Origin of the sequence: Rhodococcus sp. NPDC060086 (assembly GCF_042730275.1) — a bacterium.
Taxonomy (GTDB): Bacteria; Actinomycetota; Actinomycetes; order Mycobacteriales; family Mycobacteriaceae; genus Rhodococcus.
In genome coordinates this window covers 1-57,179 of record NZ_JBHWWZ010000018.1, presented here as the reverse complement: position 1 = coordinate 57,179, position 57,179 = coordinate 1, and the positions used below count along the sequence as shown (strand labels likewise).

Below are 57,179 nucleotides of genomic sequence, written 5' to 3'. Positions count from 1 at the left end.
GACATCTTCGTGATGGATCAACCCGAGGATTCGTACGGATACGGATTACCGCTGACCCTCGGCCACGAAGGCGTGGGAACGGTCGCCGAACTCGGTGCCGGTGTCACCGGTGTCTCGATCGGCGATGCCGTCGCCGTGTACGGGCCGTGGGGCTGCGGCACTTGTCACGCGTGCGCTCTCGGCCGTGAAAACTACTGCACGCGCGCGGCGGAACTGGGGATCGCCCCACCCGGGCTCGGTTCTCCGGGATCGATGGCGGAGTACATGATCGTCGATTCGGTGCGGCATCTGGCTCCGATCGGGGATCTCGACCCCGTACGTGCGGCACCGCTGACCGACGCCGGACTCACGCCCTACCATGCAGTTCAGCGCGTGCGTTCCTTGCTCGGGCCAGGATCGACGTCGGTCGTCGTGGGTGTCGGCGGGCTCGGTCACGTGGCCATCCAGATCCTTCGGGCGGTCACCGCAACGAGAATCGTTGCCGTCGACCTCGACGACCAGCGGTTGGCGCTCGCCCGCAGCATCGGCGCCGACGACGCGGTGCGTTCCGACGCGGGGGCCGCGGACGCCGTGCGGGCACTGACGAACGGGCTGGGGGCCACCGCGGTGTTCGACTTCGTGGGAGCCCAGTCCACTATCGACATGGCGCAGCAGATCGTCGCAATCGACGGGCACATCTCGATCGTGGGAATCCACGCGGGTGCGCACGCGAAGGTCGGTTTCTTCCTCGTTCCCTTCGGCGCATCCGTCGTGACCCCGTACTGGGGCACACGCAGCGAGTTGATGGAGGTGATCGCACTCGCTCGCGACGGAAGACTCGACGTCCACACCGAGACCTTCACGTTGGACGACGGACCGGCCGCGTACCGGAGGCTACGGGAGGGTTCCATCCTCGGGCGCGGTGTGGTCATTCCCGGCTGAGTCGGGCTGTGCTGTTGTCCGGCGGGCACGCGACGCCGGCCCACCGAACGGGCTGCGAATATCGCGCTGAATGAGAGCACCCCGAAAAGACACGGTCGCCGCAGCATCTCACATCGAGAGTGCTGCGGCGACCGTGCAAAAACTGAGAAGTGCGTTCGTCAGCGTGCAAACATCAGCGCGCGCTTGACTTCCTGAATCGCCTTCGTCACCTGGATGCCGCGAGGGCATGCGTCGGTGCAGTTGAAGGTGGTGCGGCAGCGCCACACGCCTTCTTTGTCGTTGAGGATGTCCAGACGCTCGGCAGCACCTTCGTCACGCGAATCGAAGATGAAGCGGTGAGCGTTGACGATGGCAGCGGGACCGAAGTAGCTGCCGTCGCTCCAGTACACCGGGCACGAGGTGGTGCAGCACGCACACAGGATGCACTTGGTGGTGTCATCGAAACGTGCGCGGTCGTGCTGCGACTGGATGCGCTCGCGGGTCGGCTCGTTGCCCGTGGTCATGAGGAACGGCTTGACGGCACGGAACGCGTCGAAGAACGGCTCCATGTCGACGACGAGGTCCTTCTCCACAGGGAGGCCGCGGATGGGCTCGATGGTGATGGTGACCGGCTTGCCGTCCTTGGGCAGCATGTCCTTCATCAGGATCTTGCAGGCCAGGCGGTTGACACCGTTGATCCGCATCGCGTCGGAGCCGCAGACACCGTGCGCGCAGCTGCGACGGAAAGTGAGGGTGCCGTCGAGGTAGCCCTTCACATACAGCAGCAGGTTGAGCATCCGGTCGCTCGGAAGCGCAGGCACCTGGAAGGAATCCCAGTGCTGACCCTTGGTGTCCTCCGGATTGAACCGCGCGATCTTGAGGGTGACCATGACGGCGCCCTCGGGAACGGGAGGAAGATCCTCTGCGGCAGTGTCGTGCTTTTCGAGAGTTGTCATCAGTACTTCCGCTCCATGGGCTCGTACCGGGTCTGGACCACCGGCTTGTAGTCCAGGCGGATGTCGGAGATCAGTTCCTCGCCCACCTTGTAGGCCATGGTGTGCTTCATGTAGGTCGCGTCGTCCCGGTTCGGGTAGTCCTCGCGTGCGTGACCGCCGCGCGATTCCTTGCGATTCAGGGCGCCGACGACAGTCACCTCGGCCATTTCGAGCAGGAAGCCGAGCTCGACCGCCTCGAGCAGGTCGCTGTTGTAGCGCTTGCCCTTGTCGTGGACCGTGATCTCCTTGTAGCGCTTCTTCAGCTCGTGGACATCGTTGAGCGCCTGCGTCAGCGTCTCCTCGGTGCGGAACACCGATGCGTTGTTGTCCATCGTCTGCTGCAGATCACGGCGGATATCTGCGACACGCTCGCTGCCACCCTGGTGGAGGATCAGGTCGAGCCAGTCGTCGACGTACTTCGTCGGGTTCTCCGGCATGTCCACGTGGTCGTGGCTGTTCGCGTACTCGGCGGCAGCGATGCCGGCGCGGCGGCCGAACACATTGATGTCGAGGAGCGAGTTGGTGCCGAGACGGTTGGCACCGTGCACGGACACACATGCGCACTCACCGGCGGCGTACAGACCCGGGACGACGTTGTCGTTGTCGCGGAGCACCTCACCCTGGACATTGGTGGGGATACCACCCATGACGTAGTGGCAGGTGGGGTACACGGGCACGAGTTCCGTGACGGGGTCGACGCCGAGGTAGGTGCGAGCGAACTCGGTGATGTCCGGGAGCTTCTCCTCGAGGACATCTTCGCCGAGGTGGGTCACGTCGATGTAGACGTAATCCTTGTTCGGTCCGGCACCGCGGCCTTCGAGCACCTCGAGAACCATCGAGCGCGCGACGATGTCGCGGGGTGCGAGGTCCTTGATGGTGGGGGCGTACCGCTCCATGAAGCGCTCGCCGTCGGCGTTGCGCAGGATGCCGCCTTCACCGCGGACGGCCTCCGAGATGAGGATGCCGAGCCCGGCCAGCCCTGTCGGATGGAACTGGTGGAATTCCATGTCCTCGAGCGGCAGGCCCTTGCGGAAGATGATGCCGAGGCCGTCACCGGTGAGGGTGTGGGCGTTGGACGTCGTCTTGTACATGCGGCCCGAGCCGCCTGTGGCGAACACGATCGACTTCGCGTGGAAGATGTGGATCTCGCCGGTGGCCAGCTCGTAGGCGATGACACCTGTCGCGACCGGGCCGTTCTCGGTCTCGGTCAGGGCGATGTCGAGTGCGTAGAACTCGTTGTAGAACTCGACGTCGTGCTTGACGCAGTTCTGGTACAGCGTCTGCAGGATCATGTGACCCGTGCGGTCGGCTGCGTAGCACGCGCGACGGACCGGAGCCTTGCCGTGGTCGCGGGTGTGTCCGCCGAATCGACGCTGGTCGATCTTGCCCTCGGGCGTGCGGTTGAACGGAAGGCCCATCTTCTCGAGGTCGAGGACCGCGTCGATGGCTTCCTTGGCCATGATTTCGACGGCGTCCTGGTCGGCGAGGTAGTCGCCGCCCTTGACGGTGTCGAAGGTGTGCCACTCCCAGTTGTCTTCCTCGACGTTTGCGAGGGCGGCGCACATGCCGCCCTGCGCTGCGCCGGTGTGGCTGCGAGTGGGGTAGAGCTTGGTCAGAACCGCGGTGCGGGCCCGGGGGCCGGCTTCGATCGCGGCGCGCATTCCGGCGCCACCGGCACCGACGATGACCACGTCATAACGATGTTCCTGCATGAAGTCTTGGTCCCCTAGCTCGCAACGATGTTGGGATCGAAGGTGAAGATCACGTAGGTGCCCAGGCCCATGATCAGGATCATCGACACGACCAGGATCGTGTTGAGCCAGAACCGGGTGGAGTCCTTGCGTGCGTAGTCCGCGATGACGGTGCGCAGGCCGTTGCCGCCGTGCAGCTGCGCGAGCCAGAGCATCGACAGATCCCAGACCTGCCAGAACGGGCTGGACCAGCGACCTGCGACGAAGGCGAAGTTGATGCGGTGCACACCGTCGTCGAGCATGAGCATGATCAGAAGGTGACCGAGCACCAGGATGACCAGGGCCATGCCGGACAGGCGCATGAACAGCCACGCGTAGAGCTCGAAGTTGTTCTTCGCGGCACGACGCGGGGACCGAGGGTTGTCGAGACTGGCGGGGCGGTCGTACGCCGTGCCGAGGGTCTTCGCTTCAGTCATGTCAGTGCCCCGCAAACATGTTGTAGAAGATGCGAATGGTTGCGGGGATCATCACCACGAACCAGATCGCCAGGATCGTCCAGAGCATCACACGCTGGTACTTCGGGCCCTTGGACCAGAAGTCGACGAGCATGACGCGGATACCGTTGAGGGCGTGGTAGAGCACCATGGCCACCAGGCCGAGCTCCATCAGGCCGACGATCGGAGTCTTGTAGGTATCGATCACCGCGTCGTAGGTCTCGGGGTTCACCCGGACGAGTGCGGTATCGAGGACATGGACGAACAGGAAGAAAAATGTCGCCACGCCGGTGATCCGGTGTAGAACCCAGGACCACATTCCGGGGTCCCCCCGGTATAGCGACCGTGTGCGCCCCGCTTCTACGGGGGCGGCTTCAGTCGTGCTGCTCATCGAGTGCTGTGCCTCCAACGTCAATGGTGGACGCGTCGAGCCGCTCTCGCCTGTGGGAAATTCCGCAGTACGGGCCCGACGTGAAACCTGAACCGACTTGGGATGACTCTAAACCCATCGCAAAGCCGGGAACTAATCTCCCGCCTGATTCGTACCGGCGTGAAAACGTAAGTTAGGTTTGCCTTTCCAACTGTGATTGCGGACGGCGGGGGCGTCGAATCGTTGCGCAGGCCACCATGGAAAGATGCGTGATTGTGCCGGAAATTGACTGGAAGTCCTTGCGCGCCAAAGCACATGAAGCCATGGAGTGCGCTTACGCACCCTACTCGAAGTTTCCGGTGGGGGCCGCTGCTCTCACCGTGGACGACCGGACTGTGAGCGGGTGCAATGTGGAAAATGTCTCACACGGCTTGGGTCTTTGTGCCGAATGCGTACTCGTCGGTAACTTGATCTCCGGTGGTGGGGGCCGCCTTCGCGCTGTCTCGGTGTGTGACGCACGTGGAGCAATACTGATGCCGTGTGGCCGGTGCCGGCAGGTCCTGCTCGAGCACGGTGGCCCGGGTCTGCTCATCGATACGACCACCGGTGCCCGCCCGATGTCGGAGCTACTTCCCGACGCATTCGGCCCCGAGGATCTTGCTGCGACCGGCCCCGACGGTGGTGAACATGCCTGAAATCACCTCGATCATCCGAAGCAAGCGCGACGGCTTCGAGCTGACCGGATCCGAAATCGACTGGGTGATAGAAGCGTTCACCCACGGTATCGTCGCCGACGAGCAGATGGCAGCGCTCGCCATGGCCATCTATTTCCGCGGAATGAGCCGCACCGAGACCTCACGCTGGACGACGGCGATGATCGACTCGGGCAGACGACTCGACTTCACCGGCCTGGGCCTGCGCACCGTCGACAAGCATTCCACCGGAGGAGTCGGGGACAAGATCACCCTGCCTCTCGCTCCGCTGGTGGCCGCATGCGGAGCGGCGGTGCCTCAACTGTCGGGTCGCGGGCTCGGGCACACGGGAGGCACGCTCGACAAGCTCGAATCGATTCCGGGTTGGCGCGCCGACCTGAGCACCGCCGAGATGGCCGAGATCCTCACCGACCCCGATGTCGGCGCCGTCGTCTGCGCCGCGGGCGCAGATCTGGCCCCCGCCGACCGGAAGCTCTACGCGCTGCGCGACGTGACAGGAACCGTCGAATCGATACCCCTCATCGCCAGCTCGATCATGAGCAAGAAGATCGCCGAGGGGACCGGGGCGTTGGTCCTCGACGTGAAGGTCGGCAGCGGAGCATTCATGAAGGAGCTCGGAGAAGCCCGAGAGCTCGCCAGGACGATGGTGGAACTGGGTACCGATGCCGGCCTGATCACCACCGCACTGCTCACCCGGATGGACGCACCGCTCGGTCGTACCGCGGGCAATGCCCTCGAAGTGCGAGAAGCCGTCGAAGTGCTCGCAGGCGGCGGCCCCGACGACGTCGTCGAACTGACGTTGGCGCTCGCTCGCGACATGCTCGCCGCGGCGGGCGTCGACGACCTCGACCCCGCGGATCGACTGCGTGACGGATCCGCGATGGATCGCTGGCGCTCGATGATCGTCGCGCAGGGCGGCGACCCGGATGCGCCGCTGCCGACCGCACACCACACCGAAACCCTGTGCGCCGACGCGGACGGGGTACTCGTCGGTCTCGATGCAATGGCCGTCGGGCTCTCCGCATGGCGGCTCGGCGCAGGGCGAACACACCAGAGCAGCGCTGTGCAGGCGGGGGCGGGTGTCGAACTGCACGTCACCCCGGGCGATTCGGTCCGGGCGGGGCAGCCGATCGCGACCCTCCACACCGACACGCCGCAGATTCTCCCGGCCGCGCTCACCGCCCTGCGTGACGGAGTGCGGATCGGGACCGAGGCGCCGCAACGGCGACCCCTCGTCATCGAGCGGATCACCGACTAGGCGACTACCGTCCGGAACATGAACGAGCAGCCGGGAGGGACGCGCCTTCGGGTCGCGCCGAAAGTGGTCCTGCACGACCACCTGGACGGCGGGCTCCGGCCCGCGACGATCCTCGAGCTCGCCGGTGAGTGCGGTCATCGATTGCCTGCCGATACCGCAGACGGGCTCGCCTCGTGGTTCCGTGACTCCGCCGACAGTGGGTCGCTCGAACGCTACCTGGAGACCTTCGAGCACACCGTCGGCGTGATGCAGACCCCCGAGGGCCTGGAGCGGGTCGCGCGGGAATGCGTCATCGACCTTGCGGAGGACGGCGTCATCTACGCCGAGGTGCGGTTCGCTCCCGAGCAGCATCTCGAGCTGGGGTTGAGCCTTGATCGCGTCGTCGAACACGTTCTCGAGGGATTCCGTGCGGGGGAGTCCGAGGTGGCCGCGACGAGCGGGCGACAGGTTCGGGTGGGCTGCTTGCTCACCGCGATGCGGCATGCCGCGCGATCCCGGGAGATCGCCGAACTGGCCGTGAGGTTCCGTGACCGAGGGGTCGTCGGATTCGACATCGCAGGTGCGGAGGCGGGAAATCCACCGAGCAGGCACCTTGACGCATTCGAGTACACGCGCGCCGCGAACGCACACTTCACCATTCACGCAGGCGAGGCGTTCGGGTTGCCCTCGATCCACGAGGCGGTGGCGTTCTGCGGCACCGATCGTCTCGGGCACGGCGTGCGTATCGTCGACGACATCACCGTCCACCCGGACGGGACGAAATCCCTCGGGCTGCTCGCGAACTATGTGCGGGACAAGAGGATTCCACTGGAGCTGTGTCCCAGTTCCAATGTGCAGACCGGGGCCGTGCGGACCATCGAGGAGCACCCGTTCGACCTGCTCGCCCGACTGCGCTTCCGGGTGACCGTCAACACCGACAACCGGCTCATGAGCGACACCACGATGACGAGGGAGATGACTCGGCTGGTCGAGGCGTTCGGTTACGGGTGGTCGGATCTGGAGCGCTTCACCATCAATGCGATGAAATCGGCGTTCCTCCCGTTCGACCAGCGCCTCGAACTGATCGACGACGTCATCAAGCCGGGATACGCAGTGCTCGTCGGCTGAGTGCCCGGGCCGGACAGCTCACAGTTTGCGCAGGTGGGCCTCGAACTCGCGCTCGAGCTCGCGCCACGCGACGGCTTCTGCGTCGAACGGTGCGCTCGGGGCGGACCTGCTCGAGTCCGGTTCGATCACGTAGTTGACGAACCAGCCGAGCTCGGTGGAGCCGGCGAGCGCGGCGTCGGTTGCGTCCTCGCCGACGTAGTTCGCGGCATCGGTGAACAGCTCGACAGCGAGCTCCATCTGCTCGGGGTCGACCGCGGTGACGCCCTCGACGATGTCGTCGGCGATGCCGGTGAGCACGTAGACGTTGTCCTCGGTGACAGTGACTTCGAGTGACCCGTCGGTGGCGGCGTGCCGGATGGTCTCGTACGTCTCCAGCGTCGCCAGATCGTGGTCGTGGTTGTCGGCGAGGTACCGGCCGAGCGCGCGTTCGGACCCGAACACGAGGATCGAGCTCTCGGAGCCGAGGAACACGGCGTCGTCGTCGAGATAGCACCGCAGCGTGAACCACGTGCCCTCAGAGGTGATGATCTTGATGGGATCGATGCCCACGGACGTCCAGAAGTCGTCGCCCGCCTCGTCGTCGACGTACTCGTATTCATCCTCCTCGGCATCATCGACCGCGTCGTCTGCCTCGACGTCGTTCTCGTCGACCGCCACCAGCTCCGACTCGATCTCCGACACGGCCGCAGCCTCGGTGTCCGGGGTCGTGACCACTGCGTCGAGCGCATCGATCACGGCGTCCCAATCCTCGACGACCGCGGCACCGAGCTTGTTCCACAACTCTATGCCTGCGCGGTCGTCGAATGCTGCGACGCCGTACCGAAGCACGGATTCCACCTCGGGGCGCTCGAAGAACTTGGTGATCACATCGAGCTCGCACACGTCGCCGAGGATGCTGACGATGTCGAAAGTGTCCTGGAGTTCCGACACGAAGACCGGATCGAGGTCGCCGGCCACGAGCTCGGGGACCGCGATCAGATCGAACGCGTGCGCTTCGTCGGGCTCGAACTCGACGGCGGCGAGCTTCGAGACGACCGGCCACGCCGGATGCTCGACGAGATCGTTGTCGTTGTTCGCGCGGACGAACGCGACGAGATGCGCCACCGACGGGAACGCGTACAGGTCGTCGCCGTGGCCGAGAAAGGCCTCCCACTCGTCGTCGCCTTCGCGCCACTTGGGTGCCCACAAAGTGACGAGGTCGCCGTCGGTGAGACCGAGTTCGATCGGGACGATGTCTCCAGCCATGGCGGGAAGCCTAGCCATGTCGTCGCCGAAGATATAGCGCGGGAGGGGGAAAAGCGTCACGAGAGGGCACTTCGCAGGTCGTGAAGCAGTCGGGCGCGTTCTGTGGCGGCACGGCGGGCGGCCTCATGAATCGTCGCGAGAATCTCGGACCCGAGCTCGGTCGGGTCGCGCCGGGTGACCGATTCGGCCAGGTCCAGGCCCGCAAGGGCGCCTCGACCGTCGACGTGCGCGACGATGCTGCCGTCCTGGTTCCTCGCGGAACCGCGAACCGTACCGAGACCGTCGAGTGTGTGCTCGAGAGACCCCAGCTGTGTGCGTACGCGATCGACGATCGCTTCGACCTGCTGCTCGCTCATGTGTTCTGGTCCTTCCATGCTGTCGGCTGCGCGGTCACAGGGGCCGGTGCATCCAGATCGGGTGTGTGCCGTGCCCGGCGTCGTCCTGGTCGAGATCGGGCAGGTCGTCGCGGGTGGGCATGCCCATTCGGTCGAGGACGTCGCTGTGGACGCCCTGCGCGGACAGTTGCTCCCGTCGCAGAATCGCCGCTTCGAGTGCGGCCCGCCGATTCAGCGCCACGATGGCGTCGGCGAGCTGCGCTGCCCCGAACCGAAGTTCTCGCGGGTCGATGCGCAGATCGATCGGCAGGCCTTCATCGGTCGTGCGGATCCGGATCGTGCCTGCCGCGTTCTGTGCGGTGGCCGTCACCGGAATCGTCTTGATGGTGTCCATACACAGTTGGACGCATCGGAAGGCGAATCGGTTCCCTCTGGTGCGGGAGAGATCAGCGGAACCCGGCAGCGTTCCGGTTGCAACACCGATTCCGGTCACTCGGTCGGCCGGTAGAAACCCTGGAAGCCCATCGCTCCGTTCGTGGTACGGATGGGGGTCACGGACACCGGATCGCCTGCTTCGACCATCATTCCGCCGCCGACGACCATTGCGACGTGCCCGTCCCAGACCGCGAGGTCGCCCGGCAGCACGGATCCGGAGTCGACAGGTGTTCCGACGTCCTGTTCCTGCGCGAGGCGCGGCAGTTCGAGACCCGCTTCCCCGTACGCCCACTGGGTCAGGCCGCTGCAGTCGAGTCCGCGACCCGGGGTCGTGCCACCCCACACGTACGGAGTTCCCTGTTGGTCGAGTGCACGACGAACGGCTTCGGCGGCCGTCGGGTTCGGAGCGTGTGCGACGGTGCCGTCGGGCAGCGTCACCGCGACCCCGCCGCCGTACCCGGGTACCGAGCTGCCCATCGTCGAGATCTCGCCGGACCCCGTGGCCGGGCCCCCGAGCTCGGCCCGTGCGGCGCCGCTGTCGCCCGGCATCGGAGCGCCCATCGGCGGTTCGGGGATCAACGCCGTCACCTTCGCGGTGAGCTCGGAGAGCGCGGACACCACCCGCGTGAGCACATCCAGACCCTCGGTGATGTGCTCGATCGCGGCGGTGATCAGCATCAGCTGTCCCTGAGGAAGAGCCAGCACGGGAGCCGCCTGCTGGGCGAGAGCCACGAACGAGTCGATGATGCGCTTCAGCTCGGCCGCCCCGGTGACCACCGTGACCGCGGCGTCGAGCACTCCGGTGGCGAGCTCGATCCCGCGATCGACGGCGCCGATGGTGTCGGCGAGGACCCTCTCGCCGCTGACGAGCGCGGTTTCGGCGGCAGTACCGGTCCACCCCCATGCGAGTTCGGCGAGCGCGCTCCGGCACGTGGCATGCGCTTGCTCTGCCATCTCGGAACCGGCGCGCAGGCCGCTGCCCGGGTCCGAGCCCGGCGACATGTCGGAACCGAACGCCCCGAGCAGGTCGTGCAGCGGCGAGACGAGGACGTCTGCCCCCACCCCGGCCATCACGGGGTGTCCCCGAGCCGCTCGGCGGCGCCCCGCAGAGCGTCGGCCGTCTCGCCCACGGTGCGTTCGTATGCGGCCGCGGTCAGCGTCGCCGCCGTGCCCATCCCGGAGAGGACCTCGCGGATCCGGTCGAGTTCGCGGGTGTGGCCGGCGTGTGCAGCGGTGAACGCGGCGAGGAAGTCGGTGCCGATGGCGCCGAGCAGAGGCGTGAGTCCGGTCGGATCGGTCGTCCGGGTCTGGAGCGCGGCCTGATCGATCTGTTCGGCGAGGTCGGCAGCGATGCGGCCGAATCCCGCGATGACCCCTGTGTCGGCCCGAAGTGTTGCTGTGTCGGCCTGAAGTGTTCCAGTGTCGGTCTGTGGGTCGGGCACAGCGTGTCTCCTCGTTCACCGATGGATGTGTGTCACATTGCTTGGACGCACCGGAGGCCTCGTCGGTTCCCTCGTTCTATCCTTCGATTCATGGATTCGCTCGTGGTCGACCACCCGCTCGCCGCTTCCCTGCTCACCACCCTCAGGGATGAACGCAGCGACAACGCTGCATTCCGACACGCACTGCGCCGGCTCACCCAGATGCTGATCTATGAGGCGGTGCGTGAAGCGCCGGTCGAAGAATTCGACGTCCGGACGCCCGTCGCGGTCACCACCGGGGTGCGTTTGCAGCAACCCCCGCTGCTCGTTCCGGTTCTGCGCGCCGGGCTCGGCATGGTCGAGCAGGCGCACGCACTCATCCCCCAGGCACAGGTGGGATTCGTAGGGCTGGCCCGCGACGAGAAGACCTTCGAACCGGTGCCGTACCTGGAGTCGCTGCCCGAGGATCTGTCGAGTCTTCCGGTGTTCGTGCTCGACCCGATGCTCGCGACCGGCGGATCGATGGTGCAGACGCTCGACATGCTGGTCTCGCGCGGCGCGACCGACATCACCGCGGTGTGCGTCGTGTGCGCGCCGGAGGGCGTCGAGACGCTCGCCGCGTCGGGGCATCCCGTTCGCCTCGTGACCGCCTCGATCGACGAGGGTCTCAACGACGCGAAGTACATCGTTCCGGGGCTCGGTGACGCCGGCGATCGCCAGTTCGGGCCGCGCTGACAAACCAGCCGGCGCTCTGACGGCCGGTCAGCCTGCGAGTCCGATCGCCCAGCGGCGCAACGCGTCCAGCGACCTCGTCGCTGTGTCGCGATCGCCGCTGCGGGACACTGCTTCGAGATAGCACTTGAGTTTCGGTTCGGTCCCGGACGGCCTGACCACGACACGGACCGTGGCACCCTCGAAGACGAGTGCGTCGGTGTTCAGCGGTCCCGGGTCGGTCGCGAGATCGGTCGTGGTCACCAACTCCTCGGCCAACGCGGGAGGCGGATCTGCACGCAATCCCGCCATGATCGTGTCGATCTGCGTGAGTTCGGTGACACGGATCGCCACCTGATCGCCCACATGCACGCCGAACTCGCTATGCAGGTCGTCGAGTGCATCCACGAGGGTGCGGCCCGACGCTTTGAGCTCGGCCGCATAGTCGGCGACCACGACTGCCGTGGCGATCCCGTCCTTGTCGCGCACGGCGTCGGGGTCGACGCAGTGCCCGATAGCTTCCTCGTACGCGTAGACCAGCCCCTCGCCGGCCCGGGTGAGCCACTTGAAGCCGGTGAGGGTCTGCGCGAATCGGGCGCCGCGCGCTGCGGCCAGGGTGCCGAGCAGGGTCGACGAGACGATCGTCGTGGCCACCAGCGACCCCTCCGGTGCGTGCTCGAGAATACGATCGCCGAGGAGCACCCCGGTTTCGTCGCCGCGCAGTAGCCGCCACCCGGTCGCGGTGGGCACCGCGACCGCGCAGCGATCGGCGTCCGGATCCAATGCGATCGCGATGTCGGCGTTGACGTCGGCGGCGAGTTCGAGCACGGCGTCGGCGGCGCCGGGCTCCTCCGGATTCGGGAACGCGACCGTCGGAAATGCGGGATCGGGTTCGAACTGCGCCGCAACGACGTGCACGTCGGTGAATCCGGTCGTGTGCAAGGCGGCGACGGCTGTCTCGCCTCCTACGCCGTGCAGTGGCGTCAACGCGATCCTCAGGTTCCGGTGCTGCGAGCGTGGCAGCGACGCCACCCGCGCGAGATAGCGGTCGACGAGGTCTCCGCCCGAGGCCCCTACTGCTGCGCGCGGAACCGAATCGGCATCGGGCGCGTCGTTGATCGCCGACTCGATCCGACGGTCGGCCGGCGAGACGATCTGGGCGCCACCGACGAGGTACACCTTGTAGCCGTTGTCGGATGCGGGATTGTGTGACGCGGTGATCTGCACTCCCGCAACCGCATTCAGCTCGCGTACCGCGTACGCGGTGACCGGGGTCGGAAGTGGGCGGGGGAGAGCGACGACGTCGAACCCTGCCGCGGCGAGCACCTCGGCGGCTGCCGTGAAGAATTCCGCGGAACCGGTTCGCGCGTCGCGCCCGACGACGACCGTGCCGCCGCGGTGCCCCTGCTCGATCAACCACGCTGCGAGGCCCGCTGTGGTGCGCACGACGGTCGGGACGTTCATGCAGTCCGGCCCGTCGCCGACGGGGCCGCGCAGCCCCGCGGTCCCGAACCGGAGTGTCACAGCCGGGCCGCCAGGTCGTGGAGCAGGTCTCCCATGCGGGTCGCGGCGTTTCGTCCTGCGGCGAGGACCTCTTCGTGGTCGAGGTGCTCGCCGGTGACGCCCGCGGCGGCGTTGGTCACCAGTGAGAGTCCGAGGACGCGCGCACCCGCCGCGCGGGCGGCGATGGTCTCGTGCACGGTCGACATGCCCACGAGATCGGCGCCGAGGGTCCGGAGCATGCGGATCTCGGCGGGTGTCTCGTAGTGCGGTCCCGGTAGTCCTGCGTAGACGCCCTCGGGCAGAGTCGGGTCGATCTCGTGGGCGAGGGCGCGCAAATCGGAGGAGTACGCGTCGACGAGATCGACGAACTGGGCGCCGACGAGCGGTGAGCGACCGGTGAGGTTGAGGTGGTCGGAGATGAGTACCGGTTGACCCACGCGGAGATCGGGATCGATTCCGCCTGCGGCGTTGGTGAGGATCACGGTGTGTGCACCCGCGGCGACCGCGGTGCGTACCGGGTGGACGACCCGGCTCAGGTCGTGGCCCTCGTAGGCGTGTGTGCGCCCGGCGAGTACGAGCACTGCGTTGCCGCCGACGACGAACGAGTGCACGGTGCCGGGGTGTCCGGCAGCGGTGGGCGGCGCGAAACCGGGGAGGTCGCTCATCGGGATGCTCGCGGTGGGTGCACCGAATCGGTCGACGGCAGCGCGCCAGCCCGAACCGAGGACGATCGCAACGCTGTGCGCGGTGACGCCTGTGCGTTCGGTGACGACATCGGCCGCGGCCTTCGCCGTGGTGGCGGGATCGAGCATCTCGGGTGTTCCCATGAGGTCAGACCCTAGCGGCAACTCGGAAGTTACTCGTGAGTAGGAAAGGGGTATCGTGGCCGTCATGCCCTATCTCGAACGCGACGGCGACGTCTTCGTCCTGAATCTCGGCAACCGGGACGAGGAGGTGAGCGAGAACCGCTTCCACCCGGACATGCTCACCGAGTTGCATCGCCGGCTCGACGAGGTCGAGGCCCACGATGGCCCCGCAGCCCTCGTGACCGCCGCGACCGGGAAGTTCTGGAGTAACGGCCTCGACACCGACTGGATCTTCGGCAACCTGGCAGACCTACCCGGCTATTTGGATTCGGTTCACGAACTCTTCGTCCGGATCCTCACCTTCGAGGCGCCGACGGTCGCCGCAGTGCAGGGCCACGCTTTCGGGGCGGGGGCGATGCTCGCCCTCACCCACGATTTCCGGGTGATGCGCGCCGACCGCGGTTTCTGGTGCCTGCCGGAAGTGAATCTGAACATGCCGTTCACCGTCGGAATGTCCGCGTTGATGCGGGAACGTCTCCCTATCCAGACCGCGGTCGACGCGATGGCCACCGGCCGCCGGTTCGGAGGTGTCGACGCAGTCGACGCCGGGATCGCCGAGCGGCACGTGGACGGCGACGGCGTCCTCGCGGCCGCTGTCGAGAAGGCCGCAACGCTGACCGCGACCCGCGGCAAGAACCTGGGCGGAATCAAGCGGGGCCTGCATGCACCGCTGATCGAGGCCCTGCAGACGAAGACGGACGAGTCCAACTTCCGCCTCGGCTGACTACCCGGCAGGATTGCGTGGCACCGTCGGTCGTGCCCCGTCCGGCATGACAGACTGGGCACCGTGACGACCGAAGCCGACAGCGCGATCGAGGCTGCTTCAGACACCTTGATCGCACTGTCGCATTCGATCCACGCAGAGCCGGAATTGGCGTTCGAGGAACATCGCAGTGCAGCCAAGATCGTCGACGTCTTGCGACACAGCGGGTTCGACGTCCGCACCGGTGTCGCCGATCTCCCCACTGCCTTCGATGCCCGGTACGGCAGCGGCGACCTCGTCCTCGCGTTCTGCGCAGAATACGATGCGCTTCCCGGAATCGGGCACGCATGCGGGCACAACATCATCGCCGCTGCGGCCGTCGGTGCCGGGATCGGCCTGGCGGCGCTCGCGGACGAACTCGGCGTCACCGTCCGCGTCATCGGCACCCCCGCCGAGGAAACCGGTGGCGGCAAGGTCCTCATGCTGGAGCGAGGCGAGTTCGACGGGGTCGGCGCCGCCCTGATGGTCCATCCGGGTCCGTTCGACATCACCGGGGCGACCTCGCTTGCGCTCGCCGACATCGCCGTCTCCTACGCCGGACATGAAGCGCATGCGTCCGCGGCACCCGAATACGGACGCAATGCAGCCGACGCGGCAACCGTGGCGCAGGTCGCGGTCGGCCTCCTGCGACAGCATCTGATGCCCGGCCAGCAGATCCACGGGATCGTCAGCGACGGCGGAGCCGCGCCCAACATCGTGCCCGGGTACTCCGAGATGCTCTATTACCTGCGCGCGCCCACCGCAGGTCTGCTCGACGATCTACGTGACCGCGCCGGACGCTGCTTCGCTGCGGGTGCGCTCGCTGCCGGGTGCACCCACAGCATCCGGACCGTGTCGCCCACCTACACCGAACTGACCCCTGACTCGTGGCTGGTGCAGGCATATCGTGAAGAGATCATCGATCAGGGGCGCACACCGCTGCCCGTCGAAGAGGAAGGGTTCCGCCCACTGGGCAGCACCGACATGGGAAACGTGACGAACGTCGTGCCAGGAATACACCCGGTCATCGGACTCGACTCGGGAGGCGCCGTCACGCACCAGGAAGCGTTCGCGGCCGCGTGTATCACCGAGTCCGCCGACCGCGCCCTGCTCGACGGTGCCCGGGCCCTCGCCGCGACCGCGGCCCGCGCTGCCGCCGATCCCGCTCAGCGTGCCCGCCTGCTCGAAGGGGCCGGCCGCCGATGAATCCGTATGTGGAGAAGTGGCTCGACGAGCACGCCGGCGATCTGATTGCGTGGCGCCGCCATATCCATGCCAACCCCGAGTTGGCGCGGCAGGAGTACGCCACCACCGAATTCGTGGCGACGAAGCTGACCGCGGCCGGACTCGACCCCAAGGTGCTGCCGCGGGGAACCGGTCTGATCTGCGACCTCGGTCCGACGGACGGACCACGCCTTGCGCTGCGTGCCGACATGGATGCTCTCCCACTGCAGGAGATGACGGGGCTCAGTTTCTCCTCGACCGTCCCCGGCGTCTCACACGCATGCGGCCACGACGCACACACCACGGTGCTTCTCGGAGCGGGTCTGGCGCTCGCATCGGTCCCCGAACTGCCCGTCGGTGTGCGGCTGGTGTTCCAACCGGCCGAGGAGGTCATGCCCGGAGGCGCGCTCGACATCGTCGCTGCCGGAGGCCTCGACGGTGTGTCGCGTATCTTCGCGCTGCACTGTGATCCACGGCTCGAGGTCGGCAAAGTGGGCATGCGGGTCGGGGCGATCACCTCGGCCGCCGACACCATCGAACTCGTCCTCGATTCACCCGGTGGGCACACGTCGCGCCCGCACCTGACCGGCGACCTCGTCTACGGGCTCGGCACAGTGATCACCGGACTTCCGGGCATGCTCAGCCGACGGATCGATCCGCGAACCGGCACCGTGATGGTGTGGGGCGCGGTCAGTGCGGGCAAGGCCCCGAACGCCATCCCGCGCACCGGAATGCTGGCAGGCACCGTACGCACCGGCGAGCACGAGACCTGGGAACTGCTCGAACCGATGGTCCGCGAGATCGTGCACGGGCTTCTCGCTCCCACCGGGGTGAGCTACGAACTGCACTACCGTCGCGGTGTACCGCCCGTCGTCAACGACGAGGTGTCCGCGAAGATGTTCGAGGACGCCATCCGCGCCGCCGGCCCCGACATGCTCTCCGACACCCCGCAGTCCGGTGGGGGCGAGGACTTCTCGTGGTACCTCGAACAGATCCAGGGCGCGATGGGACGGCTCGGCGTGTGGTCCGGTTCCGGACCGGAACTCGACATCCACCAGTCGACGTTCGATCTCGACGAGCGGGCACTCCCGGTGGGTGTGCGGGTGCTGACCAACCTTGCGCTCGGCGCGATCGGATAGCTCCTTCGCGGGGCGGTCCGGATTCCCCGCAAGATAAATAGCTCTCCGGGGGGATGCCCGACGACGAACCATCGACCTAGTGTCGGGTGTGCTCCATACGAGATCGAGGGCGACCGACCCATCATCACGTGTCCGGCATGTCGCCTCCGGCCAGGGCCGGGCCGTTGTCGAAGCGTGGACACCGGAGACGTCGTACGCTCCGCTGCGCCCGCGCGGACGCAGCGGAACACCAGGTCTCGTCGGTGCAGTGCTGTTGCTGACCCTGCTGTTCGGCACGTCGGTCGGGCAGCTGACCGACATGGTGCCGTGGGTCGTGGCCGCCTACCTGCTCGGGGCGCTACAAGTGCTTCCGCTGGTGTTCGTGTTCGCGAGCCCGCTGGTGACCTGGCAACTGATGACCTTCGGGTTTGCTGCGGGCACGGTCTCGGGGCTGGTCCAGGACGAAGTCGTGCCATGGCCGGTCGCAAGTTGCATCTCGGCCGGTACGGCACTGATCGCACTCGCCTCGGACCGGCCGCTTCGGGTGGTGTCGGCTGCGGCGCCGACGTCGCTGATCCTGGTCGTCCTTCCTGCAATGTGGACGGTCGGCCTGCCGCTGCATGCGGTTGCGATGATCGCTGTTGCCGCTACGGGGATCGTGGCTGCCGGCGCGGTCTTTCGGCGACTGCGCGCTGCCGAGACACATCTGGTCGTGGAACGAGGGCTGCGCCGTGAACAGGAACACCGCGAAGCCATCGCCCGCGAGCGCACCCGTATCGCACGCGAGTTGCACGACGTGGTTGCCCACCATATGTCGATGATCGCGGTTCAGGCACAGGCCGCGACATTCACACATCCGGAACTACCGGTCGGTGTGCACTCCACATTCGACGACATCCACGCGGCGGCAGCGACCGCGTTGACCGAGATGCGCAGGGTCGTCGACGTCCTCCGAGGCCCCGAAACGGAGGGCGGATCGGAAGCTCCTACACTCGACGGACTCGACGACCTGGTCGCGAGATGGTGCGGTTCGTCGGGGCAGCAGGTGGACCTGCGAGTATTCGGGGATCCGGACACGGTACCGACGGAGATCTCGTGTGCGATGTACCGCATCCTCCAGGAAGCGCTGACCAATGCGCATCGGCACGGGGCAGGAAGCGGCGTGGCCGTCGAGATCCGGATCGGAGCGGGACATTCGCGCCTCACGGTCGGTAACGTCATCGTGCCCGGCCACCCGGCGTCCGGTGGCGGAGGGCACGGGCTCATCGGAATACGCGAACGGGTCGCCGCGTACGGCGGGACCGTGGAGACGGGCCCAGACGAGTATGGACGGTTCGTCGTCGATGTCGAGTTCGACCATCGTGCTGGGGCACACGCCGGTCTCAGGGAGGAGCGATGATGATTCGCGTGGTGGTGGCCGACGACCAGGCGCTCGTCCGCGACGGAATTGCCGCGGTGCTGAACACTCAGAGCGACATCGACGTGGTGGGATCTGCGGAGGACGGCGCGGAGGCGGTCGAGCTCGTCGCAGCATTGGATCCCGACGTCGTGGTCCTCGACATCCGGATGCCCAGGCTCGACGGAATCCGCGCTGCGGAGGCGGTACTCACCAGACCGGACAATCGCACCAGAGTGATGATGCTGACCACCTTCGACCTCGACGACTACGTCTACGACGCGCTGAGTCTCGGAGCCAGCGGGTTCCTGCTGAAGCAGTCGCCCGCGTCGGATTTCATCACCGGTGTGCGCACCGTCGCAGCGGGGGAGTCGATGCTCGCACCGTCGGTCACCACCCGTCTGATCGCCGAATTCGCCAGGCGCAAGGGCACTGCGGTCGTGGAATCCGGTCGGGCGTCGGTGTTGACGCCGAGGGAACGGGAAGTCCTGCAGGTGATGGCGCGCGGCATGTCGAATCCCGAGATCGCGTCGGAACTGTCGGTGGCGGAGGAAACGGTGAAAACGCACATCGGGCGAATCCTTGCGAAGCTGGGCCTGCGCGACCGGACGCAGGCGGTCGTCTTCTATTTCGAGCACGTCCAGGGGCGGGCCTGAGCGCTCGGGGTAGCTCGCCCGAGCTACCCCGAAAATCGCTGCTGCAGGGGATGTTCGGATGATCGTGCGTCCGTAGCGTTTTCCGCATGCTACTCGAGCGCACCCGCATTCACGACCGGGCACGTTTCGTCTCGGCCGGTCTGTTCGCCCATCGATGGACGCTGACCTTCGCGGCCTTCTCCGTAGTTGCTCTCGTGTACGGTGCAGTGACGCAGCTGCATCCGCATCGCGTCTGGGCGTTGTGGGCAGTCGTCGGATATGCGGTGGCCACTGTGCTTGCCGTGAGGCGGCGCCTCACGCCGGCCGCGGTGTCTGCGGTGATCGGCGCCGTAGTGGCGCCGGGAACGGCACTGATCGCGACACGCACCGCGCAGCTGGAAGTGTCGGTGGTCGCGGAGTCGGCCGCTTATCTGATCACCACGGGCAGCCCCTACGTTCCGGACCCGTCGGTGCTCGCCGAGTACAACCCGTACGGCCCTGCAATGACGCTCTTCGGCACACCCTCGCAACTGTTCCCGGAGAACCCGCTCGGTGATCCGCGAATCTGGTTCGCACTGTTCTTCGTCGTGTGTGTCCTGCTGACCTCGACGATGGTCCTGGCCCGGCCGCTCCCGCGACGCTCTGGAATGCAGATGACGGTTCTGATCGCGTCGCCGGTGGTTGCCCTGGCCATGACGGTCGGTGGAGTCGATCTTCCGGTTGTCGGTGCAGCACTTCTCGGTCTTGCGGCGGCGACCCGAGGCCGGGTGGTGACGACGGCGGTGTCGTTCGCCTTCGCCTGCGCTCTCAAGCCGCTCGCGGTCCCGGTTCTCGTGGTCGCGCTCGTTCTGATGTGTGCGCGATACGACCGCCGCACGGCCCTGCGGGCAGGGGTGGCATGCGCCGCCCTGACGGTCGTGTTCCACGTTCCGGCCTTCACCGATCCGGCGGCCTTCGTCCGGCACACGCTGCTCTTCCCGCTGGGGCGCACGGACGTCGTGACCCCGGCCGGAGACTCCCTTGTCGGCGGGGCACTGGCTCGTCTGGTGCCGTACGGTCCGACGCTCGCGTCGGTCGTTCTGGCCGTTGCAGGAGTCTGTGCTGCCGTGGTGCTGGTGCGGAATCCGCCGGACTCCTTCGTTCGTGCTGCCTCGTTCGCTGCCGTCCTCCTCACGGTTGTCTTCCTGCTCGCTCCCACTTCCAGGTTCGGGTACTTCGTCTACCCGCTGGTTCTCGGTGGCACCGCAGTCGTGTTCGCGCTGGACACGGCCTGTCGCTCCGCGCGGACTAGGGTGCAGATGAGCCGGACGGAGACGGCCCGGTGAACTTCCAGAACCGCATCCTGGTCGTGACCAACGATTTTCCTGCCCAGGCAGGGGGTATCGAAACGTTCGCGTTCGAGATGGTCCGCCGCTTCGATCCGGCTGACGTGATCGTCTACACCTCCGCTGAACCGGGTGCCGTCCACCACGATGCGCAGATGCCGTTTCGGGTGATCAGGGATCTTTCGCGCATGCTTCTTCCCGCCCGGCGTATGGCACGGACGGTGCAGTCGATCGCGGTCGAGCACGGATGTGATCGTGTCTGGTTCGCCGCTGCCGCGCCGCTCTCGTCTCTTGCGTGTCCCCTCCGCACGGTCGGTGTGCATCGCATCGTCGCATCCGGCCACGGGCACGAAACGTGGTGGGCGAAACGGCACGGTCCCGATCGGGCACAGGGGGCCGGTGATTGTGTGTGTTGCGAGACTGGTGCGCAGAAAGGGACAGGACGCCTTGATTCGAGCGCTGCCGATGATCCGCGACCGCCACCCGGACACCCGACTCGTGTCGGTCGGTGACGGACCTCGCCGTCGTGACCTCCGCGCGCTCGTCCCGCTCATGTTGCTCGACGATCCCGACGCCGCAACCCGAATGGGCAGCGCCGGACGGGAGTGGGCGCAGAGTTGGGCATGGGACGCGACCTGGAAGACACTCGCCGGTCTCCTGGAGTGAGCCCATTGCGGAGAGGCGTGAAAGTTGACCATCAGTTAAGAAAGGCTTACCTTATGAATCGTTACGTCACCTTACGGGCGTCCTGCTCGACCTAACGGAAGAATTCTGTGTCAGCACCTGAACTCATCGCTCCCGGCTCAGGCGAATCGGCCTCCGCCGCACTCGCTCCGGTCCTACGAATCACCATGGGAACCGACAACCTCGCGGGGGGCACCCACGGCGACCCTCGGCTCGGTGAGGTCGACCTCTACCGCCTGCCGAGCACGGACCTCACGTCGGTACGCGGCCTGATCATCGGCGGAGGATCGGACCAGATCTTCCTCGAGCGCAACAAGGACCTGCTCACCGAGTTCGTCACCTCGGGTGGCCGGGTCGCGGTCATGGGGCACGTGCTCACCGATTTCCTTCCGGGGCTGGGGGTGTGGCGCAAGCTCGCGTACACCGGTCCGAAAGACCTGGCGATCACTCTCGGCGACCCGCACCCGGTATGGGCCGGCGTCGATCCTGTCGATCTGAGTACTCGAAAGGGTGTCACCGGGTTCTACGCGCGCGGCTACATCGACAAGATTCCGGAGGGCGCCCTCGTCGCCACCCGGATCGGGCGGCATGCGCTTCCCCTCGACTACGTCTACCCACTGGGCGAGGGGCAGGTGCTTGCTCACGGCGGCAACGACCTCACCGGCTGGGCGAACGACCCCAACAGCTCTTCGAAACTGACCACTCAACTCATCGATTGGCTGATGCAGCGGTGACGACCGTCGAACCCTTCTCCCGTACCGACCGTGCGCCTGCGCGGGGCACGCGACTCGCGCTCATCCACGGCGGCTCCTACCCGCACCTGCAGACGATGAAGGACCCGGCGGTGCTCGCCCACCAGCCGGACTTCCACTACCTCGCAGACCTCGCCGACGGCGACCTCGACGGCTACTCGACGGTGATCGTCGCAGACCGCCTGCACCCTGATCTCGTTGCCCGTCACGCCGCGCAGTTCCGCGCTGTCGCCGAGCGCGGCGGCACGCTCGTCGTACTCGGCGAGAACCAGGTCCACACCTGGCTTCCCGGCGTCGAATGGGAACCGCGGCCGACGAACTTCTGGTGGTGGCTCCACGGGGAGGATCCGTTGATCCGCACCCGCAGTCACGACCACGAATCATGGCAGTACCTGACCACCAAGTCGGCGATCTGGCATCACCACGGACTGCTGCGCACGGACGCGGACGTGGTGCCGCTGATCGTGTCCGAGGAGCCCGACGCCGCGGGTGACGCGCACGACGCGGGCATGATGCTGTACGAGGACACCGTCTCGACGCCGGGGCGCCTGATCGTCACGACCCTCGATCCGACGTACCACCACGGAAGCAACTTCATGCCGGGCGCGACCCGATTTCTCTACGCGCTCCTGCGCTGGGTCGACAACACATGAGTACGTCGGATATGTGAGACGACGACGCCCGGTCACCGCATTGTCGGTGACCGGGCGCCGGCCTACTCTGCCGGGGAATCCCTCAGGGTATGGGCGACAAGAGCATTCGCGTGACCATGCCCCATTTCGTGATCGGCCTTCAGCCAGTTCACGAGTTCCATGTGTTTCGTCAGTTCGGACGAGCGGATCAACGCCATCCACTCCTCGATCGGACGGCCGTACTTCTTCTCGATGGACGGGAAGTACGATTCGGGGCCCTTGGGTGTGTCGGTCATGCTCGGGAGGGTAATCGGGGCGTCCGACACGTTCGGTGAACGTCGCCTGGTCCACCTCGACCAGCGGCTGGCTCGCTCAGCGCCGGTGTTGCAGTACGCGGCGAGACACGAGCCGGGTGAGCACCGCGACCGCGGATCCTCCGGCAGCAGTGCCCACTACGAGCAGGATCAGGCCAACAACCCACAATCCGGTCTCGTCGCTCGCTGCCGCGTCGCGCCCCCACGCGAGCGCGAACCCCACGGTCGTGCACGCGACCACCGCGATGCTGCCCTTGACCGAGCAGCGCAACGCCAGGCACCCGGCGACGACGATGCAGGTGATCGTCGCTCCGGCCGCGACCACCTGCATCGTCGAATACGGTCCTGTCACACTGCCATCCGTCAGCGTTCGGTAGCCGGTCTCCCACCCGAGCCATGCGAACCAGGTCGCCGCGGACGCAGCGGTGACGACGAGCAGGGTCAGCGCTGTGCGCGTGGTGGGCATGGTCGTACGGTACGGGGACCTATCCGATGATGTCGTAGACCTCGTCCGCAGGTGCGGCGAACAGGCGATCGGCCATCTCCTGCTTGAGGACGGTCAGTCGTGCGTTCTCTACGTCGGTGCGATCCGCCTTGCGGCCGAGACCGATGAACTCGTCGGTGACGAAACCCTCCCGGATCTCGAGGCGCACGGAGACACCGCGATAGGTCAGCACGAACACGTACCGCTCCAGAGTTGCGCCGCGGTCGGTGCGTTCGAGAGTCGAGTCCACCGTGAAACGATCCTCCGTCACGGCGCGGGTCACCGCTTCGAACGTGTCGCGCACGCCCGGACCGCGGTGGGCAGTGGCGACGGAGATCTCGCGCCGTTCGGCGGGGGAGTCGGGGCTCAGGACGGGCAGGGCACGTTCGAGCACCTTGACGGCATGGGCGACCCCTCCGGGGAATCCCGGCCCGTGATACTTCATGACGTCGGCGACAGTGAAATCGAGATGTGTTCCGTTGTCGACGAGTTCCAGCGGTGCAGCCATGTTCTTCTCCTGGATATCTGTCAGTGGGTGCCGGTCGCGGCGGCCACCAAGGCCGCGGTGTACTGGTGCGACGGGGCGGTGAATACTTCGGCGGAATCGCCCTTTTCGACGACCCTTCCGTCCTGCATGACCATGACGGTGTCGCAGCTTCGTGCCGCGAGCGCCAGATCGTGTGTGATGTGCAGGACCGCAAGATCCTGAGTGCGGGCGAGTTCGGACATCAGATCGACGATCTCGATGCGCAGCGACGCGTCGAGCCCGCTGGTGGGTTCGTCGGCGAGCAGGAGCCGGGGACGAGTGACGAGGGCGCGCGCGAATGCGACGCGCTGGCGTTGCCCGCCCGACAACTCGTGTGGGTAGCGGTCGACGAAATCGGCTGCCGGTGTCAAACGCACCGATTCCAGCGCGTCCAGCGCCGCATCCCGTTGCCCGGACCGGGTACCGATGCGATGGATCACCATCGGCTCGGCGACGATGTTGCCCACCCGCATGCCGGGTGGGAGCGACGCATACGGATCTTGGAAGACCATGTGCATCCCGCGCCGCAGTGCCCGGCCCGTGCGCCTCGAGGCAGTCGCGAGATCGATACCGTCGAAGACGATTCTCCCGGACGTCGGGGGCACGAGGCCGGCGATCGCGCGCGCGACAGTGGATTTCCCGGCACCGGAACCTCCCACGAGCGCAATGGATTCACCGGTCGAAACCAGCAGGTTCACGTCGCTGACCGCGGGCGCCCCGTCGAACGCCACCGACAATGATTCGACCTCGAGCAGGATGCTCATCGGGTGACCTTCTCCCTGAGGGGTTCGAGCCGCGGCGCGGCGTCGACGAGTCGGCGGGTGTACGGATGCTGCGGCTCGGTTGCGATCTGCGCGGCGGTACCCATCTCGACGAGCTCGCCGTCCTTCATCACGGCAATGCGATCGGCGATCCGTTCGATGACCGGGAGGTTGTGCGTGACGATGAGCAGTGCGAGCGAATGGCGCGTGCGCAGATCGTCGAGCAACGCGAGTACTTCGGCCTCGCGGAGCACATCGAGGCCACTGGTCGGTTCGTCGGCGATCACCACGTCCGGTTCGTTGGCCAGGGCCATGGCGATGACCATCCGCTGGCGCATACCGCCGGACAACTGGTGCGGATACGCGTCGGCGCGGTCGGCGCCGAGTCCGACCTGCGTGAGCAGAGCGAGGGTGCGGTCGCGTGCCTCGCGCCGACTGCATGAGCGGTGGACGAGAATCGCCTCGTCGATCTGAGAACCGACTCTCCGCACGGGGTTCAGCGCACTCAACGCTTCTTGCGGGATCAGGGAGATCCGGTTTCCGCGGAGCGTCCGCAGTTCGGTGTTCGACAGGGTGGCGACATCGCGGCCGGAGACGAGGACCCGTCCCGATGCGATCCGGGCGGCGGAAGGAAGAAGTCCGAGCGTCGCGGCGGCAACGGTGGATTTGCCGCTGCCCGATTCACCGACGAGGCCGACGAGTTCGCCGGCTGCGACGGTGAAGGAGACGTTCGTCGCGCCACGACCGTTCTCGCCGTACACGACCGTCAGATCGTCGACGACGAGCGGAGCTGTCGGTGCTTTCACGACCGGTGCCGCACCGGCCGGGAAGGTCTCTGCCGGGCGAGCTTTCCGGCGAAGACGAGCCCGTTCACGGGTGGTGAGAACCGGCCGGGACCGCTCCTCGATCGCATTGCCGAGGAGTGCAAAGCCGAGCACCGTGACCGCGATCGCGATACCGGGTGGCAGAACCCACCATACCCACGCGTCGGTGAGGAAGGCATTGCGCGCGTGGGCCATCGACAGCATCGAGCCCCAACTTGCAGACGAGATGTCGCCGAGTCCGAGGAACGCCAGTGATGCTTCGAGCAGGATTGCTGTCTTGACAGTGAGCACGAACTGCGGGATCACCAGCGGCACGATCGCCGGGATGATATGCCGACGCAACACATACACCGGGCCGGCACCCATGGCACGTTCCGCTTGGATGTAGTCGCGTTCGCGCAGAGTGAGCACCTGGGCGCGCAGTTCCCGGGCCAAGCCCGCCCACAGCACCGCCGAGATCACCATGATCTGCGTGCCGAGGCCGGGGCCCGCGAAGACTCCGATGACGATCGTCAGAGGCAGCACCGGCAACGACAACACCACGTCGACGATGCGCATCAGGACGGTGTCGACCGCGCCGCGCACATACCCGGCGGCAATGCCCACCACGGTGCCGATCGTCGTCGCGACCAGCGCCGCGACCACACCGATGAACAGGGAGATCTGGGCGCCGTGGATGAGCATCGACAGCAGGTCGTGGCCCACGTCGTCGGCGCCGAGCCAGTGGTCTGCGGAAGGTTCGGCGAACGGCCGGGTGACGCGTTCGGTGGGATCGTACGGCGCGAGCCACGGTGCTGTGGCCGCACAGAGGAGAAGTATCCCCAGAATCAGGGTGCCCACGAGTGCGAGGCGTTGCGAGCGGGTCTTCGTTCCGAGAAGCGTCATGCCGGTATCCCTTCCGGTGATCGCGCGTCGCGCTTCTTCGCTGCGGTCCGGTCTTTGCGCACTCGAGGGTCCAGCAGTGGGTAAGTGAGGTCCGCGAGCAGATTCGCCGCGACGATGCCGACGGTGGCGAGCAGGAAAGCGCCCTGCAGAAGCGGGTAGTCACGCGCGGTGACGGCGTCGAAGGTGAGTTTGCCCAGGCCCGGATAGGCGAAGACGGACTCGACGACGACGGCTCCCGACAGCAGCACCCCGACGGTCAGGGTGAGCGTGGTGTACACGGGCAGCAGGGCATTGCGTAGTGCATGCCCGAGCGCGACACGAAGCTCGCCGAGCCCCTTCGCCCGGGCGAGCCGGATGAACGGCTCGTCCAGCACTCCCACCATCGAGGCGCGGGTCATGAGGAAGAACCCGCCGATGCCGGCGATGGTGAGTGTCGCGACGGGAAGCGCCATGCGGGACGCGACCTCGGTGAGCCATTCGAATCCGGTCGCATCGAACGAGGCGGCGCCGTAGGAAGGGAACCAGCCGAGCGTCACCGAGAACACCGCGATGAGGATCATGCCGATCCAGAAGCCGGGCATCGAATCGAGCGCGAGAACCGTGACGACACTCCCGGTTTCCTTCGCGGTGCCGCGGCGCCATGCCGCCCACGTGCCGAGCAGGGATCCGATGACGAACGCGAGGAGTGTCCCGATCCCGACCAGCGCGATCGTCCACGGGAGCTTCTCCCACAGCACATCGAGCACGGGACGATTGTGCTGCACGGACATCCCGAGATCTCCGTGCAGCAGCCCGGACCAGAACGAGACGTACTGTTCGAGGATCGGCCGGTCGAGGCCGTAGTCTGCGCGTATCTGTGCGACGTAAACCGGGTCGAGCGACTGCTGGTCGCCACCGTAGAGGTAGTTGACGGGATCGCCCGGTGCCAGGTGTGGAAGAACGAAGTTCAACGTCACCGCGGCCCACAGCACCAGGGCGTATTGTCCCGCTCGGCGCAGCGCGGTCATCAGTCCTGCGGAGCTTCTGCGTTCGCGGCGTCGACGACGTCGGAGGGCAGGAACGACCACTTGTGGACGATGCCGTAGCCGGGGGTTTCGACCCAGCCGGTGAATCGGTCGGAGCGGAATGCCCAGGTTTCGTCCGGGTAGTACAGGGCGATGGCGGTGGGCTGACGGTTGAACAGCTCCTGCATCTCCTGCATCGCCGCGATGCGCGATTCGTTGGTCTGGGTGGCGCGCCACTTCTCGTACAGCGCATCGAATTCCGGGTATGCGAGATCGGGGTGCTTCCACAGGTTGCCCGAACGGTGCGACATGATGAACTGAGTCGAGTCGGCCACCGCGTGCGGGCTGTTGGTGGTGACGTAGAGGTCGAAGTTCTTGTTCGCAGAGGCATCCGAGAGCGAGCCGGCGTCGAGCGGGCTCACGGCGACGTCGATTCCGACCTCGGCGAAGTCCTCGGCGATCAGTTCGGCGGCGCGGACCATCGGCGCGTCACCGCCGTTGACGATCAACGTGAACGGCGCGTCCTCTCCGGCCGGGTTCTCGCGGGTGCCGTCGCCGTCTGTGTCCTTCCATCCGAGTGAGTCGAGGAGCGCGGTGGCCTGCTCGGGCTCGTATGGGGTGGAGGCGTCGGGGTCGGCGAACGGTGCGTCCGGGTGCACATAGCCCTGGGTGCCGGGTCGGCCCTGGCCCAGGCCGACGATGTCGAGCATCTGGTCGCGGTCGACCGCGAGGTTCAGCGCAGCGCGGAAATCTGCCTGCGCGAAGGGCTCACGCGTGAAGTTCAGTTTGAGCTCGGGGTACTGCAAGGGCGCCACGGTGAGGGTGCCGATGTCGCTCGATGCGGTGAACTGATCGACCAATTCGGGGGTCAGCGCACGGTCGACGGCGTCGACCTGGCCGGAACGCAGCGCGGTGAATGCGGCGGACGAGTCGGAGATCACCGGCATGACCAGTGCGTCGACCGTCGGTGCGCCCGCGAAGTAGTCGGCGTTGGCCTCGAAGCGGTATCCGGTGGTGGGGCTGTAGTCGACGAGCTTGTACGGGCCGGTGCCGATCGGGTAGTCGGTCACCTCTTTCGCCTTCGCCGGGTCGATCGCCGACCAGAAGTGTTCGGGAAGGACGGGGAGGTCGGCGAGCGTGACGGTGCCGAGCTCGGGGCACGCGTAGTCGCACACGAACCGCACCGACGTCGGGCTCGTCGCCTCCACGGTCGAGATCGACGGAGTGTCGTTGACGTGATGTGTGAAGCGTCCGGTCGGGGCAGCGTGCATGAAGTGAAAACTGAAGACGACGTCGTCGGCTGTGAACGCCTCACCGTCGTGCCAGGTGACATCGTCGCGCAGATCGACGTCCCATGTCGTCGCGTCGACCTGTCGTACATCGGTGGCAAGCCACGGCTGTGGATCGGCGACGTACGGTGACGGCGACAGCAGCTTGTCGTAGATGAGCTCGGTCATCTGATCGGTCTGACCGGCGAAGATGTTGCCCGGGCCACTGTCCTTCGCGACGGCGATCGTCAGGGACTCGGCTGTCTCCGGGCGGTCGGCAGTCGTCGACGAGTCGGACGAGCCGCATGCGGCGGCGAACAGCGCGGGAATCAAGACCAGCGCGGGTACGGCGCGGGCACGCCGGTAAGTACGAATCACGAGGAGTCACATTCTGGTCGGGGCCAAGATTGGCTTACCTAAGTTTGGTTAGCGTGACCTTATACCACCGTGGTGGTCGTCGTGTTGAGCGGGCGATGCCGTGGCGTGACCGTGAAAAACACGAATCCCGCGACGACTCGAGGTCATCGCGGGACGAGGGGGATCGGTTCGCCGAGTGTCAGAAGGCGTCGGGGCGTCCCGGGCCGACGTTACGGCTGTTGCGGGTGCGCAGGCTCATCACATAGTCGGACGGAGCTCCGGCGATCTCTGCGGCATCGGCCATGACACCCAGGTAGCGGGCGGACGGAAGCCCACCCTCGTATCCGTCGACGACGTACAGCCACGCCAGAGCGGGGCCGTCGGCTGTGTCGATGCGAACGCGGATCTTACGATGGAAGCCGAGTTCGGCGCCTTCCCAGCGGTCGAGACTGCGCTCGTCGTCTTCCGGCACGTCGTAGAGCACGACGAAGACCTTCGCTGTCGGATCCTCGACGACCGTCGCCAGCGCGCCTTCCCAACCGATGTCGGCGCCGGCAAAGGTCAGTCGCCATCCGTGCAACCAGCCGGTACCGGCCATCGGCGAATGCGGGCAGCGCGTCAGCATCTGCTCCGGATGCATGTTGGACCCGTAGGCGGCGTATATCGGCACGTCCATAAGGCTAACGGTTCGGTCTCGATAGCACCGTGCCGGGCGCCGACTGCAATGACGGAGAGGTCGTCGACGCTGGCGTGGTGTCGCTGCCTCTCCTACCGGTCTCTCTGCGCAGCGCCCTCGTCGTGGCATAGCGTTGTTGCGGGCCGACCGCACACCCCCGCGGACGCCCGAGCTGGGCCCGATACCCTTATTCGGAATCGATACAGAGGAGAACAATGACTCGGATTGTCATCATCGGCGGCGGACCTGCCGGTTACGAGGCGGCGCTCGTGGCAGCGCAGTACGGCGCGTCGGTGTCTCTGATCGATTCGGACGGAATCGGTGGAGCATGCGTTCTCTTCGACTGCGTTCCGTCCAAGACCTTCATCGCGTCGACGGGAATCCGCACCGATATGCGGCGCGCCGCCGACCTGGGAATCGAACTCGAGCGCACCACCGTCTCGCTGCCGCAGGTGCACGCACGTGTGAAGAGCCTTGCGCGTGCCCAGTCGGCCGACATCCGCACGAAGCTCGAGGCTGCGGGCATCACGCTGCTGTCCGGGCACGGTGAGCTGATCGACCCCGAGGTCGGGATGGCTGCGCACAAGGTTCGCGCGAAGCTGTTCACCGGAGACGACAAAGTCCTCGACGCCGATGTGGTGCTCATCGCAACCGGTGCGAGTCCTCGTGTGCTCCCGAACGCCGAACCCGACGGTGAACGCATCCTGACATGGCGTCAGCTCTACGACCTCGACAAGCTCCCCGAGCATCTCGTGGTGGTCGGTTCGGGCGTGACCGGCGCCGAGTTCGTGTCGGCATACACAGAAGTCGGGGTTCAGGTCACCGTGGTCTCGAGCCGCGACCGCATCCTGCCCCACGAGGACGAAGACGCTGCACTCGTGCTCGAGGACGTGCTCACCGAACGTGGCGTCACCCTGGTCAAGCACGCGCGTGCCGATTCGGTGGAAAACACCGAGAACGGCGTTCGGGTGCTTCTCTCGGACGGCCGCATCGTCGAGGGCAGCCACGCCCTCATGACGGTCGGATCTGTCCCGAACACCCAGGGCCTCGGACTCGACAAGGTAGGGCTCGAACTCGACCGGGGCGGCTACCTGCCCGTCGACCGGGTGTCGCGCACATCGGTGTCCGGAATCTATGCCGCAGGCGACTGCACGGGACTGCTGCCGCTCGCCTCGGTCGCTGCGATGCAGGGACGCATCGCGATGTACCACGCACTCGGCGAGGGCGTGAGCCCGATCAAGCTCAAGACAGTGGCGGCGGCGGTGTTCACCCGCCCCGAGATCGCAGCTGTCGGTGTCAGTCAGGCCACCATCGACAAGGGAGAGATCCCCGCTCGCACGGTGATGTTGCCGCTCAACACGAACCCGCGGGCGAAGATGTCGGGGTTGCGCCGCGGCTTCGTCAAGATCTTCTGCCGGCCCGCGACGGGAGTGGTGATCGGCGGTGTGATCGTCGCGCCCAACGCATCCGAACTCATCCTGCCGATCGCGCTGGCGGTGCAGAACAACCTCAACGTGACCGATCTCGCGCAGACCTTCTCGGTGTATCCGTCGCTGAGCGGTTCGGTGACCGAGGCCGCGCGTCAGCTGATGCGACACGACGACCTGGGCTGACCGGCTCACGCGCAGTGAAGGCGCCACGGGCGTCATCTGCACCGAGGCGGCAACTTTCCTCCGGTGCCACGGGTTTCCGCATGTCGACGAACTGAGGAAACCCCGACTATCGGAGGAAAGTTCCGGGCACCGCCGACTGCAGATACAGCGAGCACCCGGGAGTTGACTCTCCCCTCGGGGGAGAGTCGACGGTGGAGGCATGACCACACACAGCATCTTTCCCGTCGTCCCGGTTGCCGACATCCGCCGCAGCCGCGACTTCTACGCAGGACTCCTGGGTCTGGCCGTCGTGTACGACAGCGACTGGTACGTGCAGCTGCACTCACCGAACAGCGAATCCGTGCAGCTCGGGCTCGTCATACGAGGACACGACACGATCCCGGAGGGATTCCGCGGATCGCCCGCGGGAGTACTCGTCTCGGTCGAGGTCGATGACGTCGACACGGTGCATGCGCGTGCCGCGTCGGCGGAGCTGCCCATCGTGCTGAGTCTGCGCAGCGAGGCCTTCGGGCAACGGCACTTCATGACCGTCGACCCCGACGGTCTTCTCGTGGATGTGATCACGGTGATCCCGTACTCCGACGAGACCGTTGCGAGCGGAGCGGTCACCAGTTGACCATGGGTGCATGATCGATCCGATTCGGTGGATGAGCATCGGTGACTTTGCGCGGGCGTGCCGGCTCACCGTGAAAGCCCTGCGCTATTACGACCGCGAGGCGCTGCTGACGCCGGGGCGGGTCGATCCACACACCGGATATCGGTACTACGCGCCGGACCAGCTCGCCACGGCACTGCGGATCGGTCTGCTGCGCCGGGCCGGAGTGTCGATCGCCGCAATCCGGAGCATCGTCGACGACCCGGTGCGCGGCGCGGACGTGCTCGCCGCCGAGCGTGCGCGCATCGAGTCCGAGGCCGAGCGGGTGCTTCGCTCGCTCGCCCTCATCGGGTCGCTGGAAGAGCTTGCCGCAACGGAACTTCCCGTTCGGGTGCGTCGCATCGACGATCAGGTGGTGCTGTGGCGCGAGGGCAGCGCCGACGCGGACGATCTCGACCGCACGGTTGCCGCCTCGATCGAGGTCCTGCTCGCCGAGGCTGCTGCGCTCGGTGTCGACACGGCTGCGCCGGTGCTCGGGCGGTACCCGGTGGTCCTGGAAGGAGCTGTCGACTTCGGGGTGGGGATCGAGGTCGCAGCGGATTTCGGCGCCGGCGCTGTCCTCATGCCCGGCGGACTCTTCGCCGCGGTGGACTTCACCGGACCAGCATCACTCCTGCCCGTCGCCTATCACTCCCTGTTCGCAGACCTTGCTGCTCGCGGGGTCGATGCCGTCGGCCCCGTGCGGGAGTACTACCTCACCGATCCCGCGGAGGTCGGGGCCGAGAACATGCGCACGAGGGTCGTGCATCCCGTGGCCGACCTCGATGGGACGCTGCCGACACCTCCGCAGTAAATCTTATGGTGCGCCTTACAGTAATGACGTAATCTCGGTGACGTCCAGACGAGGATGCCGGGAAGGGTGCCAATGTTTCGACGGGAATTGTCATGGCGGAGACGCGGCATCGATGCGGCTGTCGTCGCGGTATGTTCCGTCCTGCTCCTGAGCGCGTGCGGCGGATCCGATTCCGACAGCGCAGGCAATCCGGCGGAGGCCGGGGAGCCGGTAGCGGGTGGTGTCGCGACCGTCATCCAGATGGGAGAGCCGCGCACCCTCGACCCCGCGGCCATGAGCAACACGTATGCGGGCTCGTCCCTGCTGGGAAATGCGCTGTACGGCACGCTGATGACCACCGATGTCGACACACTCGAGATCGAGTACGGCTTGGCCACAGACTTCTCGAGCGACGACGGCGGTGTCACGATGGTGCTGTCGCTGCGACCCGATGTGACGTTCTCCGACGGCACACCGCTCGACGCCGAGGCCGTGAAGTTCAACTGGGATCGGTTGCGCGACCCCGCTACCGCGTCGGGATCGATCGGTGAAGCATCGCAGATCGCGTCGACCGAGGTACTCGACCGGACGACACTCGAAGTCACGTTGGTTGCACCGAATCCGAACTACGCGCACAGCGTGATCGTCAGTTCGATGAACTGGATCGCGTCCCCGGCTGCGTTGAAGCAGAGCGCGGCGGCGTTCGACGAAAATCCGATCGGTGCCGGCCCTTTCACCCTCACCAACTGGGCAAGGCAGGACGTCATCGAGCTCGAGAAGAACCCGAACTACTGGGATGCACCCCGGCCGTATCTGGACGGACTCACGATCCGCACGTCGGCCGACACGACGCAGCGGCTCAACTCGATCACCACCGGCGCCGTCGACCTTGCCTCGGACAGCAACTGGGGCACCCTCGCGAAGGCCGAGGATGCCGGAACAACTGTCGAGATCGTGCCGATGGGCGGCGGGCAGTATCTCGGCATGAACAACCGTCGTGCTCCCTTCGACGATCCTCGCGCCCGGCGCGCAGTGTCGCTCGCGGTGGATCTGGAGGCGATGAACCTGACCGTCTACAACGGCGAAGGCTTCGTACCCGACACCCTCTTCCTGGAGGATTCGCCGTGGTACTCGGACATCCCGCTCGGCGGCCACGACACGGAAGCTGCACAGCAACTGTTCGATGAGCTGGCGGCCGAGGGGAAGCCGGTGTCGTTCACCTTCACCACGTTCCCGACAGTGGAGAACAAGGCGGTCGCGGAGACCACGCAGGCTCAGCTCGGTGCTTTCGACAACGTCACCGTCGACGTCGAAGTACTCGATTTCCCGGCGGCATTCGCGAGGTTCGGTACGCGCGACTTCGACATGATGGTTCACGGCGTGACCATTCAGGACCCCGATCACTCTCTCTGGTCGAGCTTCCACTCCACGTCGCAGGGAAACATCATCGGGGTGAACGATCCTGAGCTCGACGTAGCCCTCGACGCGGGTCGTGTCGGCACGACGGTGGACGAGCGAAAGGCCGCGTACGACATCGTGCAGGAGCGGCTCGTGGAGCTGAATCAGGGCGCATGGTATGTCCGACCGGCCCCGGCAGCCCTGATCGGAGACGACATCCAGGGAGTCCGGCTGACCGGTCTCGGTGCGCCGATCCCCGACGGCATGTGGCTCACCGGATAGCAGTCCCGGCGCTCATGCCCAGTCTGCGCTCATGCCCAGTCGTAGGTGCGCTCGACCGCCTTGTTCCATGCGGCATAGAGACGCTCCCGCTCGTCCGCGGCCATGGCGGGTTCCCAGCTCTTGTCGGCCGCCCAGTTCCGCCGGATATCGTCTTCGCCGCTCCAGTAGCCGACGGCGAGTCCGGCGGCATAGGCCGCGCCGAGCGCAGTGGTCTCCGGCACGACCGGCCGCACCACCGGCACGTCGAGCATGTCGGACTGGAACTGCATGAGCAGTTCGTTCGCGACCATCCCTCCGTCCACCTTGAGGGTGCTCAGATCGACGTGGGAGTCGGCGCGCATCGCTTCGAGCACCTCGCGCGTCTGGAACGCCGTGGCCTCGAGGGCGGCCCGGGCCAGATGGCGTTTGTCCACGAACCGAGTGAGGCCCACAATCACTCCGCGCGCATCCGGCCGCCATCGCGGGGCGAACAGACCGGAGAACGCCGGAACGATGTAGGCACCGCCGTTGTCGGGCACCGCCGACGCGAGCGTCTCGATCTCCGCAGCGGAGTCGATGATGCCGAGATTGTCGCGTAACCACTGCACAAGTGATCCGGTCACCGCGATCGACCCTTCGAGGGCATAGACGGCGTCGGCATCACCGATGCGATAACACACAGTGGTGAGCAGGCCATGAGTGCTGTGCACCGGCGTCGTACCGGTATTGAGGAGCAGGAAATTGCCTGTGCCGTAGGTGTTCTTGGCCTCGCCGGGTGACAGGCACGCCTGCCCGAATGTCGCGGCCTGCTGGTCGCCGAGAATACCGGCGACGGGTACACCCGCGAGCGGTCCGCGCTCGCGCGCATGCCCGTACACCTCCGACGAACTGCGGATCTCCGGCAGCATCGACATCGGAATACCGAAGTCTTCACAGATCTGCGGATCCCACTGCAACGTCTCGAGATCCATCAGCATCGTGCGCGACGCATTGGTCACGTCCGTGATGTGGACGCCCGGCGGGTTGCCGTCCTGTCCGCACCCGCCGGTGAGGTGCCACAGGATCCAGGTGTCGACCGTGCCGAACACGAGCCGCCCGGATTCGGCCTTCTCCCGAGCTCCGTCGACATTGTCGAGGATCCACCGGACCTTCGGCCCGGAGAAGTAGGTGGACAACGGCAACCCCGTAGTCGTGCGATACCGGTCGGGACCGGCGTCGCCGGCGAGTTCCTCCACCAGCCGATCCGTGCGCGTGTCCTGCCACACGATGGCGTTGTACACCGGAACACCGGTCGTGCGGTCCCACACGATCGTCGTCTCGCGCTGATTGGTGATACCGATCGCCGCGATGTCTTTCCTGCGTAGATCAGCCTTCGCGAGGGCGGCGGCCCCCACCTCGCGGGTGTTGAGCCACAATTCCTCGGGATCGTGTTCGACCCAGCCCGCCTGCGGGAAGACCTGCCGATGTTCCTTCTGGGCAACCGAGACGACGCGCCCGTCGTGGTCGAAGATGATGCATCGACTGGAGGTGGTGCCCTGGTCGATCGCGGCGATGTACTGGTTCACGGTGTCGTACGGACTCACAAGGATCCTCGAGGTCTCGGAAAGTGTTCACTGGCACAGCACTGTTGTTCGCACTGGCACAGCACTGTGCGGTCGAACCTACTAGCGTTGTGCGGGACATGTCGGCGACTGAGGGAGCGGTTCGGTGACCAACCAATCAGGTGTGCAGATTCTCGGTCCGCAGCAGCGCAAGGAAGCGTGGCGACGCCTCGGCGACGAGCAGTTCGACGTCGTGGTGATCGGTGGTGGTGTCGTGGGTGCAGGGACTGCCCTCGATGCCGCGACCCGAGGTCTGCGAGTTGCGCTCGTCGAGGCCCGGGACTTCGCGTCGGGTACATCGAGTCGGTCGTCGAAGATGTTCCACGGTGGTCTGCGCTATCTCGAACAGCTCGAATTCGGGCTTGTGCGTGAAGCGCTGCGTGAACGCGAACTGTCGTTGTCGACGCTCGCGCCGCACCTCGTCAAACCGTTGAAGTTCCTGTTCCCGCTCACGCATCGAGGGTGGGAGCGGCCGTACATGGCAGCCGGGATGTTCCTCTACGACCGGATGGGTGGAGCGAAAACCGTTCCCGCGCAGAAACATCTGACCCGCGCGGGTGCGCTGCGGATGGCGCCGGGACTCAAGCGCAACTCGCTCGTCGGCGGGATCCGATACTACGACACAGTCGTCGACGATGCTCGCCACACCATGACGGTCGCGCGGACAGCTGCCCAGTACGGCGCGGTCGTGCGAACCTCGACCCAGGTCGTCGGGTTCCTCCGTGAAGCCGACCGGGTGTCGGGTGTGCGGGTGCGCGACAGCGAGGACGGTTCCGTCACCGAAGTACGCGCCCACGTGGTCATCAATGCAACCGGAGTGTGGACCGACGAAATTCAGGCGCTGTCGCATCAACGCGGTCGGTTCCGGGTCCGGGCGTCGAAAGGCGTGCACATCGTGGTCCCGCGCGACCGGATCGTGAGCGACTCCGCGATCATCCTGCGCACCGAGAAGTCGGTCCTGTTCGTCATCCCATGGGGAAACCACTGGATCATCGGCACCACCGACACCGACTGGAACCTCGATCTGGCACACCCCGCCGCGACGAAGGCCGACATCGACTACATCCTCGACCGCGTCAACAGCGCGCTCGTCGTGCCGATCACCCACGACGACATCGACGGGGTCTACGCGGGTCTTCGCCCGCTGCTGGCGGGGGAGAGCGACGAGACATCGAAACTCTCGCGCGAACACGCGGTGGCGCGGGTCTCGCCCGGGCTGGTCGCGATCGCAGGCGGCAAGTACACGACCTACCGGGTGATGGCCGAGGACGCGGTCGATCTGGCCGCCGAGGACATTCCGTCCCGCATCGCACCGTCGATCACCGAGAAGGTGCCACTCCTCGGCGCCGACGGGTACTTCGCCCTGGTCAATCAGACGATGCACCTCGCCGAGCAATACGGGCTCCACCCGTACCGCGTCAAGCACCTCCTCGACCGGTACGGCTCACTCATCGACGACGTACTCGCGTGCGCAGAGGGCAGGCCCGAACTGCTCGAACCGATCACCGATGCTCCGCTGTATCTCCAAGTGGAGGCCATCTACGCGGCTGCCGCCGAAGGCGCGCTGCACCTCGAGGACATCCTCGCCCGCCGTACCCGGATCTCGATCGAGTATCCGCACCGGGGCATGCACTGCGCCGAGCAGGTCGCGCACCTGGTGGCACCGGTACTCGGCTGGGATGCTGCGGCGATCGATCGGGAGGTCGAGACCTATCGGGCCCGGGTCGAGGCCGAGATCGATTCGCAGAGCCGGTTGGACGACGAATCCGCGGATGCCCTGCGTGCCGCGGCTCCGGAAGCACGTGCAGAGATTCTCGAACCTGTGCCCGTGAAGTGATCAGTGCCCGTGAAGTGATCAGTGCGTCAGAAGTACCTTGATCGCGACGATCGTTGCTCCGATCAGGGTCAGAGCGGCTGCGGTCATCAACAGTCGAGTGCTGGGACGCTCACCGTTGAGCCGTCCGATCACGAATGCGATACCACCGATCCGCACCAGCACCGCGAGCTCCGCGAGCAACTGGGCGGTGCGCGGCTCGATCCAGCCGAGCCACCCGATCGCGAGAACGACGCACGGGACCACCGCGGAGGTGAGGATCGGCACCGAGTCGCGCACCTCGGCGCGTCGTTCGGCGGTGGAGAGGCGGCTTCCCCTCCGGACACTGTGCCCCACCGATTCCGCGAAAGCGTGCGCCACGAACGTCGACAGGGCGGTACCGAGGACGATTGCGATTCCGACGTAGGTAGGCGTCGTGACAATCGGGATCAGGGCTGCCAGCACCAGGACGTTGCCGTACACGTACGCGCTGATGCGGCTCGCCGCGTTGGTTCGGTCGAGCGGCGCGTCTCTGGAGAACAACGGCCCGTGGAGAAACGCGTGGGCGTCGAGTCGCATAACGACAAGCGTCGCATGCGCCGCCGAAAATCTCAGCGTTTAGAAATGTCAGCGTTGTCCCGAAAGGTCCGGGCTGTAGTGGACCGGTGAGTCGCGACGGTCGACCGGAGGTAGATTCCGGGCCGGGGTGTGCACGAGTGGGGTGTCCGGAGTGATGCGGCCGGACACGCGATCCCAGCCTGCGCGGGCACGCGGATGGTAGCGGTACCGCCAGGGCACGAGCCGGTTCCCGAGGCCGATGGCACGCCCGACCACTCGGTGGAGTTTCTCCTCGCGTGAGCTCCAGCTGTATCCGAGTAGGTCGCGCACGGGCTGGTCGTAAAGGCCCACGGTGAGCCAGATGAATCCTCGGGTGACACGTGGGCGCACGATCTTCCACGCCGGTTCGGGGAACCAGCGCATGAACGGTGGCCGGTCGAGTTGCGACAGGTCGAGCACGTCGCGGGTGGCCTTGTTGTCTTCGAGGACGTTGCGGCACATGTCGTCCCAGTACTCGACGAACGCCTCCCACGATTCGGGGACGGACTTCATCGACATGCCGTAGAGGCGGTACCACTGGACGTGTTCGTCGAACAGCCGATGCCTCTGCTCGGCGGTGAGCGGACCCTCGAACCACTCGATGGAGATCACGAGACTGTAGAAGAATGTTGCGTGAGCCCAGTAGAACGTGTCGGGGTCGAGCGCGTGGTACTTGCGGCCCAACTTGTCGACACCCTTGATCGTGTTGTGGTAGCCGCGCACCTGCCTGGCAGTCTCCGGTGCGCGTTCGCCGTCGAACACGACCCCGTAGATCGGGTACAGCGACCGGTAGAGCCGTTCGAATCGCTCGTCGAAGAACTGCGAGTGATCCTCGACGCCGGCACCGAGACCCGGGTGCATGTTCTGCATCGACCCTGCCCACGGGCCGAACAGCATGCCCCGCCACCCACCAAAGTATTTCCAGGTCAGGGAATCGGGCCCGAGTGGTCGGGGCTCGATCTCGGGCGTGGTGGGGCCGGCGTCCTGCGAAGATCTCTGACTACGCATGTTGTCAGAGTAGGATCCGGTGGACACGCAGTCAACGACGGGAATCGCACACGGTGGACACCACGCGCCGAAGCTGGGCGGGAATCGGCCTCGACGAACGCCGGCGTGTCCGCAGGGAACGTCTCCTCGACGCGGGGATCGGCCTCATCGGCGCACCCGACGGATCCGCCGCGAACGTGCGCGCGGTGTGCCGGGTCGCCGAACTCACCGAACGCTACTTCTACGAGAGCTTCACCGACCGCGACGCCTTCGTACGAGAGGTCTACGCACTCGTCGGTGAACGGGCACGCGACACGCTTGTCGAGGCGGTGGCCTCAGCGGAGCACACGCACCGGGCGGAAGCGGCGGTCCGTGCGTTCGTGGCCCTGATGGTGGACGAACCGGCGATGGGTCGTGTGCTTCTGCTCGCGCCGCTGCGCGAACCTGTGATCAGCGGGCGAGGAGTCGAACTCGCGCCGGTGTTCGTGGCACTCGTCAGCGCCGAGCTCACCGAGATCGGCGACGACGCGGTGCGCAACATGGTGGCCGTGGGGCTCGTGGGTTCCTTGACCAGCCTGTTCATGGGGTATCTCGACGGCGCGATCACCGTCCCTCGGGAGACCTTCGTGCAACACTGTGTGGCGCTCCTCGAGCGTGCCGGTCGCGACGCTCAACGCTGACACGCCCTGCAGCGATAGATCACCCGCTCGAGGTCGGAGGGGCCTGCGAGTGATCCCGACTCGACGGGACGTGCACAGCGCAGGCACGGCTTGCCGCGACGGCCGTATACCCACAGTCGGCGACCGTGTCGCGGATCGCCGGTCGTCACCCTCGCAGTCCTGTTCCGGTTGGCGTACAACACGCGGTGCGCGAGTTCGGCCCACGCGGTCGGATCGCCTGCCTCTCGTACCGATGTCGCGGGGTCGACGCCACGCAGGAAGCACAGTTCACTGCGGTAGACGTTGCCCACGCCGGCCATGATGCGCTGGTCGAGCAGTGCGAGACCGATGGGACGGTTCGGCTCGCGCGCGAGGTTGTCTGCCGCGAGCGCCGAATCCCAGTCGGGTCCGAGCAGATCCGGGCCGAGGTGCCCGACTGCCTCGGCTTCGTCCTCGCGCGGGAGCACCTCGACGATGCCGAGGTCGAACCCCACCGCCTGCACCTGCTCGGTACCGATCACGACGCGCGCCTTGAAACCGGGTTTGCGCCAGCGTGTTCCACGCTCGTATACGTGCCACTGCCCGTCCATCATCAGGTGTGAGTGAAAAGTGCGCTGCGGCAGGCGAACCAGAATATGCTTGCCGCGCGCGACGACTTCCTCGACGGTGTCGCCGGTCAGGTCGGTCGTCGCGTAGCGGGGCACACGGAAGTCGCTCTCGGTCAGAATGTTTCCGGCCAGTGCTGCGTGCAGCCGTGCGGCCGCCTGGAATACCGTGTCTCCTTCGGGCACGTCAGGACCTCAACCGGTATCCGCGTGGTGTTGCGGAGAACCCGGCCTCACCGAGAAGTTCCGCGAGAGCGTGACCGTGAATCGAGGCGCCGTCGATCTTCTCGACGACGATCTTGTCGACACCGCCGTTCTTGACGGTGTGGGCGAGCGACGCGAATGCGGTGCGGAGGCGGCCGGGATCGTCGGTGAAGGTGAGCAGGGTTCGTCCGCCCCGCTCGACGAACACCACGAGGCTGCCGTCGACCAACACCACGAGACCTCCTGCCTTCCGTCCCGGCCGATGCTTCGATGTGCTCTCGGCGTCTGCCGCCGCTTTCGGCCAGGGGAGTGCGGCACCGTACGGGTTGGCGGGATCGCACGCGGCGAGCGTCACGGCTTCGGTACGGGTGTGCCGACCCTCGAGAGAATCGGAGAACGAGCGCAGCCGATCCACTACATCGGGGGTCGAGAACTGGGCGCCGCCGAGTGAATCGACGAAATATCCTCGTCGGCAACGGCCCGTCTCCTCGAAGCGGCTGAGCACCTTGTACATGAGTGCGAAACCCCCCGGAACGGCTTCGCCCGTCACGGAGCCGCGGGTCACCACTCCGTATCGTTCGAGGAACAGCTCTGCCGTCGTGTGTGCGCGCACCGTCGGATCGGTCTCACGTTCGGGCAGCAGCGACCACCGGCCGGCGACCGTGGGAGGCCCGGTCAGCGACGGAACTGAAGGACGCCCCCGATACATGCGGGCGCGGGGAGCTCTGCGCGGCGTGCGGTGTGCAGGTGTGGCACGGGATGTGTCGCCGATGAGGGCACGCAGCGGTGCGAGAGTGTCGCCGGCAATGTGCCCACTCCACACCAGATCCCATATTGCCGCAGTCAGCGCCGTATCGGTGGCCTCCGGTTGGATGGCTTTCACTGCGTCTCCGAGCTGCCGGAAGAAGTATGCACCTCCGCCTGAGAGCGACTCCCGGATCGCCTCATGGATCCCGGTCGTTTCGATGTCCTCGGCAGGAGCGAGTGTGGCAGAGGCGAGGTCGGCGGGATGCAGTGTGATCCAGCCGTCCTTCCCCGAGATCGAGCCGGCACCGGACCAGACGATCTCACCGTTCGAGGTCAACTCGTCGAGCATCGCGGGCGAGTAGTCGCGCACTCGCGGGGCGAGGATCAGCGGTTCGAGGGCGCTCGCGGGGACGGGGACACCCGCGATCTGCTCGACGACCGCCGCGACACCGTCGAGCCCGTAGAGCGCGCTCGCACCCGGACCACGGCCGAGATGATGCCAGTCGGGCAGGAACCGGCCGAGGGTAGCGGTGCTCACCGGCTCGACCTCGTGCCGTGCCGCGGCCAGCGAGCGGCGACGCAGGCGGCGCAGGACTTCGGTGTCGCACCACTCGGGCCCGGTCGAGCCGGGACGGAACTCACCCGAGGTGACACGTTTGTCGTCGGCCAACCGCTGCAGAACGGACTCGACGACGGCCGTACCCAGACCGAACCGGGCTCCGACCGCCGCAGTGGTGAACGGGCCGTGTGTCCGGGCATGACGGGCGACGAGGTCGCCGAGTGGATCCTCGACAGGTTCGACGAACGCGGTGGGCACGCCGATCGGCAAGGGTACCCCGAGTGCGTCGCGAAGGCGCGACGCATCTTCGATTGCCGCCCACCATCTCTCACCCGCATACGACACCTGCAGCACGCGGCGCTGCGCAGACAGTTCCGCGAGCCACGGACCTGGCTCGTCTGTGCTGCGCTCGCGCAGTTCGGCGTCCGTCGAAGGCCCCAGCAGACGCACCAGATCCGCGATGCCCTCCGCGTCGCGAGCGCGCCGCTCGGGCACCAGGCGTTGCAATTCGAGTTCGGCCTCGTCGATCACGTCTGCGTCGAGCAGTTCGCGCAGCTCCACCCGGCCCAGCAACTCGGCGAGCAACGTCGAATCCAGCGAGAGCGCCGCCGCGCGCCGCTCGGCGAGAGGACTGTCGCCCTCGTAGAGGAACGCGCCGACGTAGTCGAAGAGCAACGAGTTCGCGAACGGCGACGCCGTTGCCGTCTCGACCTCGACGAGACGGATCTGCCGTCTCCCGAGGCGGCCCAGAAGCTCACGCAGAGCGGGCAGGTCGTAGACATCCTGCAGGCATTCGCGCACCGTCTCGAGCAGGATCGGGAAACTCGGGTACCGACGGGCCACGTCGAGCAGTTGCGCGGAACGCTGACGCTGCTGCCACAGCGGCGCCCGCTTCCCGGGGTTTCGCCGCGGCAGCAGCAACGCGCGCGCTGCACATTCACGGAACCGGGATGCGAACAGGGACGAGCCACCCACCTGCTCGGTGACCAGATCCTCGATCTCGTCGTCGTCGAAGACGAAGATGTCGGCGCCCGGTGGGTCGTCCTCGGTGTCGGGCAGCCGGACGATGATGCCGTCGTCGGACGGCGACGGATGCGCCTCGACACCGAACCGGTCGAGCAGGCGTGCCCCGACCGCGAGCGCCCACGGTGCGTGGACGCGCAGACCGAACGGTGAATGCAGTACGAGACGCCAATCGCCCAGCTCGTCGCGGAACCGCTCGACGACGAGAGTGCGGTCGGTGGGGAGATGGCCGGTGGCGGTGCGTTGCTCATCGAGAAGGCCGATCAGATTCGCGGTCGCGTAGTCGTCGAGCCCGCCGGCCCGGCATCGCGCGTCGGCATCGTCGGGCGCTGCGTGACCGAGTTCGCGGATGAACGCGCCGAGCGCCGCACCGAGTTCGGCGGGGCGGCCCTGGTTGTCGCCGTGCCAGAACGGGAGCCGCCCGGCACGGCCGAAAGCAGGGGAGACGAGCACTCGATCGAACGTGATCTCTTCGATCCGCCAGCTGGTCGCGCCGAGGGCGAACACGTCGCCGACCCGCGACTCGTAGACCATCTCCTCGTCGAGTTCTCCCACACGGGTGTTCTTCTCGCCCACCATGTACACGGTGAACAGACCGCGGTCCGGGATGGTGCCGCCCGAGGTGACGGCGAGGCGTTGCGCGCCCGGCCGGCCCGTCAGGGTGCCGTCGGTGCGGTCCCACACCACGCGGGGACGCAGTTCGGCGAACTCGTCGGACGGATAACGGCCGGAGAGCAGATCGAGCACAGATTCGAAGACGCCCCGCGACAGCGTCGCGAACGACCCGCTCCGCCGGACGGTGTCGAACCAGTCATCGACCGCGATCGGTTCGAGCGCGGCCGCCGCCACCGTCTGCTGCGCGAGCACATCGAGGGGATTCGCAGGGACCTGAAGGGCCTCGATGTGCCCGGCGACCATCCGCTCCACGGTGACGGCGCAATGGATCAGGTCGGTGCGGTGCTTGGGGAACAGCACCCCGCGTGAGGTCTCACCGACCTGATGCCCCGCCCTGCCCACTCGCTGCAACCCGCTCGCCACCGACGGCGGTGCCTCGACCTGGATGACGAGATCCACCGCGCCCATGTCGATACCGAGTTCGAGACTCGACGTCGCCACGACGCAACGCAGCCGACCGGACTTCAGGTCGTCCTCGATGAGAGCTCGCTGGTCTTTGCTCACCGAACCGTGGTGGGCGCGTGCGAGAACGGGCTCGGCTCCGTAGGTCACCTCGGTCGATGCACCCAGCAGCGCGGGCGGCGCGACCTCCCGGTCGACGGTACTGCCGGTGCGTTCGGCGTAGATCTCGTTGAGCCGTCCGGTCAATCGTTCGGACAGTCGTCGCGAATTCGCGAACACGATCGTCGAGCGGTGGGCGGTGACGAGATCGACGATCTGTTCCTCGACGTGCGGCCAGATCGACCCGGCCTGGGGAGTGGGCGATTCAGAGTCCTCATTCGGATGCGACACTCCGAGCTCGGTCATGTCCTCGACCGGAACCTGGACGGTGAGGTCCCAGGTCTTGGCCGCGGGCGGGGCCACGATCCGGATGGGTTCGCCACCGACGAGGAACCTGCCCACCTCCTCGCGGGGACGCACGGTGGCGGACAGCCCGATCCGCTGTGCGGGCTTCGGCAGCAGCAGATCGAGACGCTCGAGCGACAGCGCGAGGTGCGCGCCGCGTTTGGTTCCGGCGACAGCGTGCACCTCGTCGACGATCACCGATTCGACACCGGAGAGGGTCTCGCGTGCGGCCGATGTGAGCATGAGGAACAGCGACTCGGGGGTCGTGATGAGAATGTCGGGGGGAGTGCGGGCAAGCTTGCGGCGGTCGGCCTGCGAGGTGTCGCCGGAGCGGACACCCACGGTGATCGCGGGCGGCGTCAGGCCCAGCCGCTTCGCGGTCTGGGTGATGCCCACGAGCGGAGAGCGCAGGTTGCGTTCGACGTCGACCCCGAGTGCCTTGAGCGGCGAGATATAGAGGACTCGCGTGCGGTGTTCGTGCGGCGCCCCGGTAGTCGCCGGATCTGCTGTCTCTGGGGCGACTGTCTCGGGGGCGGCTGTCTCGGGAGGGGAGGCGAGCCGGTCGAGCGACCACAGGAACGCCGACAGCGTCTTTCCTGAACCGGTGGGGGCGACGACGAGGGTGTGCGCACCCGACGAGATCGCGTCCCACGCACCGAGCTGGGCGGGTGTGGGTGCTTCGAACGCACCGGTGAACCACTCCCGGGTGGGAGCCGAGAAGCGGGCGAGGACGTCGGTCACCACTCCATGGTGCACCCGCCGTCCGACAGGTTTGTGGCTCTTCTACTCGAGGGCGAACATGGCGAGCTGCGGGCAGTGCGAATCCGCCCAATGGTTCCTGCCGTTGTGCATCAACCGGCGGACGAGTTCGCGCGCGGCGGGACGCCACGGGAGCGCATCGAACTGCTCGCGGCTCTCGGGGGTCTCGCTCCATCCGATCGACACCTGGTCACCGGTGGGGTAGACGCTCAGTGCCGCGGAGCTTGTCGTGATCCGGTCGATGTCGGCGCCGCACGACTGCTCGAGGCTGTGCTTGTCGACGGTCACGAAGCCACCCACCCGCCTGTCCTCCCGGATGCTCGTGTCGACATACAAGCACGCAACTTCCTGGTCACCGGCGTGGATGCTGATCATCCGGTGGCCCTCGTCGGAAGCGCCGACGGTGGGCAGACATACGGCCGACCAGTACTCGCGCTCGCTGATGCGTGCATTCTCGATTGTGGAGTGGACGTAGTCGCGCAACCAGTTGGTGACGAAGTCGAACTCGGGGTAGAGCTCGAGCTCCCGATACCGGGTGTCGCGTAGCGGAAGATCGGTACCGGACTCTGGCGTACGCATGTTCACGCCCCGATTATGGCGTGTTCTCTGCCACGGCGGCACCGAGGTGCGGATAGGTGTGGTCGCGGGGTCGGTCGGTTGGCTATTCGTCACAGGACAGCCCCTGGGTTGAGGATCGAACGGGGGTCGAGGGCGTTCTTGATCAGGCGGGTCAACGCCATCACGTCGGGGCCCACCTGATCGGACAGCCAAGGCTTCTTGAGCCTGCCCACACCGTGCTCCCCGGTGATGGTGCCACCGAGTTCGATCGCGAGATCCATGATCTGACCGAATGCCGCGTGTGCTCGCGCCGCCATCCTTTCGTCTCCGGAATCGTAGACGATCAGCGGGTGGGTGTTTCCGTCACCGGCGTGCGCGATCATCGCGACCGTCACCGCATTGCGTTCGGCGATCTCGGCTACGCCGGCGACGAGTGCGGGGAGCATCGGCAAGGGCACTCCGACATCCTCGAGGAGGAGGCTCCCGAGGCGCTCGACCGCAGGAATGGCCATCCGCCGCGCCGCCGCGAACGCTTCACCCTCGGCGGGATCGGATGTGTCGAACACGTCGTGGGCTCCGGCTTTTCGGCACGCCTGCACCATCACCTCGATCTCGTGTGCCGCCGCCACACCCGGGGCGTCGGACCGCGCGATCAGCATGGCTTCGGCATCGCGGTCCAGGTCCATCCGCATCGCATCCTCGACGGCATTGATCGTGGTGCGGTCCATGAACTCGAGCATTGCGGGGCGCATGGTCGCGGTGATCGCGATGACGGCGTCGGCCGCGGCCTCCACCGATCCGAAGGTCGCGACCATCGTCGATGCCGGCGGCTGCGTGGGGATCAGGCGGAGCGTCACCTCGGTGATCACTCCGAGAGTTCCCTCGCTGCCCACGAACAGTTTCGTCAACGACAGACCCGCGACATCCTTGAGCCGGGGACCTCCGAGCCGCACCGCGGTGCCGTCGGCAAGGACCACCTCGAGTCCGAGCACGTAGTCGGACGTCACCCCGTACTTGACGCAGCACAGCCCGCCCGCGTTGGTCGCGGCATTACCGCCGATCGAACAGATCTCGAACGACGACGGATCCGGCGGGTACCACAGATCGTGTTCGGCTGCGGCTGCCTTCACCTCGGCGTTGAGCAGGCCGGGTTGTGCGACGGCCGTGCGCGTGGCCGGATCGATCGTGATGTCACGCATCTTCTCGGTGCTGAGCACGATCCCGTCGGCGAGACCACTCGAACCTCCCGACAGGCTCGTGCCGGCGCCGCGGGGCACCACCGGGACGCGATGCTCGTGCGCCCACCGCAGCGTGGCCTGCACGTCCGCGGTGGACCTCGCGCGTACGAGCGCGAGCGGTACGGCCGCACCCGGGTCGAATGCCCGATCGTGCCGGTAGCCGGCGAGGACATCCGGATCCGTGACCACAGCCCCGGCAGGGAGACGCCCTGCCAGGGCTGCGAGATCCGCGTTGCGTGATGTCATGGCGCCGGGACGTACCGGGCTCGCAGCTTGTGCTTGACGAGTTTGCCCGTGGGGGTACGGGGGAGATCATCGGAGAAGTCGATGCTGCGCGGAGCCTTGAAATGCGACACAGCGGAGCGCACGTACTCGAGCAGTTCCTGCTCGACCTCGGGCCCGGGCTCGACTCCCTCGGCGAGCTGCACGACGGCCTTGACCTCTTCGCCCATCTCTTCGTTCGGCACGCCGATGACCGCGACATCGAACACCTTCGGGTGCAGGGTGAGAACATTCTCCGATTCCTGCGGGTAGATGTTCACGCCACCCGAGATGATCATGAATGCCGCGCGGTCGGTGAGATACAGGAACCGGTCGTCGTCCAGATATCCGATGTCGCCGCTCGTCGTCCACGTCGGATGGTCGGGATGTGTTGCCTTCTCGGTCTTTTCCGGATCATTGTGGTACTCGAACGGGCGCTCGTCGCGTTCCCACCACACCGTCCCGATCGACCCGGTGGGCAGTTCCCGGCCGTCCTCACCGCAGATGCGAACGAGTCCCATCACACCGTCGCGTCCGACCGAACCCGGACGGGCGAGGGCCTGATCGGAGTTGATGAAGGTCGCGCCGGAGCCTTCGGTGGAGGCGTAGTACTCGTTGATCACCGGACCCCACCACTCGATCATCGCCCGCTTGATCTCGGGCGGGCACGGTGCTGCGGCGTGGACGGCGACCTTCATGCTCGACACGTCGTACTTCGCGCGGATTTCTTCGGGGAGTTTGAGCATGCGCACGAACATCGTCGGCACCCACTGGCTGGCGGTGACCTCGTACCGATCGATCAGCGCGAGCGCTTCCTCGGCATCGAACCTGTCCATGAGGATCACGGTGCCGCCCACCGACTGAATGGTGCCGCAGAACCGCAAGGGCGCAGCGTGATACAGGGGGGCGGGGCACAGGTACACCGTGTCCGAGTCGAAACCGTACATCGGGGCGAACACCGCTGTGTACGGGTCGGGAATGTCCTGGACCTGCCCGTCGGGCAACTTCGGTTTGATGCCCTTGGGCCGGCCGGTGGTGCCGGACGAGTACAGCATGTCCTGGCCCCGCGGCTGATCATCGAGGGGAGTGGTGTCGAACCGGTCGAGCGCCCGATCGTAGTCCTCGAATCCGGCCAACTCCCCGCCGTACACCAGACGATGCTCCACGTTCGGGTAAGCGCCCGCGGACAGGTCCACCGCGCCGACGGCGTTCGCCGAGACGATCAGAGCCTTCGCACCGCAATCGTCGACCACGTAGGTGGCCTCCGACGCGGTGAGATGCCAGTTGACGACGGTGATGTACAGCCCCGAGCGCAGCGCCGCCCAGTAGACCTCCATCACTCGCAGGTCGTTGTCGGAGATCAGCGCGAGGTGGTCGCCCGGCTTCAGTCCGAGCCCCCGCAGGTACTTCGCGAGCCGGAGCGAACTCTCGTCGAGTTGCCGGTAGGTGAGTGACTCCCCGGTGGCCGGCCGCACGATGGCGGGCTTGTCCGGTGTGGTGGTGACGAAGTTCCCTGGGTACATGCACCATGGTCTACCACAGGTTGTGGCGTGGACCACAGAACCTGTTCCGGTGTGGTGATCGGACGCCGCGACTCAGAGCGATCTCACCCGAATTCGACGCCCTGCGCGAGCGGAAGTTCGTCCGAGTAGTTGACCGTATTGGTGGCTCGGCGCATGTAGCTCTTCCACGAATCGGAACCGGACTCGCGACCCCCGCCGGTCTCCTTCTCCCCGCCGAACGCACCGCCGATCTCGGCACCCGACGTGCCGATGTTGACGTTGGTGATCCCGCAGTCCGAACGGGCAAGAAACCGCTCGGCCTCGCGTTGGTCGGTGGTGAAGATCGATGAAGACAACCCCTGGGGGACACCGTTGTGAAGGGCGATCGCGTCGTCGAAGTCGTCGTAGGGGAGCACATAGAGGATCGGCGCGAACGTCTCCTCACGTACCACCTCGGTCTGGGCGGGCATGCGTACGAGGGCCGGCGAGACGTAGACGCCGTCGCCCGGCACCGCCACCTGCTGCCCGCCCGCAACGAGGATCCCGCCGTCGAGTTCGGCGCGGTCGAGGGCCGAGCGCATCGCGTCGTATGCGCGCGGCGAGATCAGCGGGCCCACGAGGACGCCGTCGTCGAACGGGTTCCCCACCCGTAGCCCGGCATACACGGTCGCGAGGCGCGCCACGAGATCGTCGGCGACGGAGCGATGCACGATCAGTCGACGCAGCGTCGTGCAGCGTTGCCCGGCGGTACCGGCCGCGGCGAACACGACTCCCCGCACGGTGAGCTCCAGATCCGCCGACGGGGTGACGACCGCGGCATTGTTACCGCCGAGTTCGAGCAGGCACCGACCGAACCGTGCGGCGACGCGGGGCGCCACGATCCGTCCCATCGGAACCGAGCCGGTTGCGCTGACCAACGCCACCCGCGGATCGTCGACGAGTGCCTCACCGGCCGTCGCGTCGCCGATCAGGACGTGATGCAGATCGTCGGGGGCATCGACGTCAGCGGCGGCACGGCGCAGAAGTGCGTCACACGCGAGTGCCGTCAGCGGAGTGGTCTCCGACGGCTTCCACACCACTGGGTCGCCGCACACCAGCGCGATCGCGGTGTTCCACGACCACACCGCCACCGGAAAGTTGAATGCGGAGATCACGCCGACCACGCCGAGGGGGTGCCACGTCTCCATCAGACGATGGCCGGGTCGCTCGGATGGCATCGTGCGCCCGTAGAGCTGCCGGGACAGACCGACGGCGAACTCGCACACGTCGATCATCTCCTGCACCTCGCCGAGTGCCTCGGACGGAACCTTGCCTGCCTCGAGCGTGACGAGTTCGGCGAGATCGTGCTTGTGCTCGATGAGCAGGTCACCGAACCGCCGGACGAGCCGACCTCGAACGGGTGCGGGGACGTCCCGCCACTGCTCGAATGACTTTTCGGCCGAACCGATTGCGTCGTCGATCTGTGAGGCGGTGTGCGGTTGCAGGCGCGCGAGTTCGGTGCCGTCGATGGGCGTGGTGACCACCAGCGCGGCAGTGCCGTCGGGCGCAGTGGCAGTGCCGCCGGGCGCAGTGGCAGTGCCGTCGGGCGCAGTGGCGCTGCCGTCGGGCAGGGCGACGCCGCATTTCTGCGCTGCGGCGCGCGCGCGAGTGCTGTAACTGTCCGTTGCATTCATCGGTGTGGTCCTTTGTCGCTCGGTTAACCTGCGCTGGTGCCGGAATCTTCGAAAGAATCGCTGGACGAGATCGATAGGTTGCTGTTGCGTGAGCTGGTTGCGGACGGGCGCGCCACGTTGTCGGTGCTTGCAGAGAAGGCCGGCTTGTCGATTTCCGCGGTGCAGTCGCGGGTGCGCAGACTGGAGTCCCGGAACGTGATTCGCGGATACACCGCGAATGTGGACCCGGAGGCGCTCGGCCTCATGCTGTCGGCGTTCGTCGCGATCACCCCTCTCGACCCGTCCCAGCCCGACGATGCTCCCGCGCGGCTGCGGCACATCGAGGCAATCGAATCGTGTCACTCGGTAGCGGGCGACGAAAGCTATGTCCTGCTTGTGCGTGTTGCCTCGCCGCGCGAACTCGAGTATCTCCTGCAGGAGATCCGAGCCACCGCGAATGTTGCCACCCGCAGTACCGTCGTGCTGCAGACATTTTACGAGAAGTAACTGTGTCGACGCTTCGACCTTCCACGGAAACCGCGAATGAGCTGAGAAAAGTTCGCGTACCCTCGCGATTATGAGCACTGCATTCCGTGATCGGGACGGTGCCGAAGTCGTGGCACCCGACCGGGTACACGCCGTCCTCGGAACACACATGCTGACCGACGGATTCCCCCTCGTCCTCGACCTCGAACGCTCGAGGGGAGTGAGGCTCGTCGACCGACGCGACCGCACCTGCTATCTCGACATGTTCGGGTTCTTCGCGTCGTCTGCACTCGGAATGAACCATCCCGACCTCGCCGACGATCCCGCGCTTCGAGACGAACTCGCTGCGGTGGCCGCGAACAAACCCAGCAACTCCGACATCTACACCGTGGCTATGGCCAGGTTCGTCGAAGCGTTCGCGCGGATCCTCGGCGACCCCGCCCTGCCACACCTGTTCTTCATCGACGGCGGCGCGCTCGCGGTCGAGAACGCGCTCAAGGCCGCATTCGACTGGAAGAGCAGACTGAACGAATCCCGCGGTCTCGATCCCACGCTCGGGACCAAGGTGCTGCATCTGACCGAAGCGTTCCACGGACGCACCGGGTACACGATGTCGCTGACCAACACCGATCCCGTCAAAACCGATCGATTCCCCAAGTTCGATTGGCCGCGCATCGACGCCCCGTATCTTCGCGACGGACGTGACGTCGACGAGGCCGACGCGCATGCAGTCGAGCAGGCACGTGCCGCTTTCGCCGACAATCCCCACGACATCGCGTGCTTCATCGCCGAGCCCATCCAGGGAGAGGGGGGCGATCACCATTTCCGGCCGGAGTTCTTCCAGGCGATCGCCGCGCTCTGTCGAGAGAACGATGCATTGCTGGTCGTCGACGAGGTGCAGACCGGCGTGGGCATGACCGGCACGATGTGGGCGTACCAGCAGCTCGGGATCGAGCCCGACATCGTTGCGTTCGGCAAGAAGACACAGGTGTGCGGGATCATGGCGGGCGGTCGCCTCGACGAGATCCCGGACAATGTCTTTGCGGTGTCGTCGCGGCTCAACTCCACGTGGGGAGGCAATCTCACCGACATGGTGCGTGCCCGCCGGATCTTCGAGGTCATCGAGCGTGATGGTCTGGTCGATCAGGCGCGGATCACCGGCGCGCACCTGTTGTCGGCGCTGCGGCAGCTCGCGATGAGACGCCCGGTGGTCACCGAGCCGCGAGGTCGTGGACTGATGTGCGCGATCACCTTGCCGTCGCAGGGTTTTCGTGACGAGGTACTCGCTCGCCTCTACCGCGAGGAGCAGGTCCTGATGATCGGTTCCGGACAGTGCGGAATCCGTTTCCGGCCGCCGCTGACCGTCACCACCGACGATCTCGACGAGGCGATCGCCGCGCTCGACAGAGTGCTCGCCACTGCAGTCTGAGGAGCAGCTTCGCCACTGCAGTCTGAGGAGCGGATCGTTCACGGTGTGCTCGACTCGAGATGCCGCAGCACCGCGAGCACCCGGCGGTGATCCTCCGGTTCCGGATGCAGCCCGAGCTTGAGGAAGATCGAGCGGATGTGCGCCTCCACCGTGCGTTCGCCGAGGAACAGCGTTGCTCCGATCGCGCGATTCGATCGGCCCTGGGCCATGAGCGTGAGCACTTCGCGTTCCCTCGTCGACAGGTCGTCGACCGGCCGGGAGTCGGAATGCGGACGCGACACCATCCGGCTCACGACACCCGGATCGATCGCTGACCCGCCATCAGCGACACGGTGGAGTGCGTCGACGAACTCGTCGATGTCGCCGACGCGATCCTTGAGCAGATAACCCACACCTGCGGCGCCGGTCGCCAACAGGTCCATCACGTACTCGGATTCGACATACTGCGACAGCAACAACACTGCGGTCTCGGGATAGTCGGTGCGGATCGTCCGTGCGGCATCGATGCCCTCGACGGTGTGCGTGGGCGGCATCCGGATATCGACGACGGCGATGTCGGGTCGCGTCCGTGCCACGACGTCGATCAAGGTGTCGCTGTCGTCGGCCTCGCCGACAACGTCGAGACCCTCGTCGCTGAGCAGGCTTCGGATGCCCTCCCTGATCAGCACGGAGTCGTCAGCGAGTACGACGCGGAGAGGGCTGCTCCGTCGCCGCCGAGGACCGGTGCGGGCAACAGGTGTGGTCGGTGAGTGCGATACCTGGGTGGGATCGAGCAGTGCTGCTGTGTCGTGGTCCAGTGCTGCCCGGGCAGCGTCGGAGAACTTGCGACACGTGTCGTACCGGTCGGCTCGGTCCTTTGCCAGTGCCCGTGCGACGACGGCATCGACTGCAGCGGTGACGTCGGAGCGCAGTGCACTCGGCCGGGGGATCTGGCTCTGAGCGTGTCCGTGCCACAGTTGAGGAAGCGTCTCACCCGGGTAGGGGGGCCGTCCGGTGAGCAGGTGGTAGAACGTGCACCCGAGTGAATACAGGTCGGCGCGGGCGTCGAGTTCCACGCTCGTGTCGAACTGCTCAGGTGCGGCGTTCTGCAGGCTCGCGACGAACATCCCGGTACGAGTGAGACGACCGGGTTCGTCGAGGGCCTTCGCGATCCCGAAATCCGTGAGCAGGACACGTTCTTGTTCACCGGGCACGACGGGCTCCACGATCAGGATGTTCGCCGGCTTGACATCGCGGTGGAGCACGCCCGCGCGGTGCGCGTAGTCGAGCGCTTTGCCGGTTTCGGTGACGATGTGCAGAGCCCGTTCCACCGGTGTGGGGCCGGCGACAATCACGTCGGCGGCGGTGGTTCCGGGCACGTACTGCATGGTGAACCACAAGCGGTCGTCGGTTCGTCCGCGATCGTAGATCTGCACGATGTTCGGGTGCTCGAGGCGAGCGATGTGCCCGGCTTCGCGTTCGAACCGGGCGGCGACGTAATCGTCTGCGGTGAGACCGGGATGGAGAAGTTTCAACGCGACCGCGCGCGGCAGGTGCGGGTGCGCCGCCAGATAGACGGCGCCCATACCGCCCACGCCGAGCAGCTTCTCGATCGTGTATCCGGCAAACACCGAGCCGGGCCGGAGTTCGCCGTTCACCGCCATCGCCTGCACCTCCCGCCGACGACCCTTCATCTATTGAACCGCTCGGCGCGGTGGTGCGGAAGTGTTGCTCGGCCACTGTCAGGCGTCGGAGTCTGCACGAAGTTGCAGCGTCACCGTCAGCGTCGTGCCGCCGCCGGTGGGACTGTCTACCGTCAGACTGCCGCCGAGGGCTTCGGCGCGATCTGCCAGGCCATCCAATCCGCCCCCGGCAACTCGCCGGGCGCCGCCGGACCCGTTGTCGGCGACGGTCAGGTGGAGCGTGTCGCCGGCGCGGCACACACTGATCCTGACGAGGGTCGCGGACGAGTACTTCGCGGCGTTGGTCACCGCCTCCGACGAGATGAGGTATGCGGCGAGCTCGATGTGGCTCGGCAACCGTGACTCGAGATGATCGTCGACGCGCACCGGAATCGGCGCACGCTCGGCCATCGAATTCAATGCGACCGCCAAACCTCGCTCGGCCAGCACAGGCGGGTAGACGCCACGCGCGAGGTCGCGCAGCTCGGTCAGGGCGGCATGCAGCTCGGCGGCACCGTCGGTGAGGAACGTGCGCATCTGCAAGTCGTCGTCGGTTCGCTGTGCTCGACGCAGCAGCAGTGAGGCCGCAACCAGTCGCTGCTGGGCGCCGTCGTGCAAGTTGCGTTCGAGGCGGCGACGCTGCACATCGCCCGCTGTGACGATGCGTTCGCGAGACCGGCGCACCTCGGTGAGCTGCTCCTCGAGGGCGCGCTGAAGCCGATCATGGTCGAGGGCCAGGCTTGTTGCGCCACGCACCGCGGCGAGTAGTTCCGGCTGCGCTTCCAGCGTCGCGTCGTATACGAGGGCACCGACCGGAGTTCCCTCGTGTTCGAGGATGGTGAACCCGCGGGTGTGCGAGCGGCGGGGAAGTGCCTGCGACGTTCCGTCGGCGTCGACGTAGGTGCCGTCCGAGTACGTCCACAGTGTCAGGCTCGGGTCGTGCACGGCGCGGCGAAGTGCGTCGACAAAGCCGACGTCGATCGGGATGTCGCCGATCTCGACCATCGCGTCGGTGACGGCCGCACGGGTGAGTCGGTATCGGACGAGCCCGATCGCGACGGCGAGCGGGAACAGTGCGGCTCCGGGATAGCGCAGATTCAGAATCCAGGCATGGGGAGAGCCCGGGACCGCAATGGCGAGCGTGGCAATTGTGAGGAGTCCTGCAGCCGCGCATGCGATCCCGAGCGGAGCAAACCCCGCTCGATACGCTGGAGATCCCCGTTTCAAGCGGGCCACCACCACCCCGACGAGGGTCGCGGTGAGCACAAGGGCCCCTGTGCCGACGCCGAGTTGGATCGCATCGGAGATCTCGGGGCTGTGACGGATCAGCAGGAGGTTCGTGGACAACGACAGTTGCATCGACTCCGCGGCGCGCGGGTCGAAGAACATCCATTCGGCCGCGACGCCGACTACGGCGAGTGCCCACGCGGCGCCGACGAACCACCGTTCCCAACGTTGGTGTAGGCGACCGGTGGGAAAGCCGATCACAGCTTGGAGGAGTAAGGGCAGATACAGGTTGGTTGCAACGATGCCAATGGTGAATGCCACCGGAGAGCTGGATCGCCGTAGCCCACCCAGAAGCCATAGCGCACCGGCAACGACGAGAAGCAGGCCGGTCAGATCGTGTGGGCGGTACGTCCACGCGACTGCGCCGGCGACAAGGAATGCCACTCCGGCACAGACGAACAGTGTCATCTCGGTCGGGCTGAATACCGGAAGATACGGGCCTTGTGCTGCGGCGAACGACTCGCGTGGGCCGAGAAGCAGACTGCGCGCGGGATCGCGTCGCGCGACATCGGACCAGTCGACGGATGTCACCACCATCGCCACCAACGCCATGACGAGCCCGGACAGCAGAAGAATCGTGCGACGACTCATCGAGCCTCCTCACCGAACTGTTCCAGTCTCCTCCCCGGTCGGTATCGACTCCACCGTGCTGCCACGGAGAAACATGACCGTGCCTACGCGGGGAGGAAGTGAGGGGTTTGCACGGATCTGCGCCAGGGCGCGTCGGCGGAAGCTTGTTGTCGTAGCCGGACAGCCGGCAACGAAATTCACGAAGCGGTAGCGCAAGCGCCGCAGAAACATTGGAGACAATCATGAACAAGACCGCATTGCGCACCTCTGTCGCGACTGCACTGGCAATTCCTGCGATTATTCTCGGCGCGGGTGCGGCATCAGCCGTACCTCAGGTGAATGGCGATGGGGCGGTCGCGGCTCCACACCGAGCAGAGATCACGGCTCCGGGTGAGTTCTGGATTTGCATGTTGACGGCACCCAACATCATGCCCGCTTTCGTCAGTGGCACCCCTGTGACTGTGGAATCCGCAGCAACAAATGCAGCGGTTCAAGGGACATGCCTCGGATCCGGCGGTTTCGCCACGCTCTCCGGTAATACCGAGTGACATCCCTCGCTCATCCGATCCCGGCGCCATGAAGGCATTGTCGAGGTGCCGGGATAGGTCGTGGCCACGGGCATCCGTCGCAGAAGCGTCAGTGGAGGGGATTGACCTCATGTCATCTGGAAGGAACTCTTGGCGTCATGAGCATCAAGGTCGACCTCGACGCGCTCGACACCGCGCTCGGCGAATACGGGTACGCCTATCTGCTGACTACCGGTGCCGACGCCAAGCCGCATGCGGTCGCGGTGACCCCGGTCCTCGTCGATGGTGTGTTCCGCATCGACGATCCGGGGCGCCGGACCAGCGTCAACGCGCAGGTGCACCCGATCGTCTCACTCGTGTACCCGCCGGCGATACCGGGCGGATACTCGTTGATCGTCGACGGCGAAGCTGAACTGGCGGGAGCGGTGCTGCATGTCCGGCCGAGCTCGGGAGTGCTGCACCGACCCGCCACCGCCGAGCACCCCGCGACGAATTCCGGATGCGAGGCCGACTGCAGGCCGCTGGAGAAGTAGACACAGAGACGGCCACCGTTACCAGGGCACACGGGTGCCCTGGTAACGGC

General features: G+C 66.4%; 54 protein-coding genes (1 of these 54 running past the window's edge). 24 read left to right on the top strand and 30 right to left on the bottom strand.

The features are described from left to right. Positions 1 to 921, top strand: the 3' portion of a protein-coding gene (locus ACFWB0_RS12865; protein ID WP_378490825.1) for an NAD(P)-dependent alcohol dehydrogenase. The gene continues 120 nt to the left of window position 1, outside the view; 921 of the gene's 1,041 nt are visible here — the last part of the coding sequence; its start codon lies beyond the left edge, outside the window; its stop codon occupies positions 919 to 921. 158 nt (positions 922 to 1,079) lie between these two features. Here ACFWB0_RS12865 and ACFWB0_RS12860 read toward each other — a convergent pair whose 3' ends face one another. Genes ACFWB0_RS12860 through sdhC form a run of 4 tightly spaced genes read right to left on the bottom strand, consistent with a single transcriptional unit; the run spans position 1,080 to position 4,471 of the window. Next, positions 1,080 to 1,856 carry a succinate dehydrogenase iron-sulfur subunit gene (locus ACFWB0_RS12860; RefSeq protein WP_378490824.1) on the bottom strand — a complete coding sequence of 259 codons (777 nt, stop codon included), beginning with the start codon at positions 1,854 to 1,856 and terminating at the stop codon, positions 1,080 to 1,082. Further along, complete coding sequence (gene sdhA, locus ACFWB0_RS12855) at positions 1,856 to 3,607, bottom strand: succinate dehydrogenase flavoprotein subunit (protein ID WP_378490823.1); 1,752 nt, start codon at positions 3,605 to 3,607, stop codon at positions 1,856 to 1,858. Before sdhA ends, ACFWB0_RS12860 begins: the two co-directional genes overlap by 1 nt. Positions 3,608 to 3,621: 14 nt before the next feature. Continuing rightward, positions 3,622 to 4,062 carry a succinate dehydrogenase hydrophobic membrane anchor subunit gene (locus ACFWB0_RS12850; protein ID WP_378490822.1) on the bottom strand — a complete coding sequence of 147 codons (441 nt, stop codon included), beginning with the start codon at positions 4,060 to 4,062 and terminating at the stop codon, positions 3,622 to 3,624. A gap of 1 nt (position 4,063) precedes the next feature. Continuing rightward, the gene (gene sdhC / locus ACFWB0_RS12845; RefSeq protein WP_378490821.1) at positions 4,064 to 4,471 is read right to left on the bottom strand and encodes a succinate dehydrogenase, cytochrome b556 subunit; all 408 of its coding nucleotides are present in this window, start codon (positions 4,469 to 4,471) and stop codon (positions 4,064 to 4,066) included. A 254-nt stretch (positions 4,472 to 4,725) separates the two neighbouring features. On the opposite strand from sdhC, the gene ACFWB0_RS12840 reads away from it, so the two are divergent. Genes ACFWB0_RS12840 through ACFWB0_RS12830 form a run of 3 tightly spaced genes read left to right on the top strand, consistent with a single transcriptional unit; the run spans position 4,726 to position 7,528 of the window. Continuing rightward, entirely contained in the window at positions 4,726 to 5,145 is a 420-nt protein-coding gene (locus tag ACFWB0_RS12840) for a cytidine deaminase (RefSeq protein WP_378490820.1), read from the top strand. Further along, entirely contained in the window at positions 5,138 to 6,421 is a 1,284-nt protein-coding gene (locus ACFWB0_RS12835; protein ID WP_378490819.1) for a thymidine phosphorylase, read from the top strand. The genes ACFWB0_RS12840 and ACFWB0_RS12835 overlap by 8 nt, the downstream gene beginning before the upstream one ends. Before the next feature lie 18 nt (positions 6,422 to 6,439). Then, the gene (locus tag ACFWB0_RS12830; RefSeq protein WP_378490818.1) at positions 6,440 to 7,528 is read left to right on the top strand and encodes an adenosine deaminase; all 1,089 of its coding nucleotides are present in this window, start codon (positions 6,440 to 6,442) and stop codon (positions 7,526 to 7,528) included. A gap of 18 nt (positions 7,529 to 7,546) precedes the next feature. On the opposite strand, the gene ACFWB0_RS12825 is transcribed toward ACFWB0_RS12830, so the two are convergent. The 5 genes from ACFWB0_RS12825 to ACFWB0_RS12805 form a co-directional block, all read right to left on the bottom strand. Then, positions 7,547 to 8,773 carry a primosomal protein gene (locus ACFWB0_RS12825; protein ID WP_378490817.1) on the bottom strand — a complete coding sequence of 409 codons (1,227 nt, stop codon included), beginning with the start codon at positions 8,771 to 8,773 and terminating at the stop codon, positions 7,547 to 7,549. Positions 8,774 to 8,829: 56 nt separating this feature from the next. Further along, complete coding sequence (locus ACFWB0_RS12820) at positions 8,830 to 9,129, bottom strand: YbaB/EbfC family nucleoid-associated protein (RefSeq protein WP_378490816.1); 300 nt, start codon at positions 9,127 to 9,129, stop codon at positions 8,830 to 8,832. A 34-nt stretch (positions 9,130 to 9,163) separates the two neighbouring features. Next, positions 9,164 to 9,502 (bottom strand): hypothetical protein, encoded by a 339-nt coding sequence (locus ACFWB0_RS12815; RefSeq protein ID WP_378490815.1) that lies wholly within the window; start codon positions 9,500 to 9,502, stop codon positions 9,164 to 9,166. A gap of 95 nt (positions 9,503 to 9,597) precedes the next feature. Continuing rightward, on the bottom strand, positions 9,598 to 10,614 hold the full coding sequence (locus ACFWB0_RS12810; RefSeq protein WP_378490814.1) for a C40 family peptidase: 1,017 nt from the start codon (positions 10,612 to 10,614) through the stop codon (positions 9,598 to 9,600). Further along, positions 10,614 to 10,985, bottom strand: coding sequence for a type VII secretion target (locus ACFWB0_RS12805; RefSeq protein ID WP_378490813.1), 372 nt, complete (start codon positions 10,983 to 10,985; stop codon positions 10,614 to 10,616). The genes ACFWB0_RS12810 and ACFWB0_RS12805 overlap by 1 nt, the downstream gene beginning before the upstream one ends. Positions 10,986 to 11,075: 90 nt before the next feature. On the opposite strand from ACFWB0_RS12805, the gene upp reads away from it, so the two are divergent. After that, on the top strand, positions 11,076 to 11,699 hold the full coding sequence (gene upp / locus ACFWB0_RS12800) for a uracil phosphoribosyltransferase (RefSeq protein ID WP_378490812.1): 624 nt from the start codon (positions 11,076 to 11,078) through the stop codon (positions 11,697 to 11,699). A gap of 27 nt (positions 11,700 to 11,726) precedes the next feature. Here the strand turns inward: upp and ACFWB0_RS12795 are convergent, their stop codons facing one another. Together ACFWB0_RS12795 and ACFWB0_RS12790 are read right to left on the bottom strand one after the other, a co-directional pair. Continuing rightward, positions 11,727 to 13,199 carry a phospho-sugar mutase gene (locus tag ACFWB0_RS12795; protein ID WP_378490811.1) on the bottom strand — a complete coding sequence of 491 codons (1,473 nt, stop codon included), beginning with the start codon at positions 13,197 to 13,199 and terminating at the stop codon, positions 11,727 to 11,729. Beyond that, a complete protein-coding gene (locus tag ACFWB0_RS12790; RefSeq protein WP_378490810.1) occupies positions 13,196 to 14,005 on the bottom strand; it encodes a purine-nucleoside phosphorylase in 810 nt (269 codons plus the stop codon). Before ACFWB0_RS12790 ends, ACFWB0_RS12795 begins: the two co-directional genes overlap by 4 nt. 64 nt (positions 14,006 to 14,069) lie before the next feature. Between ACFWB0_RS12790 and ACFWB0_RS12785 the strand changes: the two genes are divergently transcribed. The 9 genes from ACFWB0_RS12785 to ACFWB0_RS12745 all read left to right on the top strand — a co-directional run bounded on the left by ACFWB0_RS12785 (position 14,070) and on the right by ACFWB0_RS12745 (position 22,573). Continuing rightward, on the top strand, positions 14,070 to 14,768 hold the full coding sequence (locus ACFWB0_RS12785; RefSeq protein ID WP_378490809.1) for an enoyl-CoA hydratase/isomerase family protein: 699 nt from the start codon (positions 14,070 to 14,072) through the stop codon (positions 14,766 to 14,768). Between the two features lie 63 nt (positions 14,769 to 14,831). After that, entirely contained in the window at positions 14,832 to 15,992 is a 1,161-nt protein-coding gene (locus ACFWB0_RS12780) for a M20 family metallopeptidase (RefSeq protein ID WP_378490808.1), read from the top strand. After that, the gene (locus ACFWB0_RS12775) at positions 15,989 to 17,149 is read left to right on the top strand and encodes a M20 family metallopeptidase (protein WP_378490807.1); all 1,161 of its coding nucleotides are present in this window, start codon (positions 15,989 to 15,991) and stop codon (positions 17,147 to 17,149) included. The genes ACFWB0_RS12780 and ACFWB0_RS12775 overlap by 4 nt, the downstream gene beginning before the upstream one ends. Positions 17,150 to 17,396: 247 nt before the next feature. Beyond that, positions 17,397 to 18,527 carry a sensor histidine kinase gene (locus ACFWB0_RS12770; RefSeq protein ID WP_378490806.1) on the top strand — a complete coding sequence of 377 codons (1,131 nt, stop codon included), beginning with the start codon at positions 17,397 to 17,399 and terminating at the stop codon, positions 18,525 to 18,527. After that, on the top strand, positions 18,524 to 19,180 hold the full coding sequence (locus ACFWB0_RS12765; protein WP_378490805.1) for a response regulator: 657 nt from the start codon (positions 18,524 to 18,526) through the stop codon (positions 19,178 to 19,180). Before ACFWB0_RS12770 ends, ACFWB0_RS12765 begins: the two co-directional genes overlap by 4 nt. An 86-nt stretch (positions 19,181 to 19,266) precedes the next feature. After that, the gene (locus ACFWB0_RS12760; protein ID WP_378490804.1) at positions 19,267 to 20,484 is read left to right on the top strand and encodes a glycosyltransferase 87 family protein; all 1,218 of its coding nucleotides are present in this window, start codon (positions 19,267 to 19,269) and stop codon (positions 20,482 to 20,484) included. Positions 20,485 to 20,733: 249 nt separating this feature from the next. After that, entirely contained in the window at positions 20,734 to 21,150 is a 417-nt protein-coding gene (locus tag ACFWB0_RS12755) for a glycosyltransferase (protein WP_378490803.1), read from the top strand. A 107-nt stretch (positions 21,151 to 21,257) separates the two neighbouring features. Further along, positions 21,258 to 21,902, top strand: coding sequence for a hypothetical protein (locus ACFWB0_RS12750; RefSeq protein ID WP_378490802.1), 645 nt, complete (start codon positions 21,258 to 21,260; stop codon positions 21,900 to 21,902). Next, positions 21,899 to 22,573: a hypothetical protein gene (locus ACFWB0_RS12745; RefSeq protein WP_378490860.1), complete on the top strand. Its 675-nt coding sequence runs from the start codon at positions 21,899 to 21,901 to the stop codon at positions 22,571 to 22,573. Before ACFWB0_RS12750 ends, ACFWB0_RS12745 begins: the two co-directional genes overlap by 4 nt. Before the next feature lie 62 nt (positions 22,574 to 22,635). Here ACFWB0_RS12745 and ACFWB0_RS12740 read toward each other — a convergent pair whose 3' ends face one another. The 8 genes from ACFWB0_RS12740 to ACFWB0_RS12705 form a co-directional block, all read right to left on the bottom strand. Further along, positions 22,636 to 22,848, bottom strand: a complete 213-nt coding sequence (locus ACFWB0_RS12740) for a DUF4287 domain-containing protein (RefSeq protein WP_378490801.1) — start codon at positions 22,846 to 22,848, stop codon at positions 22,636 to 22,638. Positions 22,849 to 22,924: 76 nt separating this feature from the next. After that, positions 22,925 to 23,332 (bottom strand): hypothetical protein, encoded by a 408-nt coding sequence (locus ACFWB0_RS12735; protein WP_378490800.1) that lies wholly within the window; start codon positions 23,330 to 23,332, stop codon positions 22,925 to 22,927. A 19-nt stretch (positions 23,333 to 23,351) separates the two neighbouring features. Next, complete coding sequence (locus ACFWB0_RS12730; protein ID WP_378490799.1) at positions 23,352 to 23,858, bottom strand: hypothetical protein; 507 nt, start codon at positions 23,856 to 23,858, stop codon at positions 23,352 to 23,354. A 20-nt stretch (positions 23,859 to 23,878) separates the two neighbouring features. Beyond that, positions 23,879 to 24,640 carry an ABC transporter ATP-binding protein gene (locus tag ACFWB0_RS12725; protein WP_378490798.1) on the bottom strand — a complete coding sequence of 254 codons (762 nt, stop codon included), beginning with the start codon at positions 24,638 to 24,640 and terminating at the stop codon, positions 23,879 to 23,881. Next, positions 24,637 to 26,346: a dipeptide/oligopeptide/nickel ABC transporter permease/ATP-binding protein gene (locus ACFWB0_RS12720; protein ID WP_378490797.1), complete on the bottom strand. Its 1,710-nt coding sequence runs from the start codon at positions 26,344 to 26,346 to the stop codon at positions 24,637 to 24,639. The genes ACFWB0_RS12725 and ACFWB0_RS12720 overlap by 4 nt, the downstream gene beginning before the upstream one ends. Then, positions 26,343 to 27,353, bottom strand: a complete 1,011-nt coding sequence (locus ACFWB0_RS12715) for an ABC transporter permease (protein WP_378490796.1) — start codon at positions 27,351 to 27,353, stop codon at positions 26,343 to 26,345. The genes ACFWB0_RS12720 and ACFWB0_RS12715 overlap by 4 nt, the downstream gene beginning before the upstream one ends. Further along, the gene (locus tag ACFWB0_RS12710; protein ID WP_378490795.1) at positions 27,353 to 28,996 is read right to left on the bottom strand and encodes an ABC transporter substrate-binding protein; all 1,644 of its coding nucleotides are present in this window, start codon (positions 28,994 to 28,996) and stop codon (positions 27,353 to 27,355) included. The genes ACFWB0_RS12715 and ACFWB0_RS12710 overlap by 1 nt, the downstream gene beginning before the upstream one ends. Before the next feature lie 178 nt (positions 28,997 to 29,174). Then, positions 29,175 to 29,645, bottom strand: a complete 471-nt coding sequence (locus tag ACFWB0_RS12705) for a gamma-glutamylcyclotransferase (RefSeq protein ID WP_378490859.1) — start codon at positions 29,643 to 29,645, stop codon at positions 29,175 to 29,177. Positions 29,646 to 29,866: 221 nt separating this feature from the next. On the opposite strand from ACFWB0_RS12705, the gene ACFWB0_RS12700 reads away from it, so the two are divergent. The 4 genes from ACFWB0_RS12700 to ACFWB0_RS12685 all read left to right on the top strand — a co-directional run bounded on the left by ACFWB0_RS12700 (position 29,867) and on the right by ACFWB0_RS12685 (position 34,371). Beyond that, complete coding sequence (locus tag ACFWB0_RS12700) at positions 29,867 to 31,264, top strand: NAD(P)H-quinone dehydrogenase (protein WP_378490794.1); 1,398 nt, start codon at positions 29,867 to 29,869, stop codon at positions 31,262 to 31,264. A 199-nt stretch (positions 31,265 to 31,463) separates the two neighbouring features. Beyond that, complete coding sequence (locus ACFWB0_RS12695) at positions 31,464 to 31,880, top strand: VOC family protein (RefSeq protein WP_378490793.1); 417 nt, start codon at positions 31,464 to 31,466, stop codon at positions 31,878 to 31,880. A gap of 10 nt (positions 31,881 to 31,890) precedes the next feature. Continuing rightward, positions 31,891 to 32,712, top strand: a complete 822-nt coding sequence (locus tag ACFWB0_RS12690) for a MerR family transcriptional regulator (RefSeq protein ID WP_378490792.1) — start codon at positions 31,891 to 31,893, stop codon at positions 32,710 to 32,712. A gap of 72 nt (positions 32,713 to 32,784) precedes the next feature. Continuing rightward, entirely contained in the window at positions 32,785 to 34,371 is a 1,587-nt protein-coding gene (locus ACFWB0_RS12685) for an ABC transporter substrate-binding protein (protein WP_378490791.1), read from the top strand. A gap of 29 nt (positions 34,372 to 34,400) precedes the next feature. On the opposite strand, the gene glpK is transcribed toward ACFWB0_RS12685, so the two are convergent. After that, complete coding sequence (glpK, locus tag ACFWB0_RS12680) at positions 34,401 to 35,915, bottom strand: glycerol kinase GlpK (protein ID WP_378490858.1); 1,515 nt, start codon at positions 35,913 to 35,915, stop codon at positions 34,401 to 34,403. 142 nt (positions 35,916 to 36,057) lie between these two features. On the opposite strand from glpK, the gene glpD reads away from it, so the two are divergent. Further along, positions 36,058 to 37,788 (top strand): glycerol-3-phosphate dehydrogenase, encoded by a 1,731-nt coding sequence (gene glpD, locus ACFWB0_RS12675; RefSeq protein WP_378490790.1) that lies wholly within the window; start codon positions 36,058 to 36,060, stop codon positions 37,786 to 37,788. A gap of 18 nt (positions 37,789 to 37,806) precedes the next feature. On the opposite strand, the gene ACFWB0_RS12670 is transcribed toward glpD, so the two are convergent. Continuing rightward, positions 37,807 to 38,343, bottom strand: a complete 537-nt coding sequence (locus tag ACFWB0_RS12670) for a hypothetical protein (RefSeq protein ID WP_378490789.1) — start codon at positions 38,341 to 38,343, stop codon at positions 37,807 to 37,809. A 48-nt stretch (positions 38,344 to 38,391) separates the two neighbouring features. After that, positions 38,392 to 39,369, bottom strand: a complete 978-nt coding sequence (locus ACFWB0_RS12665; RefSeq protein WP_378490788.1) for an oxygenase MpaB family protein — start codon at positions 39,367 to 39,369, stop codon at positions 38,392 to 38,394. Between the two features lie 83 nt (positions 39,370 to 39,452). Between ACFWB0_RS12665 and ACFWB0_RS12660 the strand changes: the two genes are divergently transcribed. Next, entirely contained in the window at positions 39,453 to 40,028 is a 576-nt protein-coding gene (locus ACFWB0_RS12660) for a TetR/AcrR family transcriptional regulator (protein WP_378490857.1), read from the top strand. Here ACFWB0_RS12660 and ACFWB0_RS12655 read toward each other — a convergent pair. The 6 genes from ACFWB0_RS12655 to ACFWB0_RS12630 form a co-directional block, all read right to left on the bottom strand. Next, positions 40,019 to 40,798, bottom strand: coding sequence for a DNA-formamidopyrimidine glycosylase family protein (locus tag ACFWB0_RS12655; protein ID WP_378490787.1), 780 nt, complete (start codon positions 40,796 to 40,798; stop codon positions 40,019 to 40,021). The genes ACFWB0_RS12660 and ACFWB0_RS12655 overlap by 10 nt on opposite strands. Before the next feature lies 1 nt (position 40,799). Further along, entirely contained in the window at positions 40,800 to 45,407 is a 4,608-nt protein-coding gene (locus ACFWB0_RS12650; RefSeq protein WP_378490786.1) for an ATP-dependent helicase, read from the bottom strand. Between the two features lie 42 nt (positions 45,408 to 45,449). Continuing rightward, a complete protein-coding gene (locus ACFWB0_RS12645; protein WP_378490856.1) occupies positions 45,450 to 46,004 on the bottom strand; it encodes a hypothetical protein in 555 nt (184 codons plus the stop codon). 89 nt (positions 46,005 to 46,093) lie between these two features. Continuing rightward, positions 46,094 to 47,467, bottom strand: coding sequence for an FAD-binding oxidoreductase (locus tag ACFWB0_RS12640; protein WP_378490785.1), 1,374 nt, complete (start codon positions 47,465 to 47,467; stop codon positions 46,094 to 46,096). Then, complete coding sequence (locus tag ACFWB0_RS12635; protein WP_378490784.1) at positions 47,464 to 49,005, bottom strand: AMP-binding protein; 1,542 nt, start codon at positions 49,003 to 49,005, stop codon at positions 47,464 to 47,466. The genes ACFWB0_RS12640 and ACFWB0_RS12635 overlap by 4 nt, the downstream gene beginning before the upstream one ends. An 83-nt stretch (positions 49,006 to 49,088) precedes the next feature. Then, complete coding sequence (locus ACFWB0_RS12630; RefSeq protein WP_378490783.1) at positions 49,089 to 50,657, bottom strand: aldehyde dehydrogenase family protein; 1,569 nt, start codon at positions 50,655 to 50,657, stop codon at positions 49,089 to 49,091. A 36-nt stretch (positions 50,658 to 50,693) separates the two neighbouring features. Between ACFWB0_RS12630 and ACFWB0_RS12625 the strand changes: the two genes are divergently transcribed. Continuing rightward, positions 50,694 to 51,143, top strand: coding sequence for an Lrp/AsnC family transcriptional regulator (locus ACFWB0_RS12625; protein WP_378490782.1), 450 nt, complete (start codon positions 50,694 to 50,696; stop codon positions 51,141 to 51,143). A gap of 70 nt (positions 51,144 to 51,213) precedes the next feature. Continuing rightward, positions 51,214 to 52,551, top strand: a complete 1,338-nt coding sequence (gene lat / locus ACFWB0_RS12620; protein WP_378490781.1) for an L-lysine 6-transaminase — start codon at positions 51,214 to 51,216, stop codon at positions 52,549 to 52,551. 38 nt (positions 52,552 to 52,589) lie between these two features. Here lat and ACFWB0_RS12615 read toward each other — a convergent pair whose 3' ends face one another. Together ACFWB0_RS12615 and ACFWB0_RS12610 are read right to left on the bottom strand one after the other, a co-directional pair. Further along, positions 52,590 to 54,194 (bottom strand): protein kinase, encoded by a 1,605-nt coding sequence (locus tag ACFWB0_RS12615; RefSeq protein ID WP_378490780.1) that lies wholly within the window; start codon positions 54,192 to 54,194, stop codon positions 52,590 to 52,592. A gap of 78 nt (positions 54,195 to 54,272) precedes the next feature. After that, positions 54,273 to 56,090 carry a sensor histidine kinase gene (locus ACFWB0_RS12610; protein WP_378490779.1) on the bottom strand — a complete coding sequence of 606 codons (1,818 nt, stop codon included), beginning with the start codon at positions 56,088 to 56,090 and terminating at the stop codon, positions 54,273 to 54,275. 221 nt (positions 56,091 to 56,311) lie between these two features. On the opposite strand from ACFWB0_RS12610, the gene ACFWB0_RS12605 reads away from it, so the two are divergent. Further along, a complete protein-coding gene (locus tag ACFWB0_RS12605; protein WP_378490778.1) occupies positions 56,312 to 56,617 on the top strand; it encodes a hypothetical protein in 306 nt (101 codons plus the stop codon). Positions 56,618 to 56,754: 137 nt separating this feature from the next. Then, positions 56,755 to 57,129, top strand: a complete 375-nt coding sequence (locus tag ACFWB0_RS12600) for a pyridoxamine 5'-phosphate oxidase family protein (RefSeq protein ID WP_378490777.1) — start codon at positions 56,755 to 56,757, stop codon at positions 57,127 to 57,129. The last annotated feature ends 50 nt before the right edge of the window (positions 57,130 to 57,179 follow it).

Bases quoted from the DNA above. Each gene is read 5' to 3' on its own strand.
- ACFWB0_RS12860 (WP_378490824.1), bottom strand. From the start codon at position 1,856: ATGACAACTCTCGAAAAGCACGACACTGCCGCAGAGGATCTTCCTCCC.
- sdhA (WP_378490823.1), bottom strand. From the start codon at position 3,607: ATGCAGGAACATCGTTATGACGTGGTCATCGTCGGTGCCGGTGGCGCC.
- ACFWB0_RS12850 (WP_378490822.1), bottom strand. From the start codon at position 4,062: ATGACTGAAGCGAAGACCCTCGGCACGGCGTACGACCGCCCCGCCAGT.
- sdhC (WP_378490821.1), bottom strand. From the start codon at position 4,471: ATGAGCAGCACGACTGAAGCCGCCCCCGTAGAAGCGGGGCGCACACGG.
- ACFWB0_RS12835 (WP_378490819.1), top strand. From the start codon at position 5,138: ATGCCTGAAATCACCTCGATCATCCGAAGCAAGCGCGACGGCTTCGAG.
- ACFWB0_RS12830 (WP_378490818.1), top strand. From the start codon at position 6,440: ATGAACGAGCAGCCGGGAGGGACGCGCCTTCGGGTCGCGCCGAAAGTG.
- ACFWB0_RS12825 (WP_378490817.1), bottom strand. From the start codon at position 8,773: ATGGCTGGAGACATCGTCCCGATCGAACTCGGTCTCACCGACGGCGAC.
- ACFWB0_RS12820 (WP_378490816.1), bottom strand. From the start codon at position 9,129: ATGAGCGAGCAGCAGGTCGAAGCGATCGTCGATCGCGTACGCACACAG.
- ACFWB0_RS12815 (WP_378490815.1), bottom strand. From the start codon at position 9,502: ATGGACACCATCAAGACGATTCCGGTGACGGCCACCGCACAGAACGCG.
- ACFWB0_RS12810 (WP_378490814.1), bottom strand. From the start codon at position 10,614: ATGGCCGGGGTGGGGGCAGACGTCCTCGTCTCGCCGCTGCACGACCTG.
- upp (WP_378490812.1), top strand. From the start codon at position 11,076: ATGGATTCGCTCGTGGTCGACCACCCGCTCGCCGCTTCCCTGCTCACC.
- ACFWB0_RS12790 (WP_378490810.1), bottom strand. From the start codon at position 14,005: ATGGGAACACCCGAGATGCTCGATCCCGCCACCACGGCGAAGGCCGCG.
- ACFWB0_RS12785 (WP_378490809.1), top strand. From the start codon at position 14,070: ATGCCCTATCTCGAACGCGACGGCGACGTCTTCGTCCTGAATCTCGGC.
- ACFWB0_RS12775 (WP_378490807.1), top strand. From the start codon at position 15,989: ATGAATCCGTATGTGGAGAAGTGGCTCGACGAGCACGCCGGCGATCTG.
- ACFWB0_RS12765 (WP_378490805.1), top strand. From the start codon at position 18,524: ATGATGATTCGCGTGGTGGTGGCCGACGACCAGGCGCTCGTCCGCGAC.
- ACFWB0_RS12760 (WP_378490804.1), top strand. From the start codon at position 19,267: ATGCTACTCGAGCGCACCCGCATTCACGACCGGGCACGTTTCGTCTCG.
- ACFWB0_RS12740 (WP_378490801.1), bottom strand. From the start codon at position 22,848: ATGACCGACACACCCAAGGGCCCCGAATCGTACTTCCCGTCCATCGAG.
- ACFWB0_RS12735 (WP_378490800.1), bottom strand. From the start codon at position 23,332: ATGCCCACCACGCGCACAGCGCTGACCCTGCTCGTCGTCACCGCTGCG.
- ACFWB0_RS12730 (WP_378490799.1), bottom strand. From the start codon at position 23,858: ATGGCTGCACCGCTGGAACTCGTCGACAACGGAACACATCTCGATTTC.
- ACFWB0_RS12725 (WP_378490798.1), bottom strand. From the start codon at position 24,640: ATGAGCATCCTGCTCGAGGTCGAATCATTGTCGGTGGCGTTCGACGGG.
- ACFWB0_RS12720 (WP_378490797.1), bottom strand. From the start codon at position 26,346: ATGACGCTTCTCGGAACGAAGACCCGCTCGCAACGCCTCGCACTCGTG.
- ACFWB0_RS12715 (WP_378490796.1), bottom strand. From the start codon at position 27,353: ATGACCGCGCTGCGCCGAGCGGGACAATACGCCCTGGTGCTGTGGGCC.
- ACFWB0_RS12700 (WP_378490794.1), top strand. From the start codon at position 29,867: ATGACTCGGATTGTCATCATCGGCGGCGGACCTGCCGGTTACGAGGCG.
- ACFWB0_RS12695 (WP_378490793.1), top strand. From the start codon at position 31,464: ATGACCACACACAGCATCTTTCCCGTCGTCCCGGTTGCCGACATCCGC.
- ACFWB0_RS12690 (WP_378490792.1), top strand. From the start codon at position 31,891: ATGATCGATCCGATTCGGTGGATGAGCATCGGTGACTTTGCGCGGGCG.
- ACFWB0_RS12685 (WP_378490791.1), top strand. From the start codon at position 32,785: ATGTTTCGACGGGAATTGTCATGGCGGAGACGCGGCATCGATGCGGCT.
- ACFWB0_RS12670 (WP_378490789.1), bottom strand. From the start codon at position 38,343: ATGCGACTCGACGCCCACGCGTTTCTCCACGGGCCGTTGTTCTCCAGA.
- ACFWB0_RS12665 (WP_378490788.1), bottom strand. From the start codon at position 39,369: ATGCGTAGTCAGAGATCTTCGCAGGACGCCGGCCCCACCACGCCCGAG.
- ACFWB0_RS12645 (WP_378490856.1), bottom strand. From the start codon at position 46,004: ATGCGTACGCCAGAGTCCGGTACCGATCTTCCGCTACGCGACACCCGG.
- ACFWB0_RS12640 (WP_378490785.1), bottom strand. From the start codon at position 47,467: ATGACATCACGCAACGCGGATCTCGCAGCCCTGGCAGGGCGTCTCCCT.
- ACFWB0_RS12635 (WP_378490784.1), bottom strand. From the start codon at position 49,005: ATGTACCCAGGGAACTTCGTCACCACCACACCGGACAAGCCCGCCATC.
- ACFWB0_RS12630 (WP_378490783.1), bottom strand. From the start codon at position 50,657: ATGAATGCAACGGACAGTTACAGCACTCGCGCGCGCGCCGCAGCGCAG.
- lat (WP_378490781.1), top strand. From the start codon at position 51,214: ATGAGCACTGCATTCCGTGATCGGGACGGTGCCGAAGTCGTGGCACCC.
- ACFWB0_RS12615 (WP_378490780.1), bottom strand. From the start codon at position 54,194: ATGGCGGTGAACGGCGAACTCCGGCCCGGCTCGGTGTTTGCCGGATAC.
- ACFWB0_RS12610 (WP_378490779.1), bottom strand. From the start codon at position 56,090: ATGAGTCGTCGCACGATTCTTCTGCTGTCCGGGCTCGTCATGGCGTTG.
- ACFWB0_RS12605 (WP_378490778.1), top strand. From the start codon at position 56,312: ATGAACAAGACCGCATTGCGCACCTCTGTCGCGACTGCACTGGCAATT.
- ACFWB0_RS12600 (WP_378490777.1), top strand. From the start codon at position 56,755: ATGAGCATCAAGGTCGACCTCGACGCGCTCGACACCGCGCTCGGCGAA.